The 41,677-nt window shown below is 49.8% G+C and carries 40 protein-coding genes; 17 read left to right on the forward strand and 23 right to left on the reverse strand.

Features of this window, described 5'->3' with window-relative positions; genetic code table 11:
* Nucleotides 1-238: 238 nt before the first annotated feature.
* From GN208_RS15145 to GN208_RS15185, 9 genes are all read right to left on the reverse strand, one after another.
* Nucleotides 239-1,021 (reverse strand): HNH endonuclease, encoded by a 783-nt coding sequence (locus GN208_RS15145; protein WP_004234659.1) that lies wholly within the window; start codon nucleotides 1,019-1,021, stop codon nucleotides 239-241.
* Between the two features lie 130 nt (nucleotides 1,022-1,151).
* Complete coding sequence (locus tag GN208_RS15150) at nucleotides 1,152-2,024, reverse strand: phosphorothioated DNA-binding restriction endonuclease (protein WP_015422293.1); 873 nt, start codon at nucleotides 2,022-2,024, stop codon at nucleotides 1,152-1,154.
* 561 nt (nucleotides 2,025-2,585) lie between these two features.
* Entirely contained in the window at nucleotides 2,586-5,450 is a 2,865-nt protein-coding gene (locus GN208_RS15155) for an autotransporter outer membrane beta-barrel domain-containing protein (protein WP_004234663.1), read from the reverse strand.
* Between the two features lie 153 nt (nucleotides 5,451-5,603).
* Complete coding sequence (locus GN208_RS15160) at nucleotides 5,604-5,873, reverse strand: helix-turn-helix transcriptional regulator (protein ID WP_004234664.1); 270 nt, start codon at nucleotides 5,871-5,873, stop codon at nucleotides 5,604-5,606.
* A gap of 919 nt (nucleotides 5,874-6,792) precedes the next feature.
* Nucleotides 6,793-7,101 carry a DUF1471 domain-containing protein gene (locus GN208_RS15165; RefSeq protein ID WP_004234666.1) on the reverse strand — a complete coding sequence of 103 codons (309 nt, stop codon included), beginning with the start codon at nucleotides 7,099-7,101 and terminating at the stop codon, nucleotides 6,793-6,795.
* A gap of 138 nt (nucleotides 7,102-7,239) precedes the next feature.
* Entirely contained in the window at nucleotides 7,240-7,842 is a 603-nt protein-coding gene (locus tag GN208_RS15170) for a glutathione S-transferase family protein (RefSeq protein ID WP_004234667.1), read from the reverse strand.
* A 50-nt stretch (nucleotides 7,843-7,892) separates the two neighbouring features.
* Nucleotides 7,893-8,591 (reverse strand): YafY family protein, encoded by a 699-nt coding sequence (locus tag GN208_RS15175; protein WP_004234668.1) that lies wholly within the window; start codon nucleotides 8,589-8,591, stop codon nucleotides 7,893-7,895.
* A 6-nt stretch (nucleotides 8,592-8,597) separates the two neighbouring features.
* Complete coding sequence (vsr, locus tag GN208_RS15180; RefSeq protein WP_004234669.1) at nucleotides 8,598-9,068, reverse strand: DNA mismatch endonuclease Vsr; 471 nt, start codon at nucleotides 9,066-9,068, stop codon at nucleotides 8,598-8,600.
* Nucleotides 9,069-9,149: 81 nt separating this feature from the next.
* Nucleotides 9,150-10,271 carry a DNA cytosine methyltransferase gene (locus tag GN208_RS15185; protein ID WP_004234671.1) on the reverse strand — a complete coding sequence of 374 codons (1,122 nt, stop codon included), beginning with the start codon at nucleotides 10,269-10,271 and terminating at the stop codon, nucleotides 9,150-9,152.
* Nucleotides 10,272-10,460: 189 nt separating this feature from the next.
* On the opposite strand from GN208_RS15185, the gene GN208_RS15190 reads away from it, so the two are divergent.
* Nucleotides 10,461-10,802 carry a DUF5713 family protein gene (locus tag GN208_RS15190; RefSeq protein ID WP_015422291.1) on the forward strand — a complete coding sequence of 114 codons (342 nt, stop codon included), beginning with the start codon at nucleotides 10,461-10,463 and terminating at the stop codon, nucleotides 10,800-10,802.
* A 24-nt stretch (nucleotides 10,803-10,826) separates the two neighbouring features.
* Nucleotides 10,827-12,086, forward strand: a complete 1,260-nt coding sequence (locus tag GN208_RS15195; RefSeq protein ID WP_004234678.1) for a Zn-dependent hydrolase — start codon at nucleotides 10,827-10,829, stop codon at nucleotides 12,084-12,086.
* A gap of 47 nt (nucleotides 12,087-12,133) precedes the next feature.
* Here the strand turns inward: GN208_RS15195 and GN208_RS15200 are convergent, their stop codons facing one another.
* Nucleotides 12,134-13,033, reverse strand: a complete 900-nt coding sequence (locus GN208_RS15200; protein WP_004234679.1) for a DMT family transporter — start codon at nucleotides 13,031-13,033, stop codon at nucleotides 12,134-12,136.
* Nucleotides 13,034-13,227: 194 nt separating this feature from the next.
* Between GN208_RS15200 and GN208_RS15205 the strand changes: the two genes are divergently transcribed.
* The 7 genes from GN208_RS15205 (at nucleotide 13,228) to fba (ending at nucleotide 21,045) form a co-directional block, all read left to right on the forward strand.
* A complete protein-coding gene (locus tag GN208_RS15205) occupies nucleotides 13,228-15,441 on the forward strand; it encodes a TonB-dependent siderophore receptor (protein WP_243828468.1) in 2,214 nt (737 codons plus the stop codon).
* 10 nt (nucleotides 15,442-15,451) lie between these two features.
* The gene (locus tag GN208_RS15210; RefSeq protein WP_015422290.1) at nucleotides 15,452-16,552 is read left to right on the forward strand and encodes an ABC transporter substrate-binding protein; all 1,101 of its coding nucleotides are present in this window, start codon (nucleotides 15,452-15,454) and stop codon (nucleotides 16,550-16,552) included.
* A gap of 411 nt (nucleotides 16,553-16,963) precedes the next feature.
* The gene (locus GN208_RS15215; RefSeq protein ID WP_243828469.1) at nucleotides 16,964-17,413 is read left to right on the forward strand and encodes a PTS sugar transporter subunit IIA; all 450 of its coding nucleotides are present in this window, start codon (nucleotides 16,964-16,966) and stop codon (nucleotides 17,411-17,413) included.
* Nucleotides 17,410-17,691, forward strand: coding sequence for a PTS sugar transporter subunit IIB (locus GN208_RS15220; protein ID WP_004234686.1), 282 nt, complete (start codon nucleotides 17,410-17,412; stop codon nucleotides 17,689-17,691). The genes GN208_RS15215 and GN208_RS15220 overlap by 4 nt, the downstream gene beginning before the upstream one ends.
* Nucleotides 17,692-17,720: 29 nt before the next feature.
* The gene (locus tag GN208_RS15225) at nucleotides 17,721-19,115 is read left to right on the forward strand and encodes a PTS ascorbate transporter subunit IIC (RefSeq protein WP_004234688.1); all 1,395 of its coding nucleotides are present in this window, start codon (nucleotides 17,721-17,723) and stop codon (nucleotides 19,113-19,115) included.
* A gap of 34 nt (nucleotides 19,116-19,149) precedes the next feature.
* Nucleotides 19,150-20,115 carry a PfkB family carbohydrate kinase gene (locus GN208_RS15230; RefSeq protein WP_004234690.1) on the forward strand — a complete coding sequence of 322 codons (966 nt, stop codon included), beginning with the start codon at nucleotides 19,150-19,152 and terminating at the stop codon, nucleotides 20,113-20,115.
* A 66-nt stretch (nucleotides 20,116-20,181) separates the two neighbouring features.
* The gene (gene fba / locus GN208_RS15235) at nucleotides 20,182-21,045 is read left to right on the forward strand and encodes a class II fructose-1,6-bisphosphate aldolase (protein ID WP_015422289.1); all 864 of its coding nucleotides are present in this window, start codon (nucleotides 20,182-20,184) and stop codon (nucleotides 21,043-21,045) included.
* Between the two features lie 28 nt (nucleotides 21,046-21,073).
* Here fba and GN208_RS15240 read toward each other — a convergent pair whose 3' ends face one another.
* From GN208_RS15240 to GN208_RS15275, 8 genes are all read right to left on the reverse strand, one after another.
* Complete coding sequence (locus GN208_RS15240) at nucleotides 21,074-21,976, reverse strand: LysR family transcriptional regulator ArgP (protein WP_004234693.1); 903 nt, start codon at nucleotides 21,974-21,976, stop codon at nucleotides 21,074-21,076.
* 98 nt (nucleotides 21,977-22,074) lie between these two features.
* A complete protein-coding gene (locus tag GN208_RS15245; protein WP_004234695.1) occupies nucleotides 22,075-22,938 on the reverse strand; it encodes a hypothetical protein in 864 nt (287 codons plus the stop codon).
* A 7-nt stretch (nucleotides 22,939-22,945) separates the two neighbouring features.
* A complete protein-coding gene (locus tag GN208_RS15250; protein ID WP_004234697.1) occupies nucleotides 22,946-23,482 on the reverse strand; it encodes a fimbrial protein in 537 nt (178 codons plus the stop codon).
* Nucleotides 23,482-23,973, reverse strand: a complete 492-nt coding sequence (locus GN208_RS15255; RefSeq protein ID WP_243828470.1) for a fimbrial protein — start codon at nucleotides 23,971-23,973, stop codon at nucleotides 23,482-23,484. Before GN208_RS15255 ends, GN208_RS15250 begins: the two co-directional genes overlap by 1 nt.
* 9 nt (nucleotides 23,974-23,982) lie before the next feature.
* The gene (locus GN208_RS15260) at nucleotides 23,983-24,474 is read right to left on the reverse strand and encodes a fimbrial protein (protein ID WP_243828471.1); all 492 of its coding nucleotides are present in this window, start codon (nucleotides 24,472-24,474) and stop codon (nucleotides 23,983-23,985) included.
* A gap of 19 nt (nucleotides 24,475-24,493) precedes the next feature.
* The gene (locus tag GN208_RS15265; protein WP_004234702.1) at nucleotides 24,494-25,228 is read right to left on the reverse strand and encodes a molecular chaperone; all 735 of its coding nucleotides are present in this window, start codon (nucleotides 25,226-25,228) and stop codon (nucleotides 24,494-24,496) included.
* Between the two features lie 61 nt (nucleotides 25,229-25,289).
* Entirely contained in the window at nucleotides 25,290-27,788 is a 2,499-nt protein-coding gene (locus tag GN208_RS15270; protein ID WP_004234703.1) for a fimbria/pilus outer membrane usher protein, read from the reverse strand.
* A gap of 97 nt (nucleotides 27,789-27,885) precedes the next feature.
* Nucleotides 27,886-28,476, reverse strand: coding sequence for a fimbrial protein (locus tag GN208_RS15275; protein ID WP_015422287.1), 591 nt, complete (start codon nucleotides 28,474-28,476; stop codon nucleotides 27,886-27,888).
* Between the two features lie 1,575 nt (nucleotides 28,477-30,051).
* Here GN208_RS15275 and GN208_RS15280 point away from each other — a divergent pair.
* Genes GN208_RS15280 through GN208_RS15290 form a run of 3 tightly spaced genes read left to right on the forward strand, consistent with a single transcriptional unit; the run spans nucleotide 30,052 to nucleotide 32,674 of the window.
* Nucleotides 30,052-30,840, forward strand: coding sequence for a DUF3100 domain-containing protein (locus GN208_RS15280; protein WP_004241147.1), 789 nt, complete (start codon nucleotides 30,052-30,054; stop codon nucleotides 30,838-30,840).
* A gap of 12 nt (nucleotides 30,841-30,852) precedes the next feature.
* Entirely contained in the window at nucleotides 30,853-31,329 is a 477-nt protein-coding gene (locus GN208_RS15285) for a hypothetical protein (RefSeq protein ID WP_004234713.1), read from the forward strand.
* 19 nt (nucleotides 31,330-31,348) lie between these two features.
* Nucleotides 31,349-32,674, forward strand: coding sequence for an amidohydrolase (locus GN208_RS15290; protein WP_072144573.1), 1,326 nt, complete (start codon nucleotides 31,349-31,351; stop codon nucleotides 32,672-32,674).
* Between the two features lie 52 nt (nucleotides 32,675-32,726).
* Here the strand turns inward: GN208_RS15290 and GN208_RS15295 are convergent, their stop codons facing one another.
* Nucleotides 32,727-33,227, reverse strand: a complete 501-nt coding sequence (locus GN208_RS15295) for a GNAT family N-acetyltransferase (RefSeq protein ID WP_004234716.1) — start codon at nucleotides 33,225-33,227, stop codon at nucleotides 32,727-32,729.
* 111 nt (nucleotides 33,228-33,338) lie between these two features.
* Between GN208_RS15295 and GN208_RS15300 the strand changes: the two genes are divergently transcribed.
* The gene (locus GN208_RS15300; RefSeq protein WP_004234717.1) at nucleotides 33,339-34,826 is read left to right on the forward strand and encodes a PLP-dependent aminotransferase family protein; all 1,488 of its coding nucleotides are present in this window, start codon (nucleotides 33,339-33,341) and stop codon (nucleotides 34,824-34,826) included.
* Here GN208_RS15300 and GN208_RS15305 read toward each other — a convergent pair.
* Nucleotides 34,823-35,605: a sulfite exporter TauE/SafE family protein gene (locus tag GN208_RS15305; protein ID WP_004234718.1), complete on the reverse strand. Its 783-nt coding sequence runs from the start codon at nucleotides 35,603-35,605 to the stop codon at nucleotides 34,823-34,825. The two genes, GN208_RS15300 and GN208_RS15305, sit on opposite strands and share 4 nt — an antisense overlap.
* A 148-nt stretch (nucleotides 35,606-35,753) precedes the next feature.
* Here GN208_RS15305 and GN208_RS15310 point away from each other — a divergent pair, with 148 nt between their 5' ends.
* Nucleotides 35,754-36,746, forward strand: a complete 993-nt coding sequence (locus tag GN208_RS15310) for a hypothetical protein (RefSeq protein ID WP_004234719.1) — start codon at nucleotides 35,754-35,756, stop codon at nucleotides 36,744-36,746.
* A 38-nt stretch (nucleotides 36,747-36,784) separates the two neighbouring features.
* On the opposite strand, the gene GN208_RS15315 is transcribed toward GN208_RS15310, so the two are convergent.
* Nucleotides 36,785-38,269 carry an aldehyde dehydrogenase family protein gene (locus GN208_RS15315; protein ID WP_004241158.1) on the reverse strand — a complete coding sequence of 495 codons (1,485 nt, stop codon included), beginning with the start codon at nucleotides 38,267-38,269 and terminating at the stop codon, nucleotides 36,785-36,787.
* Between the two features lie 285 nt (nucleotides 38,270-38,554).
* Between GN208_RS15315 and GN208_RS15320 the strand changes: the two genes are divergently transcribed.
* Both GN208_RS15320 and GN208_RS15325 read left to right on the forward strand, forming a co-directional pair.
* Nucleotides 38,555-38,884, forward strand: coding sequence for a type II toxin-antitoxin system RelE/ParE family toxin (locus tag GN208_RS15320; RefSeq protein WP_004234722.1), 330 nt, complete (start codon nucleotides 38,555-38,557; stop codon nucleotides 38,882-38,884).
* Nucleotides 38,881-39,198: a helix-turn-helix transcriptional regulator gene (locus GN208_RS15325; protein WP_004234724.1), complete on the forward strand. Its 318-nt coding sequence runs from the start codon at nucleotides 38,881-38,883 to the stop codon at nucleotides 39,196-39,198. The genes GN208_RS15320 and GN208_RS15325 overlap by 4 nt, the downstream gene beginning before the upstream one ends.
* Before the next feature lie 23 nt (nucleotides 39,199-39,221).
* Here GN208_RS15325 and GN208_RS15330 read toward each other — a convergent pair whose 3' ends face one another.
* Nucleotides 39,222-39,860: a LysE family transporter gene (locus GN208_RS15330; protein ID WP_243828472.1), complete on the reverse strand. Its 639-nt coding sequence runs from the start codon at nucleotides 39,858-39,860 to the stop codon at nucleotides 39,222-39,224.
* A 56-nt stretch (nucleotides 39,861-39,916) separates the two neighbouring features.
* Nucleotides 39,917-40,549: a hypothetical protein gene (locus GN208_RS15335; RefSeq protein ID WP_004234729.1), complete on the reverse strand. Its 633-nt coding sequence runs from the start codon at nucleotides 40,547-40,549 to the stop codon at nucleotides 39,917-39,919.
* A gap of 100 nt (nucleotides 40,550-40,649) precedes the next feature.
* On the opposite strand from GN208_RS15335, the gene GN208_RS15340 reads away from it, so the two are divergent.
* A complete protein-coding gene (locus GN208_RS15340; protein WP_015422282.1) occupies nucleotides 40,650-41,561 on the forward strand; it encodes a LysR family transcriptional regulator in 912 nt (303 codons plus the stop codon).
* Nucleotides 41,562-41,677: the final 116 nt, after the last annotated feature.

The following is a 41,677-nucleotide window of genomic DNA, read 5'->3' on the forward strand; positions in this document are numbered from 1 at the left end:
TTTCAGCCTGTTTCAGGGCAAATGCGATCTGTTCTTCGGTATAACGTGTCTTTTTCATGTCAGATGACCTCTTTTTTTCAGGATAAGAAAGGCCGGAAACTCTACTTTACACCGGTACTGAAGAAAGGGAAGAGATCAAACCCGAACAAAGCTATTCCTTAGCAATGTTTATGAAGGTACGGGTTAGGTATCTGATAGGCGGTGAATCGCTATATCTACATCGCGTACCTTAAGTTGTTTATCTTAATAGATTTTCTCTATGCCACTCAAGGTAATCGTGTGAAAGTGAAGGAAATTTTTTAATTTTTCGACCGGCTAAAGAAAGTTGTTTTACGATAGTTTCATCAAGCTCTTTGCTGAGTAAAATGTAACCGTCATTACTGAATGAAATCCAACCTTTATCGAAAAGAGCATCGATATGTGCAGCTAGTACAATACCATTGTAAGGATCAAGACGTTCCTTGGCACTTTCACATGCAGACCAAGGCTTGATATGGCTTGCCCGAAGTAATGGAGGGAATGTATATCCTGTCACAGCACAAGCTGGGAAAAGTTTTAAACATCTCTGTCTAAAAATTCCCTGGCCAAGTCTAGCCGCAATCAGGCGTTCTTTTGTAGTCTCATCAATTGATTGATCTTTAACGATTAATTCAATATCGTATTTTTCTTGAATATCAGTTATATCAGTCAGCTTACTTAGAATCTTGTGTTCAATTTGAGCATCAGACAACAAACTCATCCTCTGCAACACTCTTTGTGATGTAGAGGGAAGATCTCGTGGTGATCCATCGTCGTTGCGCCAGCCAATGCGTATATTGCTCATCCAAGCATCGTAGTGATCACGATGATTTTTTAAACTATTATAAAACTCTGTGAATGATTTACCCGCCCCAAATCGAGGGTAAAATAGTGCAACAGCATCTTTCCATTTCTCAACTCCCAGCGCTATTGGGGGCTTTTTATACCCATATTTTGACAAATACCACGCGACTTCTAACAATTCTTCGTCGGCAAGATTCATTTTTTTGTAAGCTCAAAATTCCACATTATATAATGTTATAGTACATTCATTGTACTTTGAATAGACCCGTGTTTCGTAGATACTTTTTGGCCTCATTGGACTGGTCTACCCCAGTGATCATATTATTTCCTCACACCTTAAACACCTGCTTACGATGCCAGCCGATGTATTGTTCTGCCGGCCATAAGGATTCATCATGAGGAAGGTGCAATAACTGGCCGTTTCGCTGCCAGAACAGATTGTCGATGACTGGGCTGCGGCTGACACCGGCGGAAATGCGGATAGTCAGATCTTCATCTAATCCGAATGCGCCCATATCAAATGCATCGTGGTGAAGAGAACACAATGCCAGGCCATTGTGTACCACACACGGGCCGCCGTAGGCTTTCCAATGGATATGCGCGGCTTCAATACCCACCAGCGCACCATCCAGGCGGAGGTCATAGCCGCAGAAAGCGCAGCGGGAGTGATAGGCGCGCAGTATGATGTCTCTGAAATGCGGGTCGCGGTTTTTTGTCCGGTCAACAAAATCCAGGCCAAGTTGGTTGGCAAGGATCCGCTGAATACTTTCCGGAAAACGGTTTGTCAGAATTTGCTGGGCCAGTTTATCAATTAATTCCGGGTGTTCACGTAATTGCCGGTAAGCGGCTTCATCAAAACCGCCTGATACGTGATTATCAATCAACTCTTTCTTTGTCGGCTGCGTGTTACCCCGGCGGTGTTTACAACCTTCTGCATCAGTAATTTCCCAGAAACCGTCACTTCTGAGACGCCAGAAAGGCATATTAGGGTAATCAGTGCGTCGCTTGGGTCCAAACTCTCTCAGCAGGCGGGTCAGTGGTTCGTGGATTTCTCGGCCATAATTGAACAGGCGCGGATGCCCCGCCTTATACTGCGAAAGCACATACAGCAACAGCAATGGCTTATGGGGTGCGCATACGTCACCCTGGCGCCACACTGAAATGCTGGCGATGGCGGATTGCAGTGTTTCGGGAGATATCATAATAAGAATGAACCGGGTAACATATTTATATAACTGCGATCATGCTCGTAAAACCGGTGAATTTCAATGGAGAGTGTCACGTTAATAGGAGGAAAAGACTGATGTTTTTGTCCGGTTATACTCATACTCACACAAACATCAAACTCACCGAAAGTATAAGCGCCACATAAGCAGCCATAAAAATATAGGGTGTGATTAACAGGAGTGATAACAGAAACAATATAATACGTAAAAGCCGGTCAGATGAGATGGATGAAAGCCAGAGGATGAGCAGGGAGGCGATAAAAATCACTGTGATATCAATGTATTTATAGACAGAAAAAATAGCATCGACCAATATCGTTTCATCCCTGATGATTATTATCCCGTTGTCATCCTTAACATACTCAAAAATTGAAAATTTTCAATATATTCAGCGTGTTCACTGTTACAAAAATTATAATAATTTCAATAGAATATTGATTATATTTACCGCATTGATATCTGCTGTAAACCAGACTTTCCTGAAAACAAAAAAGACGAAGATCCCTCTTCGTCTTTTTACTTACAGCATCTCACAGATTAAAAGCTGAAACGGTATCCGCCGTTGATCTGGTACTGATCAAACCGGTTGCCGGTTGAGCTGTCAGCCTCTGCATACAGGGTATGTTTTTTGCTGATGTTGGCGCTGATGCCCAGTCCGTTGTTCCACCAGTTTCCTTTGAAGCTGTGTGCTTCGCGGGAGCCGTTCAGTTTATAGTCGGTGTTGCCCTGAAACTCTCTGACAAAACCGGTTTTCAGGTAAACGTTGATCTGGCTGTCACCGGTGGTGGTTTCATAGCCGATCAGTGTACCGGCGCGTCCGATGGTGGAATCATAGCTGCCGAGGTCGATTTTCAGGCCGTTGCTGGCGTGAATACCGGTTGAATCCTGATGGCTGTAGGTCAGTTGCGCCTGAGGTTCGATATAGAATCCATTACCGGCCCGGCTCAGGCTGAACTTCCGGCCTGCTTCCGCTGATAAACTGACACCCGTTGAGCTGCCGTCGCCGCTGACATTATTGTTCTGGCTGTCCGATACGCTGAATTTGTTTTTCAGGCGGGAGACCTTGGCAATACCGTCAACATAGAAACCGTTGTCCGCCATATAGGTGGTGTAAAGCCCCAGATGGTATGAGCGGACAGTGCCGTCCCCGCCGCGATAGTCCGGTGAGCCCTGGGTTAAGCCCGCAAAGGTACCGATATACAGCGGTGTGTCCGGTGAGATACGTTTATCAAAGCCCAGCTGTGTACCGCCGTAGGTCATGTCAAATCCGCTCATTTTGCCGCCGGCAAAGGAGTTGAATTTACCGCCGAAGCCTCTCAGCCATGCATTATTATCCCCGCCGTTCTGACGCAGATCACCCATGCGCTGCATCAGTGTCTGGGTCTCTGCGTAGTTAATCAGATAACCCACGTTCAGGAAATTACCGCCTGCATCCGCCGTGGTGGTGATCGGTGGTTTTGGTTTTTCCGGTTCCGGCTCTGGTTCCGGATCAGGATCCGGGACTACCGGCGGCGGAACGTAGGCACCTGATGAGTACAGTTCCCAGTTATTGCCGTTCTTGCGCACATCATACAGATAACCGCCTAACTCGACTTCAGACGTTGAAGTAAAGCTGGCTGCGCCGTCTGCGGTTTCCACAACGGTCAGAATTTCATTCCCGGTTGTGGCCAGGCTGCCGCGGTTTAATACAGTTAATGAATAATCACCGGCGCTGGTCCCGGTTACCACCAGTTTGTCACCGGCGTTGTTGACACCATCACCGTCACCGACAATATCAGTCCGCAGCGTGAATGCGCCGTTGCCGCTGAGGTTGGCGATACTCAGCGTTGAGTAACCGGTGTCGGACAATCTGTGCGATAAATCGACGGTGGTATTATTCAGTACCAGATTATCGAGGTTGGAATCATCCGTGACATTCCAGCGGCTGTTGTCCATGGTGACATTCAGCAGGCCGCCGTTGACGTTATCGCTGTAAGCGTTCCCGGTCCACTGTGAGCCGGAAGCCATATCCACATTGATCAGGCCGCCCCGTGACTGAATACCGCCGTTGATCAGCATTTTGCCCGTTGCATTAATCCGGCTGGCGGCATAGCCGTCATTGTGCTGGGTGGCAATGGCTATCTGATCTGCGGTTGCCATATTAATGGTCAGGTCGCCGGTCAGATCAATCTGGCTGTTGGTCATGGCATAGACACCACGGGTGCCTGCGGCTCCTGTTACCGAGATATTATCACCGGTCATGACACCGCCGCCCAGCGCCCACAGTCCCAGACCCAGGCTTCCGTTGCGGTCAATCGTAATATCGGTGTTTGCCAGGTTGATTTTAGCACCGGAAAACTGAGCAGACGCACCGTAAGAACCACCGGAGAAAATAGTATTACGGTTATCCGCCGTACCGGTAAAGTTGATGGTCGTACCTGAGCCGTTGGTGACCAGACCACCGCCCAGTTCAGAATACATATGGCTGCCGGCACCGATATTGGCGGTTCCGCCGCGAACTTCCAGCGCGTTGGCATTGCTTCCGCGGGCGATAATTGTCAGGGCATCTGCTTTGATGTCACCAAAGCTCCAGATACCGTGGGCGTTATCGCCGTTGGTCATAATTTTGCTGTCAGTACCCAGATCAACAATGGAGTTTCTCTGGATATTCATGCCGTATGCACTTGAACCCTGTGCATCGATAGTCAGATTAGTGGCAGTAAAATAGGCGGGGCCATTGGATGCGGTGCCGTTCAGGCCGTCGATACGGATACCATAGCTTCCGGTACCGTTGGTTTTAATCGTACTGCCGCTGCCCAGATTGACCTTACTGCCGTAGTCTGCGATAGACAGGCCTGTACCGCTGTTACCTTTGGTTTCAATAGAGAGACGGTCAGCGGTCAGGGTGGAGGCGTTGCTGACCACGACACCGCTTGCCATGCCGTTACCGGTTCCTTCCACTTTGACACTGCTGCCGGTTCCCAGATTGGCCTCTGCTTTTTTACCGGACAGGTCAACACCGATAGCACTTTTACCGGTTACGTTCACGGATAAGCCATTGGCGTTTAATACACTGTTATTTCCCTGAATAACCACGCCTTTGGCGTATTTGTCCGTATCTGTCACATTCACAGTCACGTTATTGCCGAGATTGATGGTTCCGGCACCGTTGTTATAGGAGTTCAGGACACCATAGCGGTTTCCGGATCCATCCCCGGTGTCACCGGTGATCCGGTCACCATCATTAACCGTAATATTTGTGCCGCTCTGGCTGCCGATATCCGCAGCCTGTGCTGTCTGTAAACAGACCGCAGTACTCAGGCTGAGAAGCCCGGCAGCCGCTAACCAGCCCCGCAGTGAGAGGGCGGTATAGCCAGAATGAGGGGATCGCTGATATCCCCTGATAAACAGATTAATATTCATAACATTCCTTTTCATAATTTTTATTTTCCAAAAAAACATAAAAATTATGTAAATAAGATATTTTTATTATCATTATTATTGATGTGAGGCAGGAAACAGGATGTATCTTCCTGATGCATAACAACAATAATTAACGGACTAATTGGCTGGTATTTACCAGTTCCCGGTGGTGTATTTGCTGAAAAAGTCATGCTTCGTATCAGAGATACGGGTAAAAAATTCAGCGGGTGTTATATTAAATACAGCAAGTATATTAATGAGTGTTGATACCGATATTTCACTCGTGGCATTTTCATAGCGGGAAATCTGTTGCTGACTGATTCCCAGTTCTGCGCCAAGATCAACGCCGCTCATTCTTTTTTCTTTACGTAACTTTCGGATCAGCGCGCCTACATCATGCAGTAATATCTGATTATTTTTCATAATAGATTCCACTCCCCGGGCCGTAACAGGATTCAGGTGTGATGTGTTTACTTATATGACAGCGGTGCTGATTAAGCAGGGAGAAATATTAATTAACGCGAAAACAAAAATCGTAATATCCTGTAATAAATTATTACAAATTCGGATGTAATAATATTAATTGCAGTTACCCGTCTGCTGCGTATAAATAATTACCATCTGGTAATGAAATATACAAGACATGTGAAAACATAAAAAATTGTTATTAACGATCGATATTTCACTTATGATAGGTAAAAACTATCATCAATTGATTATTGATCGGTTTTAGCGATCTTTTACATATTGGCTGAGTAAGTAAAAATCCTTGTATTGCGTTTATTGTTTTCTATTTTTTGTATCTTATTCAATTCGTTATATTGTACCCCGTCATTTTGACTGAAATGAAAAGAAGGGAAAATCATGGTTCGGGTTTTCCGGATCGCGCTCGTAAAAGTGTGATACTTTTCACACAAATACTTACACTTTTCTTTTCAGATTTGGCAGATCATTTGTCTGATGTTTACCGTATGACGTGTTTTTCCCGGCGTTATTGGCTTTTTATATAGCAATCAGCAACATTCCTTACTGTGGCGGAGCGGAATCCGGTTTCTTATGCTTTTCAGGGCCTGAAATCCGTATTTATCGCTGTGTTTTTTCCCCGGGGGAATATTGTTTTTACCGGCAGATTAATAACAATAAAATGCGGGTTTTATTGTGTTTTTGGAGTGGTTTAAAATGCGTGTTTTTGAAGGGGATAATGAAGTGGTAATGTGATGGCAGTAAGTATTACAATGCATCTGTTTAACAGTTTTTTATCTTTACTGCTATTTTTATTTATTTAACGGGGATGCAGCGCATCTGTCACAGTTACATCCTGAAAGGATATTTACCGGTATATTTATTTTTCTGTCAGCCAGTGGTTACGGGTATTCTCCGTTTGTGGTAACGCATTATTCTGAGTTTGGTTTTCGTCAGGTGAAATATTGCGTGTATTTTCCGGTAATGGTGTCAGTGTGGCTGTAACATAAGTAACCCAGCCGACTCTGGCGCTGGTTATCTGATATCCGCTACCGGCTTTTTCTGCCTGATGGGCTATTTTGGCTTCTGCGTCAGATAATGTATCCCCCCAGGCGGTAACCGTTTGTGCAAAACCGGAAACCGAAATAAAAAGCAGAACCGGGAATGCGATTATTTTCAGGATGCTCATTATCATTATTTCCTCTGCGGGGTGAGTTACCGTAAAGATATTAATGAGGAAACTGTACTGCGGATAAACGGTAAAAGAAAGTGCAGAAATGGCGGATGCTGTATTTTTGCATCCGCCTTATGGCAGGGAGGGTTGCTGTTATTCTCCGGAGAAGGCCGCGGCAAATGCCGGGTTTAACGTCAGGCTGTCTAAATACGCTTTCATGACCGGAGAGATGGCAATTAAGTCATGTTTGGCCAGGAACATCAGGAAATAGCCGATGTAAACATCAACAGCGGTCATGGTGTTACCGCATAAATACGGTGCCGCATCAGCCAGTCCGGTTTCCAGGCAGGCCATTACGCGGTCAAAGGAGCCGAACCCTGACATTTTCTGTTCTTCTTCTGTCAGAACCAGACCCATTTCTTTGGCGGTGAAAGCGGCTTCAACCGGACCGGCGGTGAACAGGAACCAGCGGTAATAGGTGCCGCGTTCCGGAGCATCAACCGCCAGTGCAAAGCCTTTTTCAATGAATTTATCGGCAAGATACATGCAGATGGCGGCTGTTTCAGTGATAACACGGTCGCCGTCGGTTAATGCCGGCACTTTACCCATCGGGTTGATAGCCAGATATTCCGGGGTATGCATATCCGCACCATAATCCAGTTCCACGCGCTGATACGGTACATCCAGAATTTTCAGAAATAAATCAACGGTATTCCCGCGTGACATTGCATTGGTATAAAGTGTCAGTCCGCTCATGATGCTCTCCTGTTTAGTGTGTTGAGGCACCATCATAGGTGAGGGGAGTGTCAGAATCTGTCAGGAGGGATGCAGAGGACTTTTTTACGCCAGCGGTCGAGCAGGTATTTTTTCGGGTACGGCAGTTTATCGGTTAATATTTTACAGGATTGAATTCTGTCGAGCCGGAAGTGCCGGTAGCTCTGACGTAATTCACACCAGGCGGCCAGCACCTGCACCTCTTTCATATAACCGATGGCAATCGGCCAGATAATCCGGTTGCTGGTCTGGGCCTCTTTATCCTGATAACACAGTTTGATTTTCAGCTCTTCCCGCAGACTGCGGCGCAATTCCCCGGCAATGATATTATCGACCTGTGTCAGCTGTGAGGCGGGCACAAATAATGTGCTGTCACTGAATACGGCGCGGGATTCATGTTCCACCACAGCGTTGATTTTATTTGCCGCGCGGGCAGCGGAGGCTTTCAGCTCATCATCCGCATTACTCTGTACCCAGCGTAACCCGAGAATTAAGGCTTCCAGTTCATTGACATCAAATATCATCGGCGGCAGTAGTAATCCGGATTTCATCTGATAACCGAGACCGGCTTCACCGGTAATTTCAGCACCCTGGCAGCGCAGGGTTTCAATATCCCGGTAAACGGAACGCACACTGATTTGTAATTGCGAGGCGAGGGAATCCGCCGTGACCGGATAACGGTTCTCTTTCAGGATCTGTAATAAGGTGAGTAAGCGCTGGGTGCGTGTCATAAGGTATCAGCCTGGCGTGATAGTTAATCCGGAGTCCGTAATACTGCCTGAAACAGCACTGCTTATCAGCCAGGTTTTTATTAATGTCAGCAGCATCGGGTCAGATAATTTTGTTTTCCCGGTCAGGGCACATTCCCAGATGATTAATGTGCGTAACCCCATGCGGTGCAGTTCTGCGATATATTTTTCATCGCGGATTTTATTCTCTGATAATTTTTTTTGCCAGAATGCGGTCCGTGTGGCGGGAAGCCGGAATTTGTCACAATCGTGCATGTGCCAGAAACAGCCGTGAATAAAGATAGCCGTCCGCCATTTTGCCATCCATATATCGGGTTTGCCGGGCAAATCTGCCGGATATAACCGGAAACGGAAGCCGTTATGATGCAACAGCTTTCTGACATGATGCTCCGGCCTGGTATCCCGGTTGCGGATGGCGCGCATATTCCGGGAACGGGTTTCTTTGTCATGTACATCCATCGGATTTTCAGCCGCTGATTTCAGGAATAAGCCCAGATTACCCTATTTCGCCGGGAAAATATGCGCCGTACCGCCGGAAGATTATTTGACCGGCGGTAATGCACCAGCCCGCGCTAATGCCGCTGTGAGTTGTTCAGCTATGGCTTCGACAACAGTCATACAGACAGAATTGCCGAACTGTTTATAAATCTGCCCCTGGGAAACGGCATCGGTAATATAATTTGCCGGAAATCCCTGGAGGTTCGCACATTCACGCGGGGTGAGTTTGCGCGGGTTTTTACCGTCCCGTGACTGGTCAATCAGGATCTCAGAACCGTCTTTGTAATAGCGGGCGCTCAGGGTATTGGTATATTCACTGTTTTTATTAAACAGACAATATCCGAAGCCGTTACCTCTAGCTTTATGTTCTCTTTTGCGTTTCTGATGGCCGGCCCATAATTTATCGGAGATGGTAAAACGATCTTTTTTATAGCGCGCCGCATCTTCCGCCAGTGCTTTTTTGCTCTGGAGAATATCACCGAGACAGGTGGGCTGATGAGTCGGTTCCGGCCAGGAAAATAAGGTGTCAAAGTCCGCATCCGGAAACTGGTCGCGATCAAAACCGATAATAAAAATACGTTCGCGGTTCTGCGGAATACCAAAATCGGCGGCACGCAGCACACGGAAATCAACCCAATAGTTCAGTTTTTGCGACAACGCGCTGCGGGTCTCTTCACTCAGCGGAATATTATCCGGCACAGTCTGTTCATACTGTCCGCGCAGAATATCGAGGATAGTCTGTAATGTCCGGCCGCCGTCGTGGCCACGCAGCTGTTTGACGTTCTCCAGCAGAAACGCCTTCGGCCGTTTCTCTGTCATGATGCGCTGGACTTCAAAGAACATGGTACCGCGGGTGTCGTTAAACCCCTGACGCGCACCCGCCTGTGAAAATGCCTGGCACGGAAAACCGCCGAGAAGAATATCGTGATCCGGAATATCTTTTGCCGCGATCCTGGTGATGTCGCCGTCAGGCATCTCACCGAAATTGGCAAAATAGGTGCGCTGGGCGAATTTATCCCACTCAGAGGTAAACACACAACGACCGCCCTGTTGCTGAAAGGGCAGGCGGATCCCGCCGATGCCGGCAAAAAGATCGATAAAAGTGAATCTGCAATTATCCTCGGGTGACTGCCGGAAAGGGGCGTCCTCTGGGTGTTTTTTCAAAATCATCTCCGGTTCGGGAAACAGCCGCCGGGCAGTGCGCCGGTTTTATCCCGGCACTATATCACTGCCCGGGGCTCCGGGAAACAGGAAGGCCGGAAAAACAGGTATGTCCGGCGGGCGCGGAAACTGGTATATGTTGTCTCTCTGTATTAATTTGTTCTTAGCGTAACTATTTCAGGGGGAATGAAAATGCCTGTAACCAATCCGGATGTTCTGAAGCTCCGTTTATTAGGCGATATGTATGATGACAGCTATTTCCCGGACCATCTGGTGAAGCAGGGAGAGGAGATTCTTCTGCGTCTGTGTGAGGTGCTGGAAAACAATCCGCCGGACGACCTGGCGGCGCTGTATGTGCTGACACAGCAGGCGACAGAGGAATTTAATGATTTGCAGGATGCGTTTGATGAAGCAGGCAGTGAGATTGAAACCGTTGCCCGGGATTCTATCGGCGAATCCTTTTACCTGATTGCCCGTGCATACGGCTTTGAGGATGCGGACCCGGAGGAGCTTATCGCAACGCGGGACTGGTAATTCAATAACAATAATGAGGTGATCATGAATCACAAATCCGGTGGGCTGAAGATAGACGGAAAGACCTTACTGAATCATTTGCAGGAACTGGGAAATGCCGGGGCGGATCCGGTAAAAGGCGGGCGGACGCGGACAGCGCTGACCGATGCGGAAAAGCAGGGGCGTGACCTGGTGGTCAGCTGGATGAAAGCGCTGGATCTGGTGATCCGTATTGATCAGATCGGAAACATTTTCGGCACACTGCCGTCAGTTTCCGGAAACAGCGATACCGCGCCGCTGATGATAGGGTCACATATCGATACGGTGATTAACGCCGGGGCACTGGATGGCTGCTACGGCGTGCTCAGCGGCCTGGCGGTAGTCCGGGCCTTCCGGGAAGCCGGTGTGCTGCCGTCCCGTCCGATCACGGTGGCGGCATTCACTAACGAAGAAGGTGTGCGTTTTCATCCGGATATGATGGGCTCGCTGGTGTATGCGGGCGGTTATCCGCTGGAAGATGCTCTGAATGCGGTGGCCACTGACGGTGCAGTGCTGCGTGATGAGCTGGAACGCGCCGGTTATGCGGGCAGTATGGTGCCGGGCAGCATTGTGCCGCACGAGTATCTGGAACTGCATATTGAGCAGGGACCGGTGCTGGAGGCGGAAGGATTACAGATCGGGGTGGTGGAGAGCTTACAGGGTATCTCGTGGCAGAAAATCACCATCACCGGCACGGCAAACCATGCCGGAACCACGCCGACACGGCTGCGTCATGATGCCGGATATGCGGCAGCGAAGCTGATCACCTTTCTGCGCGAAGGCATTTCTCAGAAAAACGGGGCCACATTAACCACGGTGGGGACGATTGCTTTTGAGCCGAATGCGGTTAACGTGATCCCGGGCTCGGCAACGTTCACCATTGATATGCGGGACCCGGACGAAGAGCGCCTGCAATGGGCGGAAGGGCAGATCCGCGATTATCTGGCGGTGTTATCAGAGCAGGAAGGGGTTACGGTCTCAGCCCGTCAGTTGGCGCGTTTTCAGCCGGTGGTGTTTGATAAAACCCTGGTCAGCTGTGTGGAGAATGCGGCCAGAGCCGCCGGGAGTGCATACCGTCGTATGCCGTCTGGTGCCGGACATGATGCGCAGATGATTGCGCGGATAGCGCCGGCAGCGATGATTTTTGTGCCGAGTAAGAACGGAATCAGCCATAACCCGGCTGAATATACCGAAGATGCTGATCTGATACGCGGCGCACAGGTACTGCTGGATACGGTGATACTGAGACTGGCAGAGCCGGTGTAAGTTATCCCGGCAAAACGGCGGCATCCGGGCGGATGCCGCCCGGTGAATTATTTTACCGCTGCGGGCTGTTTGCCCCGGCTGACCAGCAGCCAGACTGCCACACAGACAATCAGCGCACCGAGGAAGAAATTCGGGCTGAGTGTCTCATCAAGCACAAGATAACCCCACAAAATACCGAACGGCGGGATCAGAAAGGTCACTGTCAGTGAGCGCATCGGGCCGATATCCGCAATCAGGCGGAAATAGAGAATATACGCCACTGCCGTACAGAGCAGCCCCACCGCAATCACACTGCCCCAGACCATCGGCTGTGCCCAGTTAACCGCCGGGCCGGTCGTGACACTGAAACCGAAAAACGGCAGCAGGAACAGCGTGGCACCGAGCTGGCTGCCGAACGCAACCAGACGGGCATCCAGACCGCCTTTTTCACTGATCCAGCGCCGCGTCAGGAATCCCGCCAGCCCGTAACAGGCGGTGGCAAGCAGACAGGCGGCCACGCCCCATAATAAATGGGCGGAAGACTGACTTTCCCCGACCGTGGTGATCACCACAATCCCGGCCAGTCCCATCATCACCCCCAGCCATTTGCGGGCGGTCAGGGTTTCGGCAAAGAAAGCAAAGCCGATCAGCGCCCCCATCAGCGGCGTGGTGGCGTTGAGAATGGCGGAGTAACCGGCCGGCAGCCACTGCGCGGCCAGACAGTACATAAAAAAGGGAATGCCGGAGTTAATCACGCCCAGTAATAATGCCGGTTTTAATTTTCCGTCAAACCGGAAGGTGCGGCGCATGATAAGGAGGATCACCAGAAGTCCGGCACAGCCGAAAAAGACACGCAGAAAGGCCGTGTTAACCGCGCCGAACTGCGGGGAGGCCACCCGCATAAAAAGAAAGCTGGCACCCCAGATGGCCGCCAGCAGGGTAAGCCGCAGATAGTCCGCAGGTCGCATGGGATTCCTTATCTGAAAATCAGTGAGTTAAGAGGGAAGTATCCGGTTCCGATTATACCACAGTGAATAGTCACCCCCTGAAAATCAAATATAAAAAGCAAGCGGGGAATATTTCTTCTTGTGATAATCATTCTCAGTCAATATTATCAGCAGCCTGATAATGAACTTTTTTGATCTCCACAGGAAAGATACCAATGCGCATCCGCTCTCTCTGTCTTCTGACACCCTGCCTGACCCTGTTAATCACACCGGATGTCCTGGCGGCAACTTCTGCCGATTCCGGCGAACCGATTGTGGTCTCTGCTTCGCGCAGCTACCGGACAGTTTCTGAAATGGCCCAGACCACCTGGGTCATTGATAATGCGGATATCGCGCAGCAGGCGGAAGGCGGAAAAGAGCTGAAAGATATCCTGGCGCAGCTGATCCCGGGGATGAGTGTCAGCGGCCAGGGGCGGACAAACTACGGCATGAATATGCGCGGGCGCTCTATGATTGTGATGGTGGACGGTGTGCGCCTGAATTCATCACGCAGTGACAGCCGTCAGCTGGATTCGATTGATCCGTTCAATATCAATCATATTGAAGTTATTTCCGGTGCGACCTCCCTGTACGGTGGCGGCAGCAGCGGTGGTCTGATTAATATCGTGACCAAAAAAGGTCAGGAAGAAAAACAGGTTGAGGTTCAGATCGGCGGCAAAAGCGGGTTCCGCAACGGTTCGGATCATGATGAAAACGTGGCTGCCGCAGTCAGCGGTGGTAATGATCAGGCTTACGGGCGCTTATCTGTGGCTTATCAGCGTTACGGCGGCTGGTATGACGGCAAAGGCCGCGAAATCCTGATCGATAACACCCAGACCGGGCTTCAGTATTCTGACCGCCTGGATGTGATGGGCTTCGGAACTCTGACGATTGATGACCACCAGTCACTGGAACTGATGGCGCAGTATTACAACAGTGAATCTGACGGCAAACACGGGATCGATCTGGGCAAAGATTTTGCGGCGGTACTGGGAAAAGGCACTGCGCATAACAGCGACAAACTGGATTCTGACCGGATCCCGGGCACCAAACGCCATATGGTGAACCTGCAGTACAGCAACAGTGACCTGCTGGGACAGGATCTGGTGGCGCAGGCGTATTACCGTGACGAAACCCAGACCTTCTATCCGTTCCCGGCGCTGGGCGGTAAAAAGCCGGATTATGTGGTCAGCAGCATCAGTGCATCAGAGCAGAAAACTGATTTCTACGGTGGTAAAGTCACCTTTAACAGTAAACCACTGGATAACCTGACACTGACGTACGGCGCGGATGCCGAGCATGAAAAATTCAGTGCCAACCAGAAGTTCTTTAATCTGCAGAAAGCGAAGGAAAGCAACGGACTGACACTGGATTCCGCCTACAATACCGGGCGTTATCCGGGCTATACCACCACCACGATGGCGGCGTTTCTGCAAAGCAGTTATGACATCAACCCGCTGGTGACCCTGAGCGGCGGTATGCGTTATCAGTACACGAAAAACAAAGTGGATGATTTTGTCGGTTATCAGCAGCAACAGCTGATTGCGGAAGGTAAAGCCACTTCAGCGGATGCGGTACCGGGCGGGGAAACGGATTACAACAACCTGTTATTTAATGCCGGGGTGCTGCTCAACCTGAGCGATACACAACAGACTTGGTTTAATTTCTCCCAGGGCTTTGAAATCCCGGATATCGCCAAATTCTACGGTACCGGCACTTACGGTTCGCCGGTCAGTGGTCATTATCCGCTGCTCAACAGTGTGAACATCAATGATACGCGGGTCAAAGGTATCAAAGTCAACTCCTTCGAACTGGGCTGGCGTTACACCGGGGACAGCCTGCAAACCCAGCTGGCGGCGTACTATTCACTGTCTGACAGCAGCTACGACATCAATAAGAAAGATATGACTATCTTCCTGAAAGATGACAAACGCCGGATCTACGGTGTGGAAGGGGCGGCGGATTACGCGATCGCAGATACTGACTGGCGTGTCGGGACTAATTTCAACCTGATCAAATCCGAGACCAAAGCGGGCGATCAGTGGGAAAAATGGAGCGTGAAGTTTGCCAGTCCGTCAAAAGTCACCGCGTATGTGGCCTGGGAGCCGTCAGACTGGACACTGCGTCTGCAAAGCCAGCAATCCTTCAGCCTGACCGATGCGGACGGGGAGAAACTGGACGGATATAACACCGTCGATTTCCTCGGCAGCTATCAGTTACCGGTCGGTAAAGTCAGCTTTGCGGTCGAAAATCTGCTGGATAAAGATTACACCACCGTGTGGGGACAGCGCGCACCTATCCTGTACAGCCCGGCGTACGGCGCACCGGACTTATACAGCTATAAAGGTCGCGGCCGCACATTTGCACTGAATTACCTGGTGACATTCTGAGACCCGTTTTATGCGTATATTCATAGTAATGATGACGCTGCTGCTGAGCATGGGAGCCCGTGCTCAGACGCAAATTGTCACCGATTTACAGGGACGGTCCGTAGCGGTGAATACGCCGGTCAAGCGGCTGTTTCTTGCGGATGCCCGTGACATTCTGGCGGTGGATATTGCGGCGGGGAAAACCCATTTTTCCTCTCTCAGCGGATGGAGTGATACCCTGGCGCATTATGCGCCGGATCTGGAAGCAGCATATCTGGAGGCCGCGCCGGAACTGGCGCGGTTACCGGTTCTGCCGAAAAGCAAAGACGGTACTTTTACAACGGAAAACCTGTTGGCACTGTCGCCGGATGCGGTACTGATGCACAAATCCTCCTACGGGCTGATGAAAAGTACGAACCTGCTGCCGCAACTGGAAGCGGCGGGTATTCCGGTGATTTTTATCGATTTCCGCAGTGACATGACAGAAAACACCCCGAAAAGTATTCAGCTTATCGGCACACTGTTTGAAACCGAAGGGCGCGCCGCGGAGTTCTCGGAATACTACCGGCTTAAACTGGCCGCACTGCGTCAGCGTCTGCCGGAGCAAAAACCGTCCGTGCTGATTGAAAGCAATGCCGGGTTATTCGGCAATGACTGCTGCCGTTTATACGGACGTACCGGATTCGGCGAACTGGCGGAGATTGCGGGTGGTGATAACCTGGTGCGCGACACGATGCCGGCAAACGGCGCGGAAAGCAGCATTGAAAATATTCTGCATCTCAACCCGCAGTTCTATGTGCTGACCGGTGCGGACTGGAAACAGTATAACCGCCGTTCAGAGGCGGTCACGCTCGGGTACGGCGCACCGGCAGAACCGGCGCAAAAAGTGATGAATGCGCTGATGAACCGCCAGGGATTAGCCTCACTGGAGGCGGTGAAATCACAGCACGTGATGGCGGTTTACCATAATTTCTACAACAGCCCGCTGAATATTTTTGCCGCCGAAGCACTGGCTGCATTTTTCCATCCGCAGGCATTCAGTGACCTGAATCCGCAGGCGGAAATGGTGTCATTCCATCAGCGGTTTACGGCGATCAGCGGTGCCGGGACGTTCTGGGTGACGATGCAGTAATTATCCGTTTATCAGCAAAAACAGCACAAAAGCCCGGCACAGAAAACAGTGTTGCCGGGCTTCTTTTTTTATCACCGGTTAAAAATAAATCAATTTTGCCCCTCAATTTGATCCGCCCCGCAAAGTGACGACTCAACACCCTCAAAAATGTGATGAACATCTTATTTTCACCAGTGAAAATATGACTCAGGCCACATATTCAGCCCGGAAAATAAAAACAGCGAAATTATCAGTAAAAAGTAATTATATGAATTAACTGGATTATTTTTTGCTTTACACGATAAAGCGTTATTTCAGGCAAACGAGATCGGCTTCACATTCTTAAAACCGGAATGTGATCTTCGTCGCTATTTATTTAGGCGTAAATAAGCCATCTTTAAAATAAGAAAAAATCACATCAGGAGTTCGGTTTTGGATATTCATTTTGAGAGCGGGCTGTTATCCCTGAATCAGAATTTTGCATCTCCGGAAGAGGGCATCCGCTATGCCGGTGAGTTGCTGCAAAAATCAGGCGCATGTACCCCTGATTATATTGAGGAAATGATCCGCGTATATCATGAGTTCGGCCCGGTGATTGTGCTGGATACCGGGGTGGCGATGCCCCATGCGAGACCGGAAAAAGGGGCATTAAAAACCGCGTTCTCCGTGGTGGTGACCGGCATACCGCTGGTATTTCATCATGAGGAGTTTGATCCGGTCAATGTCATTATTGCTATCAGCGCGACAGATTCAGATACCCATATTCATCTGATTCAGACCGTGGCTGATCTGATTGAAAATAATATTACTGAGTTTGTAAAAGAGAATAACAAAGAACAGATTTTACAGTTTATCCGGACGTCGATAGAGAGGACAGCATGATTAAAATAAGAACAGTGTGCGGCAATGGTATCGGCAGCTCATTAATGGCCGCCAATAACGTGAAGAAAATTTGTGAGGAGATGGGCATAAAAGCCGATGTGGCTTCAGTGGATTTTGCGAATGCCGTGGGTGAGAAAGCGGATCTGTATGTCACGATTAAAGAGCTGGCATCACAATTTCCGCCGCAGTGTGAAGTTGCCGTGATCCGCAGTTATGTGCATAAAGCCAAAATTGCGGAAGATATTAAAGACGCTTTACTGAAACTGAGTCAATCCTGATAGTTCATTCTTTTTACAGGAATTAAATTATGGCTTATATTCTCTCATTCCTGACTGAGATATTCAGTCAGCCTGCCTTTCTTATGGGGATTATCTCCCTGGTGGGGTTACTGGCATTACGGTCACCGGTCAATAAATTATTAACCGGGACATTAAAACCGATCCTCGGTTATTTAATGCTGAGTGCAGGTGCCGGTGTTATCGTGGCAAACCTGAATCCGCTTGGTGGTATTATTGAAGCCGGTTTTAATATCCGGGGGGTTATTCCGAATAACGAAGCGATTGTTTCTGTTGCCCAGAAATTACTGGGTGTGGAGACAATGAGTATTTTATTACTCGGCTTTATTTTCAACCTGGCGATTGCCCGTTTCACCAAATATAAATATATCTTTTTAACCGGCCACCACTCTTTCTTTTTAGCCTGTTTATTCTCGGCAGTATTACAGGCCGCGAATTTCAAAGGCTGGGAAATGGTTATTATCGGCGGTTTCCTGCTGGGTGCCTGGTCAGCTATTTCACCGGCAATCGGACAGCGTTATACCAAGCGCGTTACTGAAGACGGCGGTATTGCCATGGGGCACTTTGGTTCCCTCGGTTATTACCTGTCTGCCTGGATTGCGGCGAAAGTCGGTAAAGCAGAAAACTCATTTGCGGATACTGAGATCTCCGAAAAATGGGGCTTCCTGCGCGATACCACAGTAACAACCGGTATTGTGATGGTCGTGATTTATCTGGTGTGCAGCATCGTTGCCGGTTCCGCTTATATCAGCACCATCACTGAGCAGAATATGGTGATCTTCTCCATCCTGACCGGTCTGCAGTTCGCGGTGGGTGTGGCGATTGTCTACAGCGGTGTGCGTTTAATCCTGGGTGACCTGGTACCTGCGTTCCAGGGTATCAGCCAGAAACTGATCCCGAACTCGATTCCGGCGGTTGACTGTGCTGTCTTCTTTACCTTCAGCCCGACTGCGGTGGTAATCGGTTTTATCAGCTCCTTTATCGGCGGCCTTGTCGGCATGCTGATGCTGGGTGGTCTGGGTATGGCGCTGATTATCCCGGGCATGGTGCCGCACTTCTTCTGCGGCGGTACATCCGGTGTATTTGCGGACAAACTGGGCGGCAAAAAGGGCTGTATTATCGCCTCCTTTATCGGCGGTATTTTCCTCGCATTCTTACCGGCCATGCTGTTACCGGCGCTGGGCAACCTGGGCTTTGAAAACAGTACCTTTGCAGACTTTGACTTCGCGGTGTGGGGCATTGTTATCGGTGAAGCCTTTACCCACTTCGGTCAGATTGCGATTTACCTGATTTGTTTTGTTCTGGTTCTGGCATTACTGGCGCCGTTTGCCTTTAAATCAGTCAAAGTGGTGGGGGATACCCTGAGCTATGACGAATTAATGGAAAAAGACCGCGCACATAAGTAAATATGATACTGACGAAAGGTTTTAAGGAGTTGTTATGGCAGTAATTTCTGTCGGTTTATCCTGCTTCGACCAGTTCTTCTTTCTTAACCGCTGGCCGGAGGAGAATACCAAAAATTTCTCCGGTGATTTTATTGAAAGCGGCGGCGGACCCTGTGCCAATGCGGCATGGTTACTGGGATTGTGGGGAGAGGATATTTATTTTACCGGACACCTCAACCACGATATCTACGGTCAGAAAATTATTGATGAGTTTCATGATGTGGGTGTGAATACCGATTACGTTATTTTTAACGATGAAATGATCACACCGCTGGCATCTGTATTAGTTAATCAGTTAAATGGTTCCCGGACAATTATTACGCGCAAGCTGGTCTCTCCGCCGCGTATGACATTTGAAGAGAAACTGAAAATTGATGAGCTGATTACCCGCCTGACACAGGAGGATAAAGGGGAAGTCATCACGGTATTAATTGATGGTCATGAACCGGAGCTGAGTGAATATATTCTGACCCGTCTGCCTGATGCCCGCGTCGTGATGGACGCGGGGTCACTGCGGGAAAGCAATTTAAATCTGGCGAAATATACCGATTATCTGGTCGCCAGTGAAAACTTTGCCCGTGATCTGATTGAGATTGATAAATTCACCACCGATATTCAGTTAAAAACGGCATTAACGGAACTGAATAAACTGGCCCGGGGTGAGGCATTTATTACGCTGGGTGAGAAAGGCTGTGCGTATCTGCAAAACGGAATGCTGACAATATCACCGGCATTTATCTGTAATGCGATTGATACAACAGGAGCCGGTGATATATTCCACGGCGCATTTACGTACGGAGTTCATTATAACTGGCATATTGAGAATATTATTTTATTTGCCAGTCTGTCAGCAGCCATCTCAATTGAGAAAAAAGGGGTGCGCGAATCAATGCCGGATTTGGCGGATGTCCATAATGCGGTGAATAAATACGAAAGAAATCTGAAACACTATTTTGATTAAATTCTGATTTTGATTAATTCTGGTTTTTGATTAAATTACAGTTATACGCCAACAAGGGGAAATCCGATGTTAGTTTCGATGGAGAATATGCTCAATCGTGCATTTGCACGCCAGTACGCCGTCGGCCAGTTTAATATTAATAACCTGGAGTGGACCGGAACGGTATTAAAAGTTGCACAGCAACTGCGTTCCCCGGTTATTTTAGGTGTCTCCGGCGGAACCATAAAACATATGCTCGGGCTGAAATGTATTCACGATATTGTGGTGAATGCGATGGAGTTTCTGGAAATAGATGTGCCGGTGGCACTGCATCTGGATCACGGCCAGTCTTATGAAGCCTGTGAAGCGGCAATTAAAGCCGGTTTCAGTTCTGTGATGTTCGACGGTTCACAGATGCCGTTTGCCGAAAACCTGGCAATCACCAAACGCCTGGTGACTTACGCGCACCGCCGTGGTGTGTCTGTGGAAGCCGAGCTGGGCACCATCGCGGGCAGCGAGGACGGTATTGTGAATTCTCACGTCATTTATGCGGACCCGGCAGAGTGTCAGAAGCTGGTGGAAGAAACCGGGGTGGATTGCCTGGCGGCGGCGCTCGGCTCGACTCACGGGCTGTATAAAGGCAAGGCGAAGCTCGGTTTTGCGGAAATGCAGCATATCGCGCAGCTGGTGAAAGTACCGCTGGTACTGCACGGCGGAACCGGTATTTCAGACGAGGACATGAAGAAAGCCATTTCACTCGGTACGGCGAAGATCAACGTTAATACGGAAAATATGTATGCGTGGTGCCTGTCCGTGAAAGAGCAGTTTGAACAGCAGGGCGCGCATGATATCAACGATCCGCGCAAAGTGATTATGAAAGGATTGCAGCCGGTCGCGGAGCGGGTGGAAGAACGGATGCGTCTGTTCGGCTCAGCCGGGCAGTCTCTGTAACCCCGTCAGATCCTGTGGTGGCCGCCGCTCAGGCGGTCACCGGGGATTGGGTCAGATAATCTTTGGCATTATTAATAATCGCCTCTGAAATCCGCTGTAATGTGCCGGATTCCGGCTGGTAACGATGCCAGTAAAGCTGTTTTTGCTGCACCAGTTCCGGTACCAGATTGATCATCCGTCCGGATTCAAGCTCATGTTTAATCTGATGTTCCGCAATCATACAGCAGGCGGAGTTTTGCAGTACCAGCTGAATATAGGCCTCTGATGACGGCACTATATGGCTGTTCAGGCTTCCCGGCGTTAAACGGAAATACTCCTGTAAAAAGATATGGTGCATATCTGACGAATGGTTAAATGACACCACCGGCGCCCGCAGCAGGGTCTCTTTGGTCACTCCTTTGCTGAAATATTTTTCCGCAAAGGCCGGGCTCGAGACAAAAATATAATCCATCGCCCCCAGATAATCACAGGTTCCGCCGACAGCAGGCAGCGGCTGCATACTGATTGCCCCGACCGCTTCCCCTTTGAGCAGATAGTCGAGTGTCCGGCTCTCATCATCCACCTTAATATCCAGACGAATGGCGCGGTCATCCAGGATCGGCTTGATAGCGGATAAAAACCAGGTCGCGAGGGAGTCGGCGTTAATGGAGATAGGGATGGTGACCACATGGTTGCCGCTTTCATTATCAAAGGCATCATGCTCAATTAAATCAACATGATAAAGCAGACCCAGCAGCTTTTGCCCGAGTTCGGTCGGTTTCGGCGGCACGGTGCGTGTCAGCAGCAGGGAACCGACCTGATTTTCCAGCTGTTTTACCCGCTGGGAAACTGCCGATTGTGTAATAAAGAGTTTCGCTGAGGCTTTCTCGAATCCCTGTTCTTTGATAATAAGATCGAGCAATCTCAGTGATTTATAATCGACATTCTTCATGGAAGCCCTGCGGTGGTGGTGAAAAGTACGGCTATTCTACACGAAAAGGGCGGCAGGAGGAAAAGCGCCGGTACGGGAATACCGGCGTGTAAAGACGATCAGTCAATGGTCATAACAATGGATATATTACCGATAAAAGGCCCGGCTTCCACCGGCCCGGTGGTTTCCAGTGTGCTTTTCAGCAGTGCGTTTGCTTCATAATCCCCGCGTACATAAACCGGTACACCACCGCCGGATGAGTTCAGCGGATAGCCGTTCAGTGTCAGTCTGCTGTAGAGATTGTTTTTTAGTCTCAGCCGGGATTCCGTATCACTCACGGAGTAGATCCGGACAGTGGCATCTTTGCTGCATTTCATTCTCAGATACTGACTGGCCTGATTGCCGTTAATTTCATTATCCGGTATCCGGCCATGATCGAGAATGGCGCTCGGATAGTCAGCCGTAAAACTGCAAATTCCGCCCGGCGGGGGAGCTACGCCACAGACAGAATCCGGATACATATAACCGTTACCACCGGTCGGGCTGCTGGTTAAAAAGAGGGTCACACATTCGTTACGGATAGCGTCACCTTTGTGATTGGTCTGCCCCTCAAACGGCAGTCCGCCGAAACAGTTATTATAAATATAGTTATAAACAGCTGTGGCATCCGGCAGTGTCATCAGGTTCATATTCCGGCAGCGCCCCTCAAATTCGCTGTTATTACGGGAGGATACCCCACCCCGGTCTGCGTTTGTGTGGCGGTGATTAATATTGGCGTAGCATTTTTTTGTCAGACCGACTTTCACACAAGGATGCACGCTGCCCGCCGGCAGCGGAGTCCAGGCAGTAATCCGGTAGTAATAATCGATATCTGCCGGTTTACCTTCAGAGCGGGTAATATAGCTGTACAGTGTTGCCTGTGCAGGCAGCACAAATAAAAGGAGAGTGGTCAGCACAGTGAGATAACGGAGGATCTTGGTCATACCGACCTCAGAAATAGTCGATAGTCAGAAACGCGGTGGAATTAAACGCGCCGTACTTAATGGTTTTACCGGTTTTTGCTTTCGGATCAACCTGCAAAAAAGCGGTAAAACGGATGTTGTTCTCACCGTTTCCGGCAATGGTAATGGTGTTGGAAAACTGATTCAGCGGGATCAGCGGAATATTATCTATCCGCACGCCGATGGCAAACCCGCCTGCGTCACTGGACGGATCCAGCGCCAGATAGGACGGCATATCCGGGGTCCCGGTGAATTTAATCTTAAACCGGTTCATATCCGTGATATCGCAGTCAGACAGGATCAGGGAGAATGATTTGCGGACCTCAACCCCCTCATACAAATCCGGCAGTGAAACATCACTGAAATCCACCACCAGATCTTTATTTTCCGGTAACAGCGTGCAGGGGTCATTGTACAGCTCGCCGATCACTCGCAGGTTATCGGCGGCGTGCCCCGCCGGAATAAAGACGGCAGAGAATGTCAGTGCGGCGCTGAATAACAGACTGAAAGCAGCAGGGCGGTTCATCAGAAATACTCCATCGTTACAGTGCCGGTGCCGCTGAAGGAGCCGGGCGTGACGTCCCCGTTAGGGTTTTTGGTCAGCACAATGGTTAATGTCAGATGGCGGTTGCTCACCAGCTGCGCTTTGCCCAAATCCAGTTTCACCCCGGCGAGTTCAATATTAAAGCCCACGTTATTCTGGTTGGTTTTCACCAGTTTGTTATTGAACTGTGCCCGCGGCCCGTCAACGGTGAGGAAATATTTGAAATTCTCTGAGTCCTGCTCACAGACAAAGGGGATATCCACATCTTTGCGGATATCTGACTTTTCCAGCATTTTTATCTGGATGCGCTGAAAATCGACCAGGATTTCCTCGTTGTTATTCACTTTACAGGGCGGCGGCGGCTGAAGACTTCCGGTGATCCGGATATTGGCGGAACTGTGTGCTACTCCTGTACCGGCATACACCGGCAGAGCAAGACAGGACAGCATCAGAGCTGTGATTAAATGTCGCATCACAATTCCTTATTCATAATCGATATGGATGGTGGCCGTGGCATTGAATTCACCGGCAGGCAGTTTTACCGCCGGTTTTTTTGCCAGAATCACCATGATTTCGGGTTGTACCGGATACTGAATGGTCATCTTTTCATTCAGCGGCATCAGTTTGTTATCCGCCAGGAATTTCACCGCAAGGTCACTGACGCTGGTGGAAAGATAACGCGAATCGACGGAGGAAGGGGTGCCGGTAATATACAGCTTCATGGCACGGGCGCGGTTATCCTGACACTCGATCCGGTAATCCAGTTTTTCACGGTAATTATCATTGTCTATCCGGGTGGTGGTGACATCTTTGAAATCAATCAGGATATTATTGCCCTGATTAATTTTGCAGGGCGCGATAAATATCTCCCCACGGACATACACATCGATATAGGTGTAAGAACCGCCGGAGACCATCAGCGGCAGGCACAACAGTGCCGCGCAGCCGGCACGGAAAAGCATGGTCAGTGTCATCGGCGGTTCCTCCTGTTAATTATTTACTGTCTGACTGCACGGTACAGCTGCTGCCGGCACAGCTGAATTTCAGTGGTTTGGTATCACCGTAGTCATTGACGTAATAAACAACCGGCGCATTACCCAGCGCCGGAGCACTGAAGGACGCGGAGGCTTTTGGTGATACCATCACCGGCTCAAATTTCACTTCTTTTCCGCCGGTGGCATCCAGACGAGTGACTGAAAGATGGTACGGCGTGGTGTTTTCAATGGTGTACTGCCCGCCATTCTGTGACAGACGGATGCCATCCGCACCGGCGATTTTTTCCATCCGCTCCTGAACCTGAATCGCTTTCGGGCGGTAGAACAGTTTGATCTTGGTTTGCAGGGCAATTTGCAGCACGTTGCTTTTCTCAACGGCCGGCGGAATTTCACGGACGTTCAGATAAAAGACCGATTCGCGGTCAGCCGGTAATGAGGCGGCTTCCGGAGAGAGCTGCACTTTAATCTGGCTTTTGCGGTCAGGCTCAATCCGCTGCACCGGCGGAGTGACAAATACCGGTGATGTGATTTTCTGTCCGGTGCTGTTCTCAATCCAGGACTGCGCCAGATACGGTTTGCTGAGGTGCTCATTGGTGACCGTCAGCGGCACAGCTTTATCACCTTCGTTATAAATAACACGGGTTCTGTCGAGTGCGATGGCGGCTCCCGCGGTTACCGGAATGGCGGCCAGGGTGGTCAGTGCGGCGCAGAATAAGGTGGTCACTTTTCTCATGTTAAGGTTCCTTACGGATTCATCTGTTAATTCTGTAAAATACATACCGGTGCCGCCGGATTTACCGGCATGGCAGCAGCATATTAAACTGAACGTTATCATCCTTTATTTCCGGGATCCGGACAGTACATTGTGTCTGTCCGTTCCAGGCTACAGTCAGCTTCTGGCCCGGTTGTATCCCGGTCAGATAAGCCGATCCGTTATCGGCCACAATGCCGATCTCCGCATTTTTGTCATTCATGACAGAGGCGCCGAATGGCGGATGAGTATTATCATTCATAGCAATAATACCCATGATTTTATAGCCTTCGACAACATTAAATTTCCGGTAACCGATCGCGCCGGAGGTCAGTGTTGCCTGCTGCACGGATGTCAGGGCTTCGGCATTATCCGGCATGGCATCGAGATCAAGAGACAGCTGGCCGCGTGAGTAGGCCGTCGCGGTCGGGATAATCGCTTTCCCGAAGGCGTTACTCCGCACCGCTTTGCCGGTACCACGCACATCAATGTCCGGTGTGCCGCTGGTATCCACCAGAATGCGCGGTGCCATACTGTTGCCGCTGCGGTGGAATGCCGCACCTTCACGGGTCAGGGTAAAGCCGCCGCGTGACTGGCCGGATACCGTAAGAACGTTATCCTGAATATAGGTTCCGCTCAGTGAAAGGTAGTTATTCCCCCCTTCATTGGTATAGAAACCGGCGAGGTTGACTTTGCCGTCGCCTTCACCGGCAGACAGTGAATAGTTACTCGAATTATCAATATCAGTGTAATAGTTAACGTTATTACTGTGAGAGTTCTTATTGTAACTGCCGCTGTAGCTGAACATGCCTTTATTATCATCAAGCGGAACAGAGAGGCTGGCGTAGACGCCGTTATCTTTTGTTGAATCCGATTCTGTCCGGTAGGCTGACATACTCATGCTGAGGTTCTTTTTCTCTCCCCAGTCAAAGTTGCGGGAGAGGGTCATGCTGTAGTTATTGATGCTCGCTTTATTCCAGAATGTCTGATGACTGTAGTTCAGATAGACGTTCATGCGCAGAGACGGGAACACCTTGTTAAAGATGATGTTATACATCTCTTTGCTGTTGTCGGTATTACCGCCTCGGTAACGCAGATCGACAAACTGGTTCATGGTCATGTAATCCCGCTCCGAGAAGCGGTAACCGGCGAAGGTCAGCTGACTGTTAATGGTATCGAATTCTTTGGAATAGGTGATGCTGTAAGAGCCGCCGGTTTTATTTTGTTTATCTGCAAAATCACCCATGTTTGCCCGGGAATAGGAGACTTTCGCGGAAAATACCCCGAATGGTGCGATATCCCGGCCTATCCCGAAAGACACGTTCTGGTAATCCGTCGCCGCCAGTACGCCGCTGAACAGCGTGGTGTTGTTGCTCATCCCCCGGGAAAAACTCCCTGTACCGAATTCCGGGCCTTCGGTTTTGTGATCGTCTGACAGCGGTTTACCGGTCGCCAGTTTAAACAGGAACTGGCCGGGACGGGTCAGCATCGACAGGCGGGATGTTTCGATGGTGAAATGCTGTTCGCTGCCATCCTGCTCTTTAATAGTGACATTTAACGTACCGTCGCCGATGTAGTTCATATCACGGATACGGAACGGTCCTTTACTGACCTGCTCCTGATAAATGATACGTTCACCCCGGCGGATGATTACGGTGGCGTTGGTGCGGGCAACCCCGGCAACTTCCGGCGCATAACCGCGCAGCAGCGGCGGGAACATATTTTCATCGGTTTCCATGCTCATGCCGATGTAGCGGAAGCTTTCAAACAGTTCTGAGGTCAGATACTGTTCACCGAATATCAGACGGGCGCTGAGATCCCGGAGTGCCCGGTAAGCGTAGATCTGGTTCCAGCGCCAGCGTTTTGAGTGCTCCGCGTTGTCGCCGCCGGTCGCCTGCCATTCCGCACGCACACGCCATGCACCGAGGTTGACGCCGGTATCACCGTAGCTGACTACATCCGTCTTGCTGCTTTTATCGTTATCACTGCCCGGCTGGTATTTGCTGTGCGTGGCGGTGGCGTTATAGTCGAATAAAAATCCGGCGATACCGTCATCCCAGCGCTCCGGCGGATCCCATGACGGATCGCTGTAGGCCATATAGGCCTGGGGGATCCGGATATTGAGTTTATTATCCGCGATATCACCCGTTGCCTGCATATCAGGAATGGTACGGATATCAAGGCACTGCAATTTATCCTGCGCTGTCCAGCTGACTTTATTCTGCCACTCTTCTTTCATGGCAAGTTGTGCAAATAATTCAGGGGTAATACAGGGGACTGTTATTTCAGGATCATATTCCGGGATATAAAAAAGGATATTCTCATCACTGGTAATAACATTATTATTGAGTTTAGTTGCCAGAAGATAAGTACCCGGCATAACATAATTAGCCCGGCTGAATTTTGAAAAATCAATTTCCTGACTGTCTGAGTCTAAAAATGATGTATTAAAGTTAATGGCTTCTTCAGCAAATGCGGTATTTATCTGAATAACTGCAACCACAGAAGCTGTAAATATTTTAATTGTTGTTCTGAGCTTCATGAGATATGCCAGCCACCGCTAATCTATTATGCAGTGGCGGGAGCTGTCCTTGCAGACCACTGCATATATTAAAAAGAACTATTCAGTAACTATCCTGTTATTGATAGAAAATCTGGAAGTTAACCGGGGTATCGAAGTGACCGGTAGTAGCCTGTTCACCGGCAACTGCAGACTGGTTACCTTTTACATACGCTGCAAAGTTCAGCGGAGTGATTTGATCACGGCCACCGTTCAGGGTGTATTTTTCAGCAGGGAAACGTGAACCCAGTTCGATAGATTTACCGCCGCTGTCTGTCAGTGCGATACCGGCATTCTGGATTGAACCCAGACCAACATATTTAGATGTTGCAGTACCGTCTTTCAGTTCAACTGTTGGTGCAGTGAATTGAATCTGCGCAGTTTTATACGTGGTGGTATCACAGTTTTTCAGTTCGATATTGAATGTTTTGCTATCTGTACGGTAAGTACCGGTAGTCAGTTCGTTACGGCTGATTTCACCGAAATCCACTGTCTGATCCAGGAATTTACTGTCGATAGAGCAAGGCACGTTATTAATGAAGCCTTTAAAATGCACGGTACCGAGACCGCTTTTTACTTCTGGCGGTTGCACAGGATCTTCTGCCATAGCAGTACCCGCAGCAAATAAAGATCCCAGAACTACTGAGAGTAATACTTTCTGAAGTTTCATGTTATTTCCTTTATCAGGGATATTCGTCAATATTTAAGAATAATCTGTTTTATTTATATTATTAAATAAATAATCCCGTGAGGCTCAAGCCGGGATAATTTAATAATAATTCTGAGCAATATTCTTTGAATACCGCAGTATTATCATAATTGTTTATTAGAGTGTCAATTGTCATGCAAATACTGCTATTTTTTATATTGCGATAACATTTAAATTTAAATATTATTACCCGGGTAAGAAATGAAATTATATATTGCATATGAACAAAACTCTTTCACGGAAACTGACTAAAAAATAGCGGATTGTTTGGTGTCATTTCCTGTTTGCTTTTTTCATATGTTACATTAAGTCATATTTATAGTGATTAAATGTAATTAGTTAACTAATGGTCATGCATTTAACCACTAATCCCAATCTTAATATGCTCATCACAGGACATAATCACTATTTACAAAAAGTGTTTGATTTTAATCATATACAAAAGTGATTAGTTTTATTGTTTAGTTTTATCGCAATAATTAATCAGGGAGAAAAATGGATTACAGCCGAAAATAAATAATGCAATTTTATTTATAATTATAGCAACGGTGATGTCAGTCACACGGCATACTCATCTTAAGATGTAAGGCGTTATCCGTGATTTAGGATATTGCAGCCTGCATCACAGTTAAGAAAATTTTATTTATTATCCGTGGTGTTTACATGAGGGTATACTCTGATACCGATGTGTTTTTTAAGTAATTATGCGTGAGCAAATGCAAAATATTTCTGAGACCTGATGAAACAGATTTACGGACAGAAAAAGAAACCCACAATCCGGTAACAATTAAGCAACGCAATTAGGCACTCAGCGATCAATTCTGCTGTGTTTACCCGGGTTTTCTGCGTTTGTGTGAAAAACAGCCTGCCGGAGGAATACCAGCGGATGAAACCCGTTCAGTACAACACGGTTTTCCGGATTTCTGTGCTGAGGGCCGGGTTAATAGTCAATATTGTGACCTGTGTCCATATTGATAAAATAATGTGATCTACATCTGATTTATTCATGTTATCCGTTACAATGGTGATTTTTTACTGCCAGTCAAATATTTTGCCATAACGGTGATTGGAAGGTGTAATAAGATGTTCATCTCGGTACCTCCTGAATAAATTCAGTATTAAAACGGGGTTTTCATCATTATATAAAATCATTCTCATTAAAATCAGCGGACCGGAAAATTAAAAAAACAGGAGCCGCTTCACATTATTGTCTTATTTGAATATTTCTCTTTTTATTTTAATCAAAACCAATATCACTTATCGAATAATGTTTTTCACAAAATTATAGCATTTTATATCACATTGAAATTTAACGAATTATCTATTAATTAGTAACCCGAAATAAGTAGTCAGGACAGGGTTAATCAATAAATATTAATTTATTAATTTATGGCATGCCCAAAAGGCATGGCTGAGGAATTTTCGGAATATTGTCAGGAAAACAGTCCCGCGGGTAGTATGAATATGGAAAGGGTACGTTTTTTATATAAATACACACGAGTAATTCTCAATAACAATTCCTATAAAGGTAACACTATGGATATATTAAAAGATAGTAAGTTGCTTTTGGTTAGCTTATTTATCATTCTTCTTGCGGAAGCGATAGGGCAAATTAAAATCAGTCTGGTGATGGTTTTTCCGATGCTCTACTCCATGCTGATGGGTGGTATTATCAGCTTTCCGAAATTTAAAATCCTCAACGAAAAGAACATGGCGCATGCGACCTCTATCATGAGTGTGGCACTGGTGATCCTGATCGCCAAGCTGAGTACTTCCGTCGGGGCCTCCTGGGAAAAAATCATTCAGGCCGGTGGTGCGCTGGTTCTGCAGGAAGTGGGCCACTTTATCGGTACCATTATGCTGGGTCTGCCGCTGGCGATTATGTTAGGTATGGGCCGTGAAGCGGTCGGTGCCACCTATTCTGTCGGCCGTGAGCCGAACATCGCCATCATCGAAGCCAAATACGGCTTAAGTTCGCCGGAAGGCCGCGGTGTCATGGCAATGTATATCTGCGGTACGCTGTACGGTGCTGTCTGGATGGGGATCCTCGCGAGTGTGATCGCCGGTCTGGACATTCTCAGTCCGCTTGCTCTGGCAATGGGTGCGGGTGTCGGCAGCGGCTCGATGCTGGCGGCGGCGGTTGCCCCTCTGCTGGAACTCTATCCTGACCAGGCTGCGGATATTCAGGCGTTCTCGTCTTCCGCGAACCTGATGTCTTCTGTGTTAGGTCTGTACATCTATATTTTCTTCTCCTTACCGTTTGCGTCTTATCTGTACAACAAACTGAAAAGAAAACGTGCAACGGCGTCTGCGGATACTGAATAAGGATAACTAATCATGAAAAAGATGACAGAAATAGCCATAATCCTGGTTCTGGTGGTGTTCTTTACCGCGCTCGGCGATGCAGTCGGCGGGTCAATGTACGGCCGTGGTGAGTTCGGGCAGGTGTTCAGCGATACACTGCTGGCGATGACACTGCTGGGCGGTATGTCCTTCGCGGCATACCTGATCGCGATGATCCCGCCGTTAGGCAAACTGCCGGTGATCTTCTGGGTTTCCCTGATCGCCGCCGGTCTGTGTTCACCGCTGTTCCCGTATGACAAAGAAATGATTGCCATGACCGGTAAAGTCTCTATCGCGGTTATCAGTACCACAGTACTGGCCTTCGCGGGTCTTTCACTGGGTAAAGATATCGATAAATTCAAAGCGATTTCATGGCGCATTATCCCGGTGTCACTGGCGGTATTCTCCGGGACATTCTTATTTGCCGCACTTATCGGCCAACTGACGCTCACATGGAGTGGCGTTATCTGATCAGAGGGGAATATTCAGCATGACAATGACCAAAGAACAACTGAAAGCCAAAGTCTGCGAAGCGATTGCCGCCCGCAAGGGTGACATTAAAAAACTGGCAGAGAATATCTGGGCAGAGCCGGAGCTGGGTTATAAAGAGACCCGCACAGCGAAGAAGGTCGAAGCGGCATTTGATTCTCTGGGTGTCAGCTACCGTAATCAGCTGGCGCTCACCGGGGTCAAAGCCCGCCTGAAAGGCGGAAAAGGCAGTAAACGCAGTGTCGCGGTGATCGGTGAGCTGGATGCCATTATCTGTGCTGAACACCCTGATGCGGATGACCAGACCGGCGCGGCACACTGCTGTGGTCACAATGCGCAGATCGCCAATATGATGGCGGTCACTATGGGGCTGGTGGATTCCGGGGCGATGGAATATCTGGCGGGGGATGTAGTGCCCTTCGCCGTTCCGGCTGAGGAATATGTGGAACTCGCGTACCGCAACAAGCTTATCGAACAGGGCAAAATAAGTTATATCGGCGGTAAGCCGGAGCTGATTTCCCTCGGTGAGTTTGATGATGTGGATATGGCGATGCAGATCCACCTGACCAGCGTCAAACCTGAGCGTGACAACGGATTTATTGAAATCTCCACCACCACCAACGGTTTTATCGGCAAGCTGATTAATTACAAAGGCAAACCGGCACATGCTGCGGCGGCACCGCATATGGGGATTAACGCCCTGAATGCGGCAATGATGGGTATCATGGGTGTGAATGCTATCCGTGAAACCTTTCAGGAGAAGGATTATATCCGTTTCCACCCGATCATCACCCAGGGCGGTGATCTGGTGAACGTGACCCCGAGTGATGTGCGCATGGAAAGTTATGTCCGTGCCTCAAACGTACCGGCGATGATCGATGCCAACGAGCGTATTACCCGTGCGCTGGTAGCCGGCGCCATGTCTGTCGGTGCCGAAGTGGAAGTGAAAGATTTACCGGGCTATCTGCCGCTGTACAACAATGACGTACTGAATGATCTGTTACAGCAGAATGCGGAAGGTCTGATTGGTGATGAAAATGTCTGGGTTGCCGAGCATATGACCGGCAGTACTGACACCGGGGATCTGTCCCATATCATGCCGGTCAGTCATCCGTGGATTGGTTCAGTGCGCGGCGGGCTGCACGGCAAAGATTATGTCGTTTTTGATGACGACATGGCCTATATCCGTCCGGCTCAGATGATGGCAATGACAATTATTGATTTGCTGTTTGATGATGCCGCCGGTGCGGAAGCCCTGATGGCGGAATATAAGCCGCTGATGAGTAAAGAAGAGTACCTCTCGTTTATCAGTTCCTTTAAGAACTGATCATCCCCCTGAAGGCCCGGAAACGGGCCTTTTTTATAGGACATGACTGCCATCATTTCAGTGGCATAATATATTCGATAGCACCGGATTTATTTGCCACCCAGTCATACAGACGCTGGCCACGGGTATTATCTTTATGGGTGTGCCAGTAGAGACGGCCGCACGGACGTGCCAGCGCCTGCTGCTGTACAAACTCAATCAGCTGTTTGCCGATATGCTGGCCGCGCACAGACGGATCCACATACAGGTCTTCCAGGTAACAAAACTCTTTTTCCGCCCAGGTGGAGCGGTGATAGAGATAATGCACGAACCCGGTGACTTTGCCGTTCATCCGCGCCACGGCACAGAACATCGGTTCTTTTTCATCAAAGAAACGTGACCAGCTGGTCAGCGTGACCTCTTCCGGAAAGCTGACTTTATAAAATTCCTGATAGGCCAGCCAGTGCGGCAGCCAGCCCGCATAATCATTCTGTGTGGCAGGCGCCACTGTCACCAGATCCGGTACGGATGATGTCATTGTATTATTCATGGTGTTTCCCTCATTATTCTGCATTCTGCTGTTGTGAAGAAAACGCGCGTTTTCCGTGATGTGAAGAGTACGTGTTATTTTGGTTCTTTATAAGATACACTTTTTATATTTTTAACAGATCCACTTTAGGCCACTATGCGAAAATCCGGCGCGGCAGCGTTTCCCGAATTACTGACAGGTAACGGGATCATCAAAGATCAGGTGTATCACGCTCTGCGTGAGGCGATCCTCAGCGGCCGCCTGCATGCGGGCAGCAAAGTGCCGTCCGGGCGGGCGCTGGCGGAGATGATGGGGATCTCCCGTAACTCGGTGATTGCCGGGTTTGAGCGGTTGCAGGATGAGGGTTATCTCATCACCCGGCGCGGCGCGGGTACCTTTGTGGCGGATAATCTGCCGGATCACGCCATCAGCGGACCGGTGGCATCCCCGGCGGATGAGGCCGGGGAGCAGGTGACCGCCAATATCAGCCCGCTGGCAGAAATATTGCAGTCACAGCGTGTTGCATCCGGTGCGCCGTCCGATGCACTGTTTATGGTCGGTACCGGATGTGTGGATCTGTTTCCGCATGATGTCTGGGGGCGGCTGCTAGGCCGTGTCTGGCGTCAGTCCCGCTATGCGCTGCATACGCACAGTGAGCCGCACGGCTACCAGCCGCTGCGCCGGGCAATCTGTCATTATGTCCGTGCCACCCGCGGATTGCAGTGCGATGAGGACCAGATCCTGATTGTCAACGGCACCCAGCAGGCGATTAACCTGACAGTGCAGACGCTGTTACAGCCCGGGGATGAAGTCTGGCTGGATGACCCCGGCTATGATGGTGCGCGCGGGGCGTTTTTATCACAGCGGCTGACAGTACGTCCGGTACGCGCGGATGAAGAGGGCATGGATGTGTATGACGGCCTGCGCCGCTGGCCGGACGCGAAACTGGTGTTCACCGCACCGTCACATCAGTTTCCCGGCGGCGGCACACTCAGCCTGGCCCGGCGATCGGCGCTGCTCTCCTGGGCGGCAAAACACCATGTCTGGATCCTGGAGGATGATTATAACGGTGAGTTCCGTTATGCCGATCGTCCGCTTCAGGCATTGCAGGGGCTGGACAGGCATCAGCGGGTGATTTATGCGGGAACGTTTTCCAAAATGCTCTATCCGGCCTTCCGGCTGGGATTTCTCGTCGTACCGAAAGCGCTGATCCCGGCCTTTGAGGTGACAAAATATTATGCCGATACCGGCTGCGGCTATCTGGAGCAGGCCACGCTGACCCGGTTTATTAATGAAGGTCACTATGCACGGCATGTCCGTCGGGTGCGCAAAGCCTGTTATGAGCGGCGGCAGGCGGTGACGGATGCCATTAATCAATACCTTCCTGAACTGCTGGATATTGTGCCGAGTGACTCGGGGATCCACCTGTTATGCAGGATGAAAAACGGTGTTCCGGCACAGACGGTGATTCAGGCAGGACGGCAGTGCGGCATGGGCATGCAGCCGCTGGCCCGTTACTGCCGTCCGGATGCACCGCAGGAAGGGGTATTATTCGGGTTTGCCGCTTATCCGGCGGAGAAACTCACCGATGGCATCCGCCGTCTGGCGGAGGCGTTACAGGCTCAGGGTGTGGTGACGGTTTAGAACAGATTCAGTGTCATCATCACTGCGCTGCACAGGATAAGGATCAGCGTGGCGTACTGAAAAGCGCGATCCGGCATCCGCGTGAGCAGAATTTTGGTCAGCGGCATACTGAGCAGGGACCCGGCAAACAGCCACAACGCGAGACGGACATCCGTGTGTCCGTCCTGCATATAGGCAATAGCAGAAGAGCCGGAGAGCAGGGTGGTGACAAAAATAGAGGTGCCGATAGCCTGACGGATATCCATCTTTGCATAGCGCAGCAGCATCGGCAGCACCACAATCCCGCCGCCGACCCCCGTTGCCCCCAGTACCACACCGGCGGTGATCCCCGGCAGCAAAAGCTCCCGTACTGACATGGGGGTTTCAGCCGTATTCGCCGGTAACGGAGGCGGGAAAAACATCCGCTGAATAAACAGCCACAGTGAAAACAGGATCGCCGCCACGACCAGCAGATTAATACTCTTTTCTGTGATCGCCTGCCAGGCCGGTACCGAGGCAAGCCATGTCACCAGCAGACTGGCACCGAAGGTGGCGGGCAGCATAATCCCCAGCACAATCATGGCGCGCCGGAGCGGAATATTGCCGAGTTTGTAGTGCAGCCAGGAGGAGGCGACCTTCATCAGCATGGAGAGAAGATTGGCGGTGGCGACGGCCATCAGGGCATTCATGCCGTAGAGATACGTCAGGATTGGCAGCACTATCACTCCGCCGCCGACACCGGTGGTGCTGATAATCAGCCCGGTTAAGGCGCCTGTGATCAGTGTTGTGATAATGGCCATTGTCCTTTCCCCGGGCCGGAACAAACAGGGGAGTTATCATACCCCATGGCGGACAGATAAATACACTTAAGGATAATTCCGGTCAGGATTTCTCATTCTTTGCGCTATGATCACAACGGGTTTCCGGTGATTAAATAAAGGATGAGTCATGAAAAGGGGCGTATTTTTATCTGTGGTGATTGCATTGCTGGCCGGATGTAAGGAAACCCCGCCGCCTGCACCGGACGGATATTATGTGATTGATGATATTACCGTCACGTATGATAACCCGGCGGATAATGCGCCGGAGAACAGTGATCCGGAAAAAAATGTCAAAGCCGCAATCCGCGACACCATGGTCAGCCTGAAAGACTCCACATTCTTCTGGTTTGAGCCGGGCAGAGTCACTGTGGATAACAGCGGTAACCGTTTTGACAGTGATATTCATGGCGATACCTTTGATCTGAATAATATACAGACGACCTGGACATCACCGGACAGCGGACAAACCGTCTATCTGACCACGGAAAAAGAGGGCGCGTGCGGCTTCTTTAACTGTACCCTGAAAATGACCCTTTCCCGTGCCGATCATACCTCCGAAAAACTGGCCGGAATGAAAGCGGTATCTGATGTCAGAGCCGCCTCCTATGAAGCTTATCTGGAAACGCAGCGTCAGTATTACAAAGAGAACGGCTTCCCGCCGGTTCCCGGTGACACCATCAGAATGACAGAAAATATCTCAGTCACGCTGCCGGAAACAATGGCCATCGACCTGAAAAAACAGGAGGGCGGCGATTATGTCCGCGATATCGGCGGCCTTCATATTGAAAGCGATGATGATAATACGGAGATTTACCGCTTCCGTGATCCGCTCAGTGACGCGGAAGGTATTATTCATCTGGTGAAAGTCCCGAAATACCGCTGGCGTTTTGATGAATGGCTGAATCAGCAGAAAGGCATTATCTATCAGGAAGAGAACGGCGCGATCTATTACAACCGCTGGGGTAAGCCGGAATGCACCTATTTCCGCTATGACCAGAAAGAGCGGCGCTATGTGATTATTGTGGCGGAAACTGCGGATCAGATGATGATGCAGCAGATGTACAGTATTGCGCGATCTGCCGGGAAAAACCCGCCACCTGAAGCGAAAAGCAATAAATAAGTAAAAAAATGCCCGGCGTCGCCGGGCATTTACGTTAATTATGACTCTTTGGTGCTGATATAGATGTTTTTCACTTCGGTATAGGCATCCAGCATCATTTTATGGGTTTCCCGTCCCAGCCCGGAGTTTTTATAACCGCCGAACGGGGCATGAGCCGGCAGCTCATGATAGGTATTCACCCACATACGGCCGGTTCTGACCGCTTTCGCCACACGCAGTGCGCGGTTGATATCCTGTGTCCAAACCGCACCACCCAGCCCGTACTCGGAATCATTTGCCATCGCGACAACTTCATCTTCATCACTGAACGGGATCACCACCAGTACTGGTCCGAAAATTTCTTCGCGGGCAACCCGCATCTGATTGGTGACATTGGTGATAATCGTCGGCTTCATAAAGAACCCGGCATCCAGCCCGTCACTGGTCAGGCGTTCGCCGCCGGTGAGGATGGTGGCACCCTCTTTTTTCGCCAGTTCCACATAGCTGAGGATGGTATCGAGCTGTCCCTGACTGACCTGGCTGCCCATCTGAGTGTCTTTCGCCATCGGATCGCCGACTTTGACAGATTCAAAACGGGCTTTCAGTTTTTTCAGGAACTCATCGTGAATATCTTTGTGCAGGAACAGGCGTGAACCGGATTCACAGGCCTGACCCTGGTTCATCAGGATCGCGATAGCTGCATATTTGACGGCTTTTTCCATATTGGCATCCGGGAACACGATATTCGCCGATTTACCGCCCAGTTCCAGAGTGGCCGGGATCAGTTTTTTCGCGGCGGCAGCAGCAACAGTGTAACCAACGCTGGTGGAGCCGGTGAACGCCACTTTGTCCACATCCGGATGGTCAAGAATCGCCTGGCCGACCACAGAGCCGCGACCGGTAACAATATTAATCACCCCGGCAGGCAGCACATCATTCAGGATGCGGCCCAGTTCCAGCAGGGTCAGCGGGGTCAGGCTGGCCGGGTTTATCACCACGGTATCTCCGGCGGCAATGACCGGCGCCAGTTTCCAGGCTGCCATCAGCAGCGGGAAGTTCCACGGGATAATCTGACCGACAACGCCGAGCGGCTCACGGATCACCAGACTCAGGGTGTTTTCGTCCAGTACATCGGCCTGGTCGGAATGGGCGCGGATAGCCCCTGCAAAGTAGCGGAAATGGTCAATCGCGGCCGGTAAATCGATGGAAATGGCCTCATTATACGGCTTACCGTTATCGAGGGATTCCAGGGTGGCGAAGCGTTCTTTTTCGGCTTCCAGACGGTCGGCAATTTTCAGTAACAGTTGCTGACGTTCCGCAGGAGAGGTATGGCGCCAGGTTTCAAAGGTCTTTTTGGCGGCGGCAACCGCTGTGTTGACATCCTGCGCGGTACCGGCCGGATAATCTGCCAGTAATTCACCGGTTGCGGGGTTAAATGTCTGGCTTTTAGCGTGATCACTGCTTTCGACCCACTGGCCGTTAATCAGCATTTTGTAGGATGGCTGAGGACGCAAAGCCTGTTCTATATCTTTCAGTTTAATCATTATTTTCTCCGTTCTGTCCGGGTGACTGATGAGCGCCGGAACGGCCTCATCGGGACAACAAGGCGTAAATACATGAGAACGTAACTGCACGTATTTATTAACGTCCTTAAACATTACCATATCAAACTATTAACGTGGCAATGAATTTGGCTATAACTGCAAAAGGCAGCATTAATTACCAAATTTATTTTTTTGCCATATTGAATAGAGTTATGGTATACAGTAATCATATTTGATTACATTTAGTGCGGACGATAAACTGAAAAGAAAACATTGGGATGAAGGATGTTTGAACTTTCAGTGATTAAAGCAGCAGAAAAAGAGATCATGAAGCTACCCGCAGGACTTAAAGCTGAGATGCTGACCGGGCTTGAAACCCTGCGTAAATACGGTGCATTTCTAAAAGAACCGGTTGTCCGTGACCTTCATCGTGACGGGCTGAAGGAGCTGAGGATCCGTTCTCATGAAGGGTGTGCCAGAGGGGTTTTCTTTTTTTACTGGGGAAACCATATAATTATTGTGCATGTCTTTCAGAAAAAAACGCAGAAAACACCAAAGCAGGTGCTAGAGTTAGCACATGAGAGAATGAAAGAAATGATAAGGAGGCTGAAATGAGTCGTAATGATGATTATGATTTAGTCCCTTTTGAAGAGCTGAAAAATACATTACTTAAAGATCCTGAAGTCATTGATGCACTGGATGAAATTCAGGCACGAAAAGTATTGCTGGATACATTAAAAGCAGCGAGAAAAGCCCGGAAAATTACCCAGGCTGAAGTGGCTGAAAAAATGGCGACGCAAAAACAGAATATTTCCCGCCTGGAAAAAGGGGACTATGACCCGCAACTGGGAACATTGATTCGTTATGCAGACGCCATTGGCGGACGATTATCTTTTGATTTTCTGCCTGTAATTTCGGAGTCTGTCTGATAATACCGGCGGTTACCTTGCCGTTATACAGCCAGCAAAAGCCGCCCGGCAAACAGCAGCAGAATAGTGCCGATGATATTGTCGAACAACCGGCTGTGTGCGAGGAACCGCTCACGGATACGCTGGTGTGAGAACAAAACGGAAACGGCCATAAACCAGGCCGCATTCACGCCGCACATCCACACGCCGTAGAACAGTTTCACCGTCACCGGCGTGGACGGACTGACCAGCGTGGTGAACATGGCTAGGAAAAACAGCATCGCTTTCGGGTTGGTGGCGTTGGTCATAAATCCCATCCAAAATGCCTTGCCGGCCGTTTGTACCGGGGCGCTATCCGGGCTCTCCGGGGCGATAGCGGCACTTGCGCCTTTACTGCGCAGAAACTGAATGCCCAGCCAGATAAGATAAGCCGCACCAATGTATTTCGCGGTATCCATCAGCCACGGTGTGGCCTGCATCAGGGCTGTCACACCAGCCAGCGTGTACACCACATGCACGGAAATCCCGGCGCCAATGCCGAGTGCGGTCATCAGTCCGGCTTTGCGTCCGTGATAAATACTCTGGCGCAGTGTCACGGCAAAGTCCGGCCCCGGCGAGACAACAATGAAAAAATGGACGAGCGCAAGCGCCAGAAATTCACTCTGGTTGAACAGATTCATCATAACCTCAGCAGATTAACAGGGGCGGCGGGAGTGCCGCCGCAGAGAGACAGGATCCGTCAGATGACGTCGTACTGAACGGACAGAACGCCCTTTTTGGTTTTCACGGATTTCAGCACCAGTGTGCCGATCTCGCCGAGTGACTGCACATGCGTGCCGCCGCAGGAGTAAGGTTCAAAATCCGCAAAACGGATCTGAAACATGCCGTCCTCATCCTGATAGTGATGACAGGAGTGATCCGCGTCGATCAGCGCCTGACAGTGGCGGCGGACATCTTCCGGATCCACGATCACCGGGGAACCGGCAGGAATATACTGGATCCTCCCTTCATCCGGCCAGTGATGTCCTTTGGTCGGTTTCCAGCCGAAAGTTTCCATCACATGAGAGAGCAGGTGTCCGCCGGTATGCAGCCGCGAGTGCAGCTGACGTTTCTCCGCATCGACATTCATCTGAACTTCACCGGGGGCGACCGGTATATCGGTGTAATGAATGATACCTTCCGGCATAAAAGCGGTGTGAATAACAGTGGCGTCACCGAGTGTGCCGGTGTCTCCCGGTTGCCCGCCACCCTGCGGATGGAACAGGGTTTTATCGAGGATAACCGCATAGCGCCCGTCCTCTGCCGGACGGCATTCCAGGACAGTGGCGGTGCCCTGTAAGGCGCGGCTGGTCAGATAGCATTTTTCTGTCATGGTGATGTGTGCCTCATTATTATTGTGTCGTGTTGTCTGACATTGTATTGCAGGCACTGTCATATGATAATACGGCAAAAATGCAAAGGATTTATTCCCTGTGATCACAAATGAAACCCTCGCATTACTCGAGGAAATGGCGGTATTTGCCAAAGTGGTGGAAACCGGCAGTTTCTCGGAAGCTGCCCGGCAGCTCGGCGCGACACCGTCTGCGATCAGCCGTGCGGTCTCGCGGCTGGAGCGCGCACTCAATACCCGGTTATTGCAGCGCACGACCCGCAAGCTGCGTCTGAATGAGAGTGGCAAGGCGGTATATCAGCACTGTCAGGCGCTGGTGAATTCTGCGGGAGCGGTGATGAGTGCCAGCGGGCAGTTCAGTGAAACACCTTCCGGGCTGGTGCGTCTGGGCGCCCCGAAAGCACTGGGCTATTTTATGGTGCATCCGCTTATCAATGAATTCCTCGCAACGAATTCCGGTGTGAATGTGATGCTGCGTCTGGAAGATCGCTATATGGATCTGATTGATGAGGAAATCGATCTTGCCATCCGTATTACCAATGAACCGCCGCCGGGGCTTATCGGCAAGCGGCTGTTTACGGTCAGTCATATTTTATGTGCCACGCCGCAGTATCTGGCGGAATATGGCACTCCGTCTCATCCGCAGGAGCTGAAGGATCACAGCTGCCTGTTCCTCAGTGAGGAAGCGGCAGATACCCGCTGGCGTTTTCAGCAGGGGAATAAAGTGGTGTCTGTGAATGTGCACGGGCGTTATTCATCAAACCACAGCGGGGTGCGGCTCGGCGGGGTGAAATCACATCTCGGGATCGGCGGGCTGCCGGTATTTACGGCGCGTAAATCGCTGGAGAGCGGGGAGATTGTGCAGGTTCTGCCGGACTGGACGTTTAAAACCCGTTACAGCGGGGATGCCTGGCTGCTTTATCCGCCGTCGCGTTATCAGCCGCCGCATATGATGGTGTTTATTGATTATCTGGTGAAAAAACTGCGGACATAAAAAAAGCGCCTTAAAGGCGCTTTTTTTGTATCTGTCTGATTAATCAGAATGCTTTGCTGTATTTTGCAATGATAGCAGCAGCACGGGTCAGATTAGAGAAGAAAGTTTTGATACTT

Source organism: Morganella sp. HSTU-ASny43 (genome assembly GCF_022819185.1).
In the GTDB taxonomy this organism is placed as follows: domain Bacteria; phylum Pseudomonadota; class Gammaproteobacteria; order Enterobacterales; family Enterobacteriaceae; genus Morganella; species Morganella morganii.

What these genes read in the sequence shown, in the direction of transcription:
- GN208_RS15320 (WP_004234722.1), top strand. Translation starts at nt 38,555, where the DNA reads ATGTTTGAACTTTCAGTGATTAAAGCAGCAGAAAAAGAGATCATGAAG.
- GN208_RS15285 (WP_004234713.1), top strand. Translation starts at nt 30,853, where the DNA reads ATGAAAAAGATGACAGAAATAGCCATAATCCTGGTTCTGGTGGTGTTC.
- GN208_RS15300 (WP_004234717.1), top strand. Translation starts at nt 33,339, where the DNA reads ATGCGAAAATCCGGCGCGGCAGCGTTTCCCGAATTACTGACAGGTAAC.
- GN208_RS15170 (WP_004234667.1), bottom strand. Translation starts at nt 7,842, where the DNA reads ATGAGCGGACTGACACTTTATACCAATGCAATGTCACGCGGGAATACC.
- GN208_RS15240 (WP_004234693.1), bottom strand. Translation starts at nt 21,976, where the DNA reads ATGAAGAATGTCGATTATAAATCACTGAGATTGCTCGATCTTATTATC.
- GN208_RS15155 (WP_004234663.1), bottom strand. Translation starts at nt 5,450, where the DNA reads ATGAATATTAATCTGTTTATCAGGGGATATCAGCGATCCCCTCATTCT.
- GN208_RS15205 (WP_243828468.1), top strand. Translation starts at nt 13,228, where the DNA reads ATGCGCATCCGCTCTCTCTGTCTTCTGACACCCTGCCTGACCCTGTTA.
- vsr (WP_004234669.1), bottom strand. Translation starts at nt 9,068, where the DNA reads ATGGATGTACATGACAAAGAAACCCGTTCCCGGAATATGCGCGCCATC.
- GN208_RS15270 (WP_004234703.1), bottom strand. Translation starts at nt 27,788, where the DNA reads ATGAAGCTCAGAACAACAATTAAAATATTTACAGCTTCTGTGGTTGCA.
- GN208_RS15200 (WP_004234679.1), bottom strand. Translation starts at nt 13,033, where the DNA reads ATGCGACCTGCGGACTATCTGCGGCTTACCCTGCTGGCGGCCATCTGG.
- GN208_RS15150 (WP_015422293.1), bottom strand. Translation starts at nt 2,024, where the DNA reads ATGATATCTCCCGAAACACTGCAATCCGCCATCGCCAGCATTTCAGTG.
- GN208_RS15265 (WP_004234702.1), bottom strand. Translation starts at nt 25,228, where the DNA reads ATGAGAAAAGTGACCACCTTATTCTGCGCCGCACTGACCACCCTGGCC.
- GN208_RS15160 (WP_004234664.1), bottom strand. Translation starts at nt 5,873, where the DNA reads ATGAAAAATAATCAGATATTACTGCATGATGTAGGCGCGCTGATCCGA.
- GN208_RS15230 (WP_004234690.1), top strand. Translation starts at nt 19,150, where the DNA reads ATGGCAGTAATTTCTGTCGGTTTATCCTGCTTCGACCAGTTCTTCTTT.
- GN208_RS15255 (WP_243828470.1), bottom strand. Translation starts at nt 23,973, where the DNA reads ATGCGACATTTAATCACAGCTCTGATGCTGTCCTGTCTTGCTCTGCCG.
- GN208_RS15280 (WP_004241147.1), top strand. Translation starts at nt 30,052, where the DNA reads ATGGATATATTAAAAGATAGTAAGTTGCTTTTGGTTAGCTTATTTATC.
- GN208_RS15145 (WP_004234659.1), bottom strand. Translation starts at nt 1,021, where the DNA reads ATGAATCTTGCCGACGAAGAATTGTTAGAAGTCGCGTGGTATTTGTCA.
- GN208_RS15335 (WP_004234729.1), bottom strand. Translation starts at nt 40,549, where the DNA reads ATGACAGAAAAATGCTATCTGACCAGCCGCGCCTTACAGGGCACCGCC.
- GN208_RS15210 (WP_015422290.1), top strand. Translation starts at nt 15,452, where the DNA reads ATGCGTATATTCATAGTAATGATGACGCTGCTGCTGAGCATGGGAGCC.
- GN208_RS15295 (WP_004234716.1), bottom strand. Translation starts at nt 33,227, where the DNA reads ATGCAGAATAATGAGGGAAACACCATGAATAATACAATGACATCATCC.
- GN208_RS15165 (WP_004234666.1), bottom strand. Translation starts at nt 7,101, where the DNA reads ATGAGCATCCTGAAAATAATCGCATTCCCGGTTCTGCTTTTTATTTCG.
- GN208_RS15330 (WP_243828472.1), bottom strand. Translation starts at nt 39,860, where the DNA reads ATGATGAATCTGTTCAACCAGAGTGAATTTCTGGCGCTTGCGCTCGTC.
- GN208_RS15250 (WP_004234697.1), bottom strand. Translation starts at nt 23,482, where the DNA reads ATGAACCGCCCTGCTGCTTTCAGTCTGTTATTCAGCGCCGCACTGACA.
- GN208_RS15290 (WP_072144573.1), top strand. Translation starts at nt 31,349, where the DNA reads ATGACAATGACCAAAGAACAACTGAAAGCCAAAGTCTGCGAAGCGATT.
- GN208_RS15260 (WP_243828471.1), bottom strand. Translation starts at nt 24,474, where the DNA reads ATGACACTGACCATGCTTTTCCGTGCCGGCTGCGCGGCACTGTTGTGC.
- GN208_RS15245 (WP_004234695.1), bottom strand. Translation starts at nt 22,938, where the DNA reads ATGACCAAGATCCTCCGTTATCTCACTGTGCTGACCACTCTCCTTTTA.
- GN208_RS15305 (WP_004234718.1), bottom strand. Translation starts at nt 35,605, where the DNA reads ATGGCCATTATCACAACACTGATCACAGGCGCCTTAACCGGGCTGATT.
- GN208_RS15315 (WP_004241158.1), bottom strand. Translation starts at nt 38,269, where the DNA reads ATGATTAAACTGAAAGATATAGAACAGGCTTTGCGTCCTCAGCCATCC.
- GN208_RS15325 (WP_004234724.1), top strand. Translation starts at nt 38,881, where the DNA reads ATGAGTCGTAATGATGATTATGATTTAGTCCCTTTTGAAGAGCTGAAA.
- GN208_RS15190 (WP_015422291.1), top strand. Translation starts at nt 10,461, where the DNA reads ATGCCTGTAACCAATCCGGATGTTCTGAAGCTCCGTTTATTAGGCGAT.
- GN208_RS15310 (WP_004234719.1), top strand. Translation starts at nt 35,754, where the DNA reads ATGAAAAGGGGCGTATTTTTATCTGTGGTGATTGCATTGCTGGCCGGA.
- GN208_RS15175 (WP_004234668.1), bottom strand. Translation starts at nt 8,591, where the DNA reads ATGACACGCACCCAGCGCTTACTCACCTTATTACAGATCCTGAAAGAG.
- GN208_RS15275 (WP_015422287.1), bottom strand. Translation starts at nt 28,476, where the DNA reads ATGAAACTTCAGAAAGTATTACTCTCAGTAGTTCTGGGATCTTTATTT.
- GN208_RS15220 (WP_004234686.1), top strand. Translation starts at nt 17,410, where the DNA reads ATGATTAAAATAAGAACAGTGTGCGGCAATGGTATCGGCAGCTCATTA.
- fba (WP_015422289.1), top strand. Translation starts at nt 20,182, where the DNA reads ATGTTAGTTTCGATGGAGAATATGCTCAATCGTGCATTTGCACGCCAG.
- GN208_RS15195 (WP_004234678.1), top strand. Translation starts at nt 10,827, where the DNA reads ATGAATCACAAATCCGGTGGGCTGAAGATAGACGGAAAGACCTTACTG.
- GN208_RS15225 (WP_004234688.1), top strand. Translation starts at nt 17,721, where the DNA reads ATGGCTTATATTCTCTCATTCCTGACTGAGATATTCAGTCAGCCTGCC.